General features: G+C 54.0%; 55 protein-coding genes and 3 tRNA genes (1 of these 58 running past the window's edge). 14 read left to right on the top strand and 44 right to left on the bottom strand.

The genetic code is table 11. The annotated features are described in order from the left end of the window. Positions 1-118 precede the first annotated feature (118 nt). The 3 genes from PKO02S_RS03620 to PKO02S_RS03610 form a co-directional block, all read right to left on the bottom strand. Complete coding sequence (locus tag PKO02S_RS03620; RefSeq protein WP_164821276.1) at positions 119-2,053, bottom strand: DUF2334 domain-containing protein; 1,935 nt, start codon at positions 2,051-2,053, stop codon at positions 119-121. A 133-nt stretch (positions 2,054-2,186) separates the two neighbouring features. Beyond that, positions 2,187-3,347, bottom strand: a complete 1,161-nt coding sequence (locus PKO02S_RS03615; RefSeq protein ID WP_127579723.1) for an MFS transporter — start codon at positions 3,345-3,347, stop codon at positions 2,187-2,189. Between the two features lie 41 nt (positions 3,348-3,388). After that, positions 3,389-4,687: an MFS transporter gene (locus tag PKO02S_RS03610; RefSeq protein WP_127579722.1), complete on the bottom strand. Its 1,299-nt coding sequence runs from the start codon at positions 4,685-4,687 to the stop codon at positions 3,389-3,391. 116 nt (positions 4,688-4,803) lie between these two features. On the opposite strand from PKO02S_RS03610, the gene PKO02S_RS03605 reads away from it, so the two are divergent. Next, positions 4,804-6,273 (top strand): aminotransferase class I/II-fold pyridoxal phosphate-dependent enzyme, encoded by a 1,470-nt coding sequence (locus PKO02S_RS03605; protein WP_127579721.1) that lies wholly within the window; start codon positions 4,804-4,806, stop codon positions 6,271-6,273. A gap of 70 nt (positions 6,274-6,343) precedes the next feature. Here PKO02S_RS03605 and PKO02S_RS03600 read toward each other — a convergent pair whose 3' ends face one another. After that, positions 6,344-6,631 carry a DUF3055 domain-containing protein gene (locus PKO02S_RS03600; protein ID WP_127579720.1) on the bottom strand — a complete coding sequence of 96 codons (288 nt, stop codon included), beginning with the start codon at positions 6,629-6,631 and terminating at the stop codon, positions 6,344-6,346. A gap of 191 nt (positions 6,632-6,822) precedes the next feature. Between PKO02S_RS03600 and PKO02S_RS03595 the strand changes: the two genes are divergently transcribed. Beyond that, positions 6,823-7,242 (top strand): DUF1885 family protein, encoded by a 420-nt coding sequence (locus tag PKO02S_RS03595; RefSeq protein WP_127579719.1) that lies wholly within the window; start codon positions 6,823-6,825, stop codon positions 7,240-7,242. 273 nt (positions 7,243-7,515) lie between these two features. Here the strand turns inward: PKO02S_RS03595 and PKO02S_RS03590 are convergent, their stop codons facing one another. The 3 genes from PKO02S_RS03590 to PKO02S_RS03580 form a co-directional block, all read right to left on the bottom strand. After that, complete coding sequence (locus tag PKO02S_RS03590; protein WP_127579718.1) at positions 7,516-7,818, bottom strand: DUF1292 domain-containing protein; 303 nt, start codon at positions 7,816-7,818, stop codon at positions 7,516-7,518. 85 nt (positions 7,819-7,903) lie between these two features. Continuing rightward, positions 7,904-8,518, bottom strand: coding sequence for a stalk domain-containing protein (locus PKO02S_RS03585; protein WP_127579717.1), 615 nt, complete (start codon positions 8,516-8,518; stop codon positions 7,904-7,906). 197 nt (positions 8,519-8,715) lie between these two features. After that, a complete protein-coding gene (locus PKO02S_RS03580) occupies positions 8,716-11,067 on the bottom strand; it encodes an FdhF/YdeP family oxidoreductase (RefSeq protein ID WP_127579716.1) in 2,352 nt (783 codons plus the stop codon). Positions 11,068-11,218: 151 nt separating this feature from the next. Between PKO02S_RS03580 and fdhD the strand changes: the two genes are divergently transcribed. Next, positions 11,219-12,037 (top strand): formate dehydrogenase accessory sulfurtransferase FdhD, encoded by an 819-nt coding sequence (gene fdhD / locus PKO02S_RS03575; protein ID WP_307720005.1) that lies wholly within the window; start codon positions 11,219-11,221, stop codon positions 12,035-12,037. A 57-nt stretch (positions 12,038-12,094) separates the two neighbouring features. Here fdhD and PKO02S_RS03570 read toward each other — a convergent pair whose 3' ends face one another. After that, positions 12,095-12,292, bottom strand: coding sequence for a hypothetical protein (locus tag PKO02S_RS03570; RefSeq protein WP_127579715.1), 198 nt, complete (start codon positions 12,290-12,292; stop codon positions 12,095-12,097). Positions 12,293-12,528: 236 nt separating this feature from the next. Between PKO02S_RS03570 and PKO02S_RS03565 the strand changes: the two genes are divergently transcribed. Then, positions 12,529-13,281, top strand: coding sequence for an MBL fold metallo-hydrolase (locus tag PKO02S_RS03565; protein ID WP_127579714.1), 753 nt, complete (start codon positions 12,529-12,531; stop codon positions 13,279-13,281). Between the two features lie 84 nt (positions 13,282-13,365). On the opposite strand, the gene PKO02S_RS03560 is transcribed toward PKO02S_RS03565, so the two are convergent. Beyond that, positions 13,366-13,608 (bottom strand): DUF3892 domain-containing protein, encoded by a 243-nt coding sequence (locus PKO02S_RS03560; RefSeq protein ID WP_127579713.1) that lies wholly within the window; start codon positions 13,606-13,608, stop codon positions 13,366-13,368. 122 nt (positions 13,609-13,730) lie between these two features. Here PKO02S_RS03560 and PKO02S_RS03555 point away from each other — a divergent pair, with 122 nt between their 5' ends. Beyond that, positions 13,731-15,329: a sensor histidine kinase gene (locus PKO02S_RS03555; RefSeq protein WP_127579712.1), complete on the top strand. Its 1,599-nt coding sequence runs from the start codon at positions 13,731-13,733 to the stop codon at positions 15,327-15,329. Here PKO02S_RS03555 and PKO02S_RS03550 read toward each other — a convergent pair. The 6 genes from PKO02S_RS03550 to PKO02S_RS03525 all read right to left on the bottom strand — a co-directional run bounded on the left by PKO02S_RS03550 (position 15,305) and on the right by PKO02S_RS03525 (position 20,253). Further along, positions 15,305-15,766 (bottom strand): GNAT family N-acetyltransferase, encoded by a 462-nt coding sequence (locus PKO02S_RS03550; protein ID WP_127579711.1) that lies wholly within the window; start codon positions 15,764-15,766, stop codon positions 15,305-15,307. The genes PKO02S_RS03555 and PKO02S_RS03550 overlap by 25 nt on opposite strands. A 37-nt stretch (positions 15,767-15,803) precedes the next feature. Next, complete coding sequence (locus PKO02S_RS03545) at positions 15,804-16,628, bottom strand: ABC transporter permease (RefSeq protein WP_246066815.1); 825 nt, start codon at positions 16,626-16,628, stop codon at positions 15,804-15,806. Then, the gene (locus tag PKO02S_RS03540) at positions 16,612-17,424 is read right to left on the bottom strand and encodes an ABC transporter permease (RefSeq protein WP_246066814.1); all 813 of its coding nucleotides are present in this window, start codon (positions 17,422-17,424) and stop codon (positions 16,612-16,614) included. The genes PKO02S_RS03545 and PKO02S_RS03540 overlap by 17 nt, the downstream gene beginning before the upstream one ends. Beyond that, positions 17,402-18,427 carry an ABC transporter ATP-binding protein gene (locus PKO02S_RS03535; protein ID WP_127579709.1) on the bottom strand — a complete coding sequence of 342 codons (1,026 nt, stop codon included), beginning with the start codon at positions 18,425-18,427 and terminating at the stop codon, positions 17,402-17,404. The genes PKO02S_RS03540 and PKO02S_RS03535 overlap by 23 nt, the downstream gene beginning before the upstream one ends. A 232-nt stretch (positions 18,428-18,659) precedes the next feature. After that, positions 18,660-19,967 (bottom strand): S8 family peptidase, encoded by a 1,308-nt coding sequence (locus PKO02S_RS03530; protein ID WP_127579708.1) that lies wholly within the window; start codon positions 19,965-19,967, stop codon positions 18,660-18,662. 22 nt (positions 19,968-19,989) lie between these two features. Further along, positions 19,990-20,253 carry a hypothetical protein gene (locus PKO02S_RS03525; RefSeq protein ID WP_127579707.1) on the bottom strand — a complete coding sequence of 88 codons (264 nt, stop codon included), beginning with the start codon at positions 20,251-20,253 and terminating at the stop codon, positions 19,990-19,992. A gap of 277 nt (positions 20,254-20,530) precedes the next feature. Between PKO02S_RS03525 and PKO02S_RS03520 the strand changes: the two genes are divergently transcribed. Both PKO02S_RS03520 and PKO02S_RS03515 read left to right on the top strand, forming a co-directional pair. Beyond that, positions 20,531-20,911, top strand: coding sequence for a cupredoxin domain-containing protein (locus tag PKO02S_RS03520; RefSeq protein ID WP_127579706.1), 381 nt, complete (start codon positions 20,531-20,533; stop codon positions 20,909-20,911). Between the two features lie 84 nt (positions 20,912-20,995). Continuing rightward, positions 20,996-21,289, top strand: coding sequence for a 4a-hydroxytetrahydrobiopterin dehydratase (locus PKO02S_RS03515; RefSeq protein WP_127579705.1), 294 nt, complete (start codon positions 20,996-20,998; stop codon positions 21,287-21,289). Positions 21,290-21,343: 54 nt separating this feature from the next. On the opposite strand, the gene PKO02S_RS03510 is transcribed toward PKO02S_RS03515, so the two are convergent. Then, a complete protein-coding gene (locus PKO02S_RS03510; RefSeq protein WP_127579704.1) occupies positions 21,344-22,474 on the bottom strand; it encodes a sialidase family protein in 1,131 nt (376 codons plus the stop codon). A gap of 267 nt (positions 22,475-22,741) precedes the next feature. Continuing rightward, on the bottom strand, positions 22,742-23,926 hold the full coding sequence (locus tag PKO02S_RS03505; RefSeq protein WP_127579703.1) for an HD-GYP domain-containing protein: 1,185 nt from the start codon (positions 23,924-23,926) through the stop codon (positions 22,742-22,744). A gap of 299 nt (positions 23,927-24,225) precedes the next feature. Here PKO02S_RS03505 and PKO02S_RS03500 point away from each other — a divergent pair. Further along, a tRNA-Val gene (locus PKO02S_RS03500) sits at positions 24,226-24,298 on the top strand. On the opposite strand, the gene PKO02S_RS03495 is transcribed toward PKO02S_RS03500, so the two are convergent. From PKO02S_RS03495 to PKO02S_RS03465, 7 genes are all read right to left on the bottom strand, one after another. Continuing rightward, positions 24,296-24,637: an AraC family transcriptional regulator gene (locus tag PKO02S_RS03495; RefSeq protein WP_127579702.1), complete on the bottom strand. Its 342-nt coding sequence runs from the start codon at positions 24,635-24,637 to the stop codon at positions 24,296-24,298. The genes PKO02S_RS03500 and PKO02S_RS03495 overlap by 3 nt on opposite strands. Then, positions 24,634-24,882: a cupin domain-containing protein gene (locus PKO02S_RS03490; protein ID WP_164821275.1), complete on the bottom strand. Its 249-nt coding sequence runs from the start codon at positions 24,880-24,882 to the stop codon at positions 24,634-24,636. Before PKO02S_RS03490 ends, PKO02S_RS03495 begins: the two co-directional genes overlap by 4 nt. Before the next feature lie 135 nt (positions 24,883-25,017). Then, on the bottom strand, positions 25,018-25,260 hold the full coding sequence (locus PKO02S_RS33085; protein WP_281280398.1) for a right-handed parallel beta-helix repeat-containing protein: 243 nt from the start codon (positions 25,258-25,260) through the stop codon (positions 25,018-25,020). A 47-nt stretch (positions 25,261-25,307) separates the two neighbouring features. Then, complete coding sequence (locus PKO02S_RS03480) at positions 25,308-25,523, bottom strand: hypothetical protein (protein WP_127579699.1); 216 nt, start codon at positions 25,521-25,523, stop codon at positions 25,308-25,310. Positions 25,524-25,541: 18 nt separating this feature from the next. Beyond that, positions 25,542-25,799, bottom strand: coding sequence for a glycosyl hydrolase family 28-related protein (locus PKO02S_RS03475; RefSeq protein ID WP_127579698.1), 258 nt, complete (start codon positions 25,797-25,799; stop codon positions 25,542-25,544). Positions 25,800-25,967: 168 nt separating this feature from the next. Next, positions 25,968-27,005, bottom strand: a complete 1,038-nt coding sequence (locus PKO02S_RS03470) for an S-layer homology domain-containing protein (RefSeq protein ID WP_127579697.1) — start codon at positions 27,003-27,005, stop codon at positions 25,968-25,970. Between the two features lie 97 nt (positions 27,006-27,102). Then, positions 27,103-31,419 (bottom strand): glycoside hydrolase domain-containing protein, encoded by a 4,317-nt coding sequence (locus tag PKO02S_RS03465; RefSeq protein ID WP_164821274.1) that lies wholly within the window; start codon positions 31,417-31,419, stop codon positions 27,103-27,105. Between the two features lie 640 nt (positions 31,420-32,059). On the opposite strand from PKO02S_RS03465, the gene PKO02S_RS03460 reads away from it, so the two are divergent. Next, a complete protein-coding gene (locus PKO02S_RS03460) occupies positions 32,060-32,509 on the top strand; it encodes a LiaF transmembrane domain-containing protein (RefSeq protein WP_127579695.1) in 450 nt (149 codons plus the stop codon). Positions 32,510-32,999: 490 nt separating this feature from the next. On the opposite strand, the gene PKO02S_RS03455 is transcribed toward PKO02S_RS03460, so the two are convergent. The 4 genes from PKO02S_RS03455 to PKO02S_RS03440 all read right to left on the bottom strand — a co-directional run bounded on the left by PKO02S_RS03455 (position 33,000) and on the right by PKO02S_RS03440 (position 36,767). Next, positions 33,000-34,919, bottom strand: coding sequence for a hypothetical protein (locus PKO02S_RS03455; RefSeq protein WP_127579694.1), 1,920 nt, complete (start codon positions 34,917-34,919; stop codon positions 33,000-33,002). A gap of 258 nt (positions 34,920-35,177) precedes the next feature. Next, on the bottom strand, positions 35,178-35,399 hold the full coding sequence (locus PKO02S_RS03450; RefSeq protein WP_127579693.1) for a hypothetical protein: 222 nt from the start codon (positions 35,397-35,399) through the stop codon (positions 35,178-35,180). Between the two features lie 34 nt (positions 35,400-35,433). Beyond that, positions 35,434-35,994, bottom strand: coding sequence for an NADPH-dependent FMN reductase (gene ssuE, locus PKO02S_RS03445; protein WP_127579692.1), 561 nt, complete (start codon positions 35,992-35,994; stop codon positions 35,434-35,436). Between the two features lie 80 nt (positions 35,995-36,074). Further along, complete coding sequence (locus PKO02S_RS03440; protein ID WP_127579691.1) at positions 36,075-36,767, bottom strand: metal-dependent hydrolase; 693 nt, start codon at positions 36,765-36,767, stop codon at positions 36,075-36,077. 193 nt (positions 36,768-36,960) lie between these two features. On the opposite strand from PKO02S_RS03440, the gene PKO02S_RS03435 reads away from it, so the two are divergent. Beyond that, entirely contained in the window at positions 36,961-37,869 is a 909-nt protein-coding gene (locus PKO02S_RS03435; RefSeq protein ID WP_127579690.1) for an S-layer homology domain-containing protein, read from the top strand. 151 nt (positions 37,870-38,020) lie between these two features. Here PKO02S_RS03435 and PKO02S_RS03430 read toward each other — a convergent pair. From PKO02S_RS03430 to PKO02S_RS03410, 6 genes are all read right to left on the bottom strand, one after another. Beyond that, positions 38,021-38,094, bottom strand: a tRNA-Ile gene (locus tag PKO02S_RS03430). A 17-nt stretch (positions 38,095-38,111) separates the two neighbouring features. Then, positions 38,112-38,188 (bottom strand) — tRNA-Met (locus tag PKO02S_RS03425). A 93-nt stretch (positions 38,189-38,281) separates the two neighbouring features. Then, on the bottom strand, positions 38,282-39,403 hold the full coding sequence (locus PKO02S_RS03420) for a Gfo/Idh/MocA family protein (RefSeq protein ID WP_127579728.1): 1,122 nt from the start codon (positions 39,401-39,403) through the stop codon (positions 38,282-38,284). A 129-nt stretch (positions 39,404-39,532) separates the two neighbouring features. Beyond that, the gene (locus PKO02S_RS03415; protein ID WP_127579689.1) at positions 39,533-40,390 is read right to left on the bottom strand and encodes a helix-turn-helix transcriptional regulator; all 858 of its coding nucleotides are present in this window, start codon (positions 40,388-40,390) and stop codon (positions 39,533-39,535) included. Between the two features lie 39 nt (positions 40,391-40,429). After that, positions 40,430-40,594, bottom strand: a complete 165-nt coding sequence (locus tag PKO02S_RS32220) for a hypothetical protein (RefSeq protein WP_164821273.1) — start codon at positions 40,592-40,594, stop codon at positions 40,430-40,432. Positions 40,595-40,692: 98 nt separating this feature from the next. After that, complete coding sequence (locus tag PKO02S_RS03410) at positions 40,693-41,154, bottom strand: NUDIX domain-containing protein (protein ID WP_246066813.1); 462 nt, start codon at positions 41,152-41,154, stop codon at positions 40,693-40,695. Positions 41,155-41,368: 214 nt separating this feature from the next. On the opposite strand from PKO02S_RS03410, the gene PKO02S_RS03405 reads away from it, so the two are divergent. Genes PKO02S_RS03405 through PKO02S_RS03390 form a run of 4 tightly spaced genes read left to right on the top strand, consistent with a single transcriptional unit; the run spans position 41,369 to position 44,344 of the window. Beyond that, the gene (locus PKO02S_RS03405; protein ID WP_127579687.1) at positions 41,369-41,566 is read left to right on the top strand and encodes a hypothetical protein; all 198 of its coding nucleotides are present in this window, start codon (positions 41,369-41,371) and stop codon (positions 41,564-41,566) included. A gap of 33 nt (positions 41,567-41,599) precedes the next feature. After that, on the top strand, positions 41,600-41,998 hold the full coding sequence (locus PKO02S_RS03400) for a type IV pilus modification PilV family protein (protein ID WP_127579686.1): 399 nt from the start codon (positions 41,600-41,602) through the stop codon (positions 41,996-41,998). Further along, entirely contained in the window at positions 41,995-42,651 is a 657-nt protein-coding gene (locus PKO02S_RS03395) for a PulJ/GspJ family protein (RefSeq protein ID WP_127579685.1), read from the top strand. Before PKO02S_RS03400 ends, PKO02S_RS03395 begins: the two co-directional genes overlap by 4 nt. 22 nt (positions 42,652-42,673) lie before the next feature. Continuing rightward, positions 42,674-44,344, top strand: a complete 1,671-nt coding sequence (locus tag PKO02S_RS03390; protein WP_127579684.1) for a hypothetical protein — start codon at positions 42,674-42,676, stop codon at positions 44,342-44,344. A gap of 49 nt (positions 44,345-44,393) precedes the next feature. On the opposite strand, the gene PKO02S_RS03385 is transcribed toward PKO02S_RS03390, so the two are convergent. From PKO02S_RS03385 to PKO02S_RS03340, 10 genes are all read right to left on the bottom strand, one after another. Next, the gene (locus PKO02S_RS03385) at positions 44,394-45,176 is read right to left on the bottom strand and encodes a hypothetical protein (protein WP_127579683.1); all 783 of its coding nucleotides are present in this window, start codon (positions 45,174-45,176) and stop codon (positions 44,394-44,396) included. Continuing rightward, a complete protein-coding gene (locus PKO02S_RS03380; RefSeq protein WP_127579682.1) occupies positions 45,173-45,793 on the bottom strand; it encodes a PilN domain-containing protein in 621 nt (206 codons plus the stop codon). Before PKO02S_RS03380 ends, PKO02S_RS03385 begins: the two co-directional genes overlap by 4 nt. Continuing rightward, positions 45,790-47,001, bottom strand: a complete 1,212-nt coding sequence (pilM, locus tag PKO02S_RS03375; RefSeq protein ID WP_127579681.1) for a type IV pilus biogenesis protein PilM — start codon at positions 46,999-47,001, stop codon at positions 45,790-45,792. The genes PKO02S_RS03380 and pilM overlap by 4 nt, the downstream gene beginning before the upstream one ends. 24 nt (positions 47,002-47,025) lie before the next feature. Further along, positions 47,026-47,826, bottom strand: coding sequence for a prepilin peptidase (locus tag PKO02S_RS03370; RefSeq protein WP_127579680.1), 801 nt, complete (start codon positions 47,824-47,826; stop codon positions 47,026-47,028). Positions 47,827-47,912: 86 nt separating this feature from the next. Next, positions 47,913-48,284 carry a type II secretion system protein gene (locus PKO02S_RS03365; RefSeq protein ID WP_164821272.1) on the bottom strand — a complete coding sequence of 124 codons (372 nt, stop codon included), beginning with the start codon at positions 48,282-48,284 and terminating at the stop codon, positions 47,913-47,915. A 61-nt stretch (positions 48,285-48,345) separates the two neighbouring features. Next, the gene (locus PKO02S_RS03360; RefSeq protein ID WP_127579678.1) at positions 48,346-49,557 is read right to left on the bottom strand and encodes a type II secretion system F family protein; all 1,212 of its coding nucleotides are present in this window, start codon (positions 49,555-49,557) and stop codon (positions 48,346-48,348) included. 62 nt (positions 49,558-49,619) lie between these two features. After that, positions 49,620-50,645, bottom strand: coding sequence for a type IV pilus twitching motility protein PilT (locus tag PKO02S_RS03355; protein ID WP_127579727.1), 1,026 nt, complete (start codon positions 50,643-50,645; stop codon positions 49,620-49,622). A 149-nt stretch (positions 50,646-50,794) separates the two neighbouring features. Then, on the bottom strand, positions 50,795-52,459 hold the full coding sequence (locus tag PKO02S_RS03350; protein WP_127579677.1) for a GspE/PulE family protein: 1,665 nt from the start codon (positions 52,457-52,459) through the stop codon (positions 50,795-50,797). A gap of 210 nt (positions 52,460-52,669) precedes the next feature. Continuing rightward, a complete protein-coding gene (locus PKO02S_RS03345; protein WP_127579676.1) occupies positions 52,670-54,424 on the bottom strand; it encodes an IS1634 family transposase in 1,755 nt (584 codons plus the stop codon). A 252-nt stretch (positions 54,425-54,676) separates the two neighbouring features. Beyond that, positions 54,677-55,936, bottom strand: the final stretch of a protein-coding gene (locus PKO02S_RS03340) for a hypothetical protein (RefSeq protein WP_127579675.1). 1,311 nt of this gene lie beyond the right edge of the window; 1,260 of the gene's 2,571 nt are visible here — the last part of the coding sequence; the start codon falls outside the window, past its right edge; it ends in the stop codon at positions 54,677-54,679.

Genomic DNA, 55,936 nt, shown 5'->3' with positions numbered 1-55,936 from the left:
ACGGCTGCTGAAAAGCGGGCGAATTGTCAGGAACACTCTGTCGCTTCAATACGGTGAAGAACTAAAACATTCTTATCTGTACTAAAAAAGCGCAACCCTTTACGGGCTGCGCTTCGTTCTACTTGCTCGTACCTCCCACTTTCGATTCCCAAGACATCGCCGTATCCAAGTACGGTTCCGTCGCATTCACTATCGCCAGGTCCTTCCGGCCGTCCCCATTCAAGTCGGACACGATCAGCCTGCCCTTCGTCGGGCCCCATGGGCCGAGCTTGGACAAGTACCGGAACCGGTTCTTGCCCACCTGCACGTAGACGCTGAACGTTTGCGACTTCCGATCCCAGAACAGCACATCCTGGGCACCGTCTCCGTTGAAATCCGCCAGCCGTACGATACCGTTCTCCACTGTCGGCAGCTCCAGCGGCGGAGCCTCCCGCTCCCAGCGACCTGTCGCCAAATTAGGCGACAGCTGCAACCAGCGCGACGTCTGCTCGAACGGCGAGACCAGCTCTTCCTTGCCATCACCGTCCAAGTCGCCAGGTACTAGCTGGCTCGGCTTCTTCTTCCAGACGATCGGCTCGAACGCTCGGACGGTGTCTCCCTGAACGGACACCGCCTCCAGCTTCGTCCTCTCCTTGTTGGAGCCGGCCAGCACGAAACCATCGCTTTGCTCGTTCAAGGCTACTAGGTTCGTCATACCCGAAACACCGGTTTTCCAGCTGCGGTACGGGACAAACATCTTGCCCGTCGAGCGATACGATTCCAGCGTGCCATTCGACCGCATGACCCACAAATCGCTGAGTCCGTCGTTGTTCCCGTCATACAGCGTCCATACGTCACCGGCGCCTAACGGGATCGACGCCCACACGGTCTCCTCGCCGATCGGCTCGTTCCGATAGCCGCCGAACGCACCGCGCTTCACTAACAGCTCGCCTCGGTCCACCGCCCATTGCACCACATCGCTTTGCCCGTCCCCAGTCACATCAGCCAGCTGTACGTTTTTTCCGTCCATCGGCTGTGCAAGCGCAACGCTTTTCCCCGGCGTGAACGGCACGAAGTCGTTGATCGAGATGAACCGATAGCCTTTTTGCTGAAGCGCCGGCAGCAAGTTTTGCAATATGCTCTTCGGCTTAGCCGGATACACATATTCCGGCAATCCGTCGCGCACCACCGGCTTGCCTTGTGCGTCTAGGACAGGCTCGAGATGTTTGAACTCAAGAAACGGATGATAAAAAAACGAAGGCAGCCTACCGCCTTTTTCCAATTGATTCAGAATAAACTCCGCTCCGCGATTGTACGGAATATAGGATAACGGTGTCGGAACATTAATCGAGCCGAGCGACGACTCGCCAAAGCCGTAATTGCGACTCGTCGTATATTGAGGATGAGCGGCGTTGCGGTTTTTTTGCACATCCGCCTGATAATTCAAGCCGAAATAACAGCGGAACACCGCATCCTGCTCCGCCTTCGTATGATAATGGGGAGCCTCCCAGAATTGCGGCTGCAGCCCGATGCTCTTGAACAAGCGGATCGCCTCGTCGACGCGCTGTTTGGCGAAACCCGGCGTCTTCGTTGCCTCCACATCGATAACGTCGAATTCATTGCCGATGCCTGACTCCTGGTGTCCATCCGTCCGGAACACATCGCCGACTTGATGCGTATAGCCGTGCATCCCGATGACCGCTCCGCCGGCTACCGCGCTCTTCAGCAAGCTAACGAACGAACTCGCATACGGATTGTCCTGCCGGTCGAGCGACACGTCATACCGGGCGCCGTCCTTGTTCACGTTAACCCACCTAGGGATGATCGCCATCTGATACCGGACCCCGTGTGCCTGCAGCATCTCGAGAACGGCGCGCAGCTTGCCGAGCTGCTCTGGGCCTTCATACTGGCCTCCTGGGCCGATGTCCTCCAGCCGCATCAGGATGATTCGTTCCTCGTTGTCGTTCCCGAGCGCCGACATGTAGGTGACGGAGCTGAAAACACCCGCCAGCAGGCCGACGAGAAGCAGGATGCGGAACTTTTTTACGAGTCGCGGCAAGAAAGATGGCTTCAACAATGATGACTCCCCCAAGGTGAAAAAATTAGCTTCCATCTAATCATATGCTAAAGCGTTTTCAAAGTCAGCAACAAATTAACCCCGCTGCCTATCGAAAATGTTCGATCGCAACGGGGAATCTGGCGATGTATTAAGCAGCTGTATTCGCGGCGGTTACTTGCTTGTCCGAAGCAATGTATTTGACGAGCAACGTCAAAGCGCCCAGGCACAGGATGCCTCCGATCAAAAACGGCAAGCTGATGTTCAAATAAAAAGCGCCCATGCCCATCATCGGACCGGCCACCCGGCCTAAACTGTCCATCGAGGAGCTAAGCCCGGACGCAACGCCTTGCCCAACCTTCGTCTTCTGTGTAATCAGGGAGGTGACGCATGGACGAATCAGTGCATTTCCGGCTGCAAAAACAGACATGTACAGGGTCGCGGTAATCAAATTGCTGGAAAACAACAGTAGGAAAAATCCGATCGCCGAAAGGACGAGGCCCATCCCGATCACTCTCGATTCACTGCCGTTTTTGATCATTCGACGCACCACTCCGCCTTGAATTGCCGCACCGACAATGCCGCTGACCAGGAACATGATGCCCATATCCTTCGGCGTAGCTCCGAATTTCTCAACCTCGAAGTACTGCAATGTCGCTTCCAAGCCGGCAAGCGTGAACGACACGAAGAAAGACAGCACGTACAGAAACTTGAGTGGACCGGCAAATGCCGTCCAGCGGGAAGCTTTTTTCTGGGTGCGGATCGAACGTTTCTCCTTCGACAGCGACTCTTTCAGAATCACAGCGGCGAAAATCAAAGTGGCTGCCGAGAGGCCGGATGCGACGAAGAAAGGCACATTATTGCCGAATACGCTGAGCAAGCCGCCGATCGCCGGTCCGAAAATAAAGCCGAGCCCGATCGACATGCCGACGAGACCCATTCCCTTGGTCCGATTCTCGTTGGAGGTGATGTCCGCTACATAAGCGACTGCACAAGCGGTTGCCGCCCCGGAGAACAACCCGCCAAGTAGGCGGGAGGCATACATCAGCGTGAGGTTGCCGTCTGCCAGACCGAACAATAGAAAGCTGACGGCAAAGCCGGCCAACCCGGTCAGCAGCACCGGGCGTCGCCCTACTCGGTCCGACAGCGCCCCCCATAGGGGCGACATGAGAAACGATACGGCCGAATACAGCGCGAGCATCGTACTAAGATGAAACGGAGACACGAGCTCCGGCATAATCGGGATAATGATTCCGAAGCCGATGAAGATCGTCATCAGAATGAACATGATCGTAAGCATGGATTTTTTCATAACGGGAAAGCCTCCTGAAGCTGGAGCGATTTGGAACGCCCTTATCTTACCACAACTTTTCGGCCAATAAAAATGAACAATTGGAGAACGAAAAGGACGGCCAGAACGCAACCGCTCGCAATAAACGGGGCATGATAGCCGATGGAATCCGACAAAATGCCCGAGATGATCGGGCCGATGACCGTGCCGGCGCCTTCGATCGTCAGGAAGAAGCCCCATACCGCTCCACGCTTCTCCTTCGGAATGACCGAGGCGATAAGCGCATTCCACGACGGGATGAGCAGCGCATACCCCACTCCGAGCGCACCCACCATAATCAATAATAGAGCCAGTCCGTCCACATATGTAAAGATAAGCAGCGACACTGAGCTGACGACCAAGCCGGCATGTACAAATCCTTTGTATCCGAAACGGTCAACAAGCTTCCCGACTGGAATCAGGAAGACGACGGTTATAGCGCCGCCAACGACTAAGAACAAGCTGTATTGCTCCGGCGTCAGCTCCAGCACGGTTCGCGCGTAAATGGTAAGCACCGGCGTCAACAAACCGATCGCGAACGTCTGGGCGAACAGGGCGGGATAGAACAACCAGCTAACGTGGAGCGAAGCTCGTACTTCTGCGATATAAAGGCTGGAGCGAGCTTTCCAGTCGGCCCATTTTGCGTTCATCCGTTGGTTAAAAGGGGCTAGTTCCCCCTGGGCGGCAGCTCTCGTCTGCCATAGCTTGCGCAGCTGCCGGAAGCCGCCTCGCTCCGAGCTCGGGAGGAACAAGGAGATGATGACGCTGATCCCGATCAGCACGAGCAGCAACCGGAACGCGCCTACATATGTATCGCTGATGAAAAAGTTGATGACGACCGGCCCCAGCCCGATTCCTGACAACCACGCCAAGTAAATGACGCTCATCATCGTCCCGTTTTGCGAATCGCCGCCTTTCTCCGTTGCACCGGTAATCACACATGGCCATAGTGGCGAGGTACCGACTCCTAGGAATGCAACCGCAACCAAGATCCAGCTGAAGTGGGAGAAAAAGATGAGGATGAGCAAGGACAGGAAGGTCATCAGGACACCCGTCAGCATAACCGGTCGATACCCGATTTTGTCGATCATCCAGCCGATCGGGCCGCGGAACGCATTGTCTCCGATATATTGAATCGCCATCGTCCAGCCTATGATAATCGCCGAGATGCCGAGCACCGACTTCATATAGACGGGCAATATCGAGATCAGAATCGCGCCTTTTACAAACTCCACGAGAAACATGATGAGCAGCAGTTGGATGACGAACGGGGAAAACACTTGCTTCTGGTTGGTCCAAAACGAACGGATGGCGTTTAACATGGGTCACCTCTACAACAATTTCATATACGGAGTTCTTGCATCCGCGTCTGTTTTTGATATACTCAAGCTTGTTATTAATGGAACCAAGAAATTTGTCGAAGGGCAGGGATGACCAGATGGACCACCATCGCACTCCCCTTTTTACCGCACTCACCGAACATGCCGCGAGAAACCCGCTTCAATTTCATATTCCCGGTCATAAAAAAGGCCGTGGCGCCGACGAGGAGTTTCGAACGTTTATTGGAGACCGTGCGCTCTCGATTGACTTAATCAATATAGCACCTTTGGATGATTTGCATCAACCGACCGGCGTTATTGAAGAAGCGCAGAAGCTCGCAGCCCATGCGTTCGGTGCGGACTATACGTATTTCTCCGTCCAAGGGACCAGTGGCGCCATCATGACGATGATCATGACCGTTTGCGGAGAAGGCGATAAAATCATTGTGCCCCGCAACGTGCATAAATCGATCATGTCTGCGATTATTTTTGCCGGGGCGAAGCCGGTGTTCATCTCGCCGGTCAAAGATCCGAACCTGGGCATCGATCACGGAATTACGACACGGTCGGTCAAAAAAGCGCTGGAGCGCCACCCGGACGCCAAAGCCGTTCTCGTCATCAACCCGACTTACTTCGGCATATGTGCCAACCTGAAAGAAATCGTCGACCTCGTGCACAGCTACGACATTCCCGTACTCGTAGATGAAGCCCATGGCGTGCTGATCCACTTCCATGACGAGCTGCCGATGTCCGCTATGCAGGCCGGTGCTGATATGGCCGCTACTAGCGTACATAAGCTCGGCGGTTCGATGACGCAGAGCTCCGTCTTGAATGTGCAGGGCCATCGTATCAATCCGAAGCGGATCCAGACGATCATCAGCATGCTGACGACAACCTCGACTTCCTACTTGCTGCTCGCCTCGCTCGATACGTCCCGGCGCAACTTGGCGCTGAACGGCAGGGGGATGGCGGAGCACGCGATCGAGCTCGCCAACTATGCGCGCAGCCGGGTCAACGAGATGCCGGGATTGTACTGCTTCGGCGAAGACATCCTCGGCTCCGAGGCGACGTACAGCTACGATCCGATGAAGCTGACCGTCCACGTCCGCCATCTCGGGATGACCGGCTACGATGTCGAGAACTGGCTCCGCGAGCGCTACAATATCGAGATTGAGCTTAGCGATATGTATAACATCCTGTGCCTCATTACGCCTGGCGATACGCGCGAAACGGTCGATACACTATTGACGGCGCTCGCCGAGCTCGCTAAGGGCTATGATCCGACCAACCCGCCGGCGGAGATGAACATCGAGACGCCGGTCGTGCCGCAGCTGTCGCTGTCCCCGCGCGACGCCTTCTACGGGGATACGGAAGTGATCGATTTCAAAAATTCAGCGGGCCGGATTATCGCCGAATTCATTTATGTGTATCCGCCGGGCATTCCGATTCTGCTGCCGGGCGAAGTCATCGCACAGGTGCATGTCGACTACATCATCGATCATGTGGAAGTTGGATTGCCGGTGAAAGGACCGGAGGATCGTTCGATCCGCCAGGTCAAAGTAATCGTGGAGACGACTCCAATCGAGTAAAAAGTGAAAAGGCTGCCTCACAGGTGCGATTGCACTTGGAGAGCAGCCTTTTTTTCGATGGACTTCTTGCTTAATATTGATCTCTAGCCGACAGAATCGGCATGCGCGCGTATAGAAATTCGGACAGCTCCATCGCCTCTTCGAGCTTCAGGTGGAACGTTTGCTGCAGATAGGTCAGATTGGTCAGGTCATCGGCGTCGAGGAGGGAGGAATGGTTCGTCTGCATACAGATGACAAGCGGCTTGCCGAAAAAATGATTCGTGTAGACGATGGCAAAATCATAACGCGCCTTCTCCGTCGCAAAGCCTACGAAATTCACTTGCGCTTGCTCGGATAAATCATAGAAACGCTCCAACATTCGAATCACCTTCCCATTCGCCGATTATTCAGAATATTTAGTTATTTGTCTACTATAGCACGGATCCGCCTTGTCTGACTATACCTAAACTTGGAAATCGGCAGGGCCGAGCCGTAATCCTTGCCTTGAATTCCCTATTTTGAAGTGCTATGATGGTCATGAACTTGTATGCTCAAAAGGTAGGTGTCGTTATGGCGCAAAGCGCTTACATGTACTTGTCCGAAAGCTCCGTTACCCCCACCCTATCCGTCGGGGAGCTCAAGGAGCGTCTGCTCCACTACAAGGACCAATTGAAGCTCACCGGGCAACAACTGGGCTGGGAATACGCGGAATCCGCATTTCCGTACACGATCGAGACGAAGCCGGAAGGCGCCGATAGGTGGTTTTACTTGAAGGGCACGACGCCCTCCTACAATCATATCATTCTCGGAGTAGGCACTAAGGCCGCTGAAGACAAGGAACGCGCTTATGTGCAAGTGGTGCTCCCTTCCGGCTCCACCCACGGCGACAAAGCCAAGGGCAACGAGCTTTGCAAGTACTTGGCGAAGACGCTCAAGGCCGAGCTCCACCTGTTCAATGGTCGAGTGATGTATTTCAATCCACGTAAATAAAGATAGTCCGGACAGCCTCTGCCGCCATCGCGGTCGGGGGCTGTTTATTGTTTGCGTCGGGGTGCCAGCAGCACCTTGAGCTCGTTCTGCTCCTTGCTCCCTGCTCCTTGCTCCTGCCCCTTGCTCCCTGCTTCATCCTCCATGCTCCATGCCCCTCGCCCCAAACCACTCGCTCCATGTCCCACGCCTATTGCCAAATCCCCCCTCACCCCGCCACCTGAACAAAAAAACCTTCCAAACCCTAATCGGGCAGGAAGGCTTTCGCGGTCTCACTCAAGATTGCTTCGCTTCTTCTTCAACGATCTGATCGTAGATGGCCGAAACGCGGTTCCATTCTTCGTCATCTTCTATGTTCACCAAGAAGGCGTCTTCGTCCTGTTCTTCCACCCGGAAGATCATGCCGTCCGCTTCCGGATCGTTCCGGTCGATCAGAACAGCGTATGCTTGATTCTGGGATTCGAACGTATAGACGATCACCATCTCGTGCTCGTTGCCGTCTTCGTCCGTGACCAGGAATACGTCCTCGTCGTGCTCATCTCCACAGCCGCAGTTATCGTCATGCTGGTGGTCGCTCATGCCAAGCCCTCATTTCATCACTGAATTGGAAATCTAGCCTATAGTATCATTTCTGGGCTGGGCAGGTCAATGAAACGGCACGCGGTTATTCCGATTTGATCACTTTCTCCGAGACGACCGTCCAGTCGTCCTCCGGACTCAGCTTCATCAGGAAATGCACCTTATAGTCGCCGTAGGCATCAAATGTAACGCCCGAGAACGGCCACGGATACCAGAAGCTCTCCATCGGCTCGTTCAACACGGCCGGATCGCTGCTGCGAAGCACGTTGCCGTCCGGACGAACGATCTCGATCTTGAACGCGTAGATCGGCGTATCCAAGTTGTCCACTTGCGGGAAAACGACGAAGTCGATCTTGTCGCCTTGTTTGACTTTGCCGAACGGCTGCTTGATCTGATAATCCTTGTTCACGTCTCTGGCAACGAACATATGAACGTTCGGCTTGTAGATCGAAGCGGTCTTGGTCGCATCATCCCACTTCAGCAGCCCCTGCATCGAAGTCGTCAAGCTCCGCATCGGCAGAACGGCCCGGCCCGAAATAACAAAGGCAGGCACTTCCCCCGTAATGGCTTCCTCATTATTAATCAAGACCTTCACCTTAGTAAAGCCCTGAAAGTCGCCCCACGGCGAGCTCGCGTAGGCGATTCCCGCTCCCAGGACCAAAAAAGCGCAGGTAAGGACGAGCAATCGTTTTCCTTTCATGACGATCATAACCTCCATATCGATTTCTTCTGCTAGATTATACTCCGCTCATATCGATAAGTTGCGATCGTTTTAATTAAATTCATGCGCAATTAGATGCTATTCATCCGGATTGAAATATAGTAAAAGGTTACCGGAATCTTCCAGAATAACCGAATCGGCCTATTCATCCAGATGGACTCGTGCTCCCTACCGTTCTAGTTCGGCTCCATCTCCAATTCCGCAATCCGCTTCTCCACATACCGCGTATCTTTGTGAGCGATATACGTTTCCGCTTTTTCCACTATGACCGACGTGTTGTATTCCGGAATGCCTGCGTACGGCTCATAAACGCCTTTTGGCAGCAGCACATTACCCTCCGGCCAGTATACCTCCAGATTGCCGCGTTTCATATCGGCGAATTTCGCACGACCGATGAACGTCCCATGCGTATTGTAAACGGCCACCGCCTCGCCCTCCCGAATCGACAATCCCTCCGCGTCCTCCGGATGAATGAGCACATCTTCTCGCATCGCTTCGTTAAAAGGATCTTTCTCGCTGTACACCATCGAGTTGAATTGTTTGCCCCGACGGGTTGTGACGTAGAAATGACCCTCCGGCTTACGCAGCTCCGGCACTTGAATGGCCAGCAACCTGCCTTTACCGTCATCGGTCGGACAGACGCCTTGCTCGCACAACCACGCTCCTCCCCATTGGAAAACGTCGCCCTTGCGCTGCAATTGTTGGACGCCGTTGTAGTACGGTATTACTTCCGCGATCTCGTCACGGATGCTTTGCGCGCTCTCCATCCCCAGCTTAGCCGCTTTCTCCGGCCGCACCCGCTTCGCCAAGTCAACGTAGATCGCCCATTCCGCTCGGGCTTCCCCGATCCGCGGTCCTTCGATCTCGGGACTAAAATACACCATACGCTCGGTGCTCGTCGAAGTGCCGCCTCCTGGCTGCTCATAGCGCGTCATCGCCGGCAGCAGAATCACTTCTTCTTGAGCATCCACTAAAGAAGATGTATTCAAAATAATGTCCTGGTGCACGCGCAGTTCGACCGCCTCGAGCGACTCGCGGATGAATGCCGGATCCGGCATCGTCTCGAGAAAATTGCCGCCGCTCGTGTAGAACACCCGGGTGCGACGGTCGTGACCGGCGGGCAGCAGCGCATTCTCGAGCGTCAACCCAACGATATCGCCTTCCCAAGCAGGCAGCTCGAAGCCCCACTGCTTCTCCAGCTTCTCGCGACCCGCCGCGCTGTTCGAGACGCCGCCGGGCAACGACATCGGCTCCGCGCCCATCTCCCCGGCGCCTTGTACGCCGCTATGCCCGCGGATCGGCATGACGCCGCAGCGCTCGCGGCCCACGAACCCCCGAAGCATGGCCAGATTGGCCACCTGGGACACGTTGTCGGTCCCGAACCGGTGCTGCGTGAGCCCCATGCTCCACACGAACACCCCGCTCTTCGCCGTGGCCAGCTGCCTCGCGAACAACTCCATCTCCGGCCGCCCGAGGCCGGAGGAACGTTCGAGCACGTCCCACGGCAGCGCCTGGACGTGCGCCCGCACGTCGTCCACGCCCTCCGTGTGGGCTCGGACGAACGCCCAATCGATGGCGGAGCCGGCTGCCTCCGCCTCCATCTCGAACCAGGCCTTCATGACGCCGTTCATGAAGGCGATGTCGCCGCCGATGTTCACCTGCACGAACGAGTCGACGATCTTCGTCCCGAATAAAGCGCTTTCCGGAATCGACGGGATCCAGTAGTTCTCCATCGACGGCTCGCGGTACGGATTGACGACGATGATCTTCGTGCCGGCTTTTTTGGCGGCATACATGTATTTGGTCGACACCGGCTGATTATTCGCGGCGACGGAGCCCCAGAAGATCAGCACGTCGGTGCCGATCCAGTCCTTGTAGCTGCAGCTCGAGGCGGAGATGCCGAGCGACCGCTTGAGCGCCGTCTTGCTCGGCGAGTGGCAGATGCGCGAAGCATTGTCCACATTGTTCGTGCCGAGGAACCGCGCCACCTTGCCTCCCGCGTAATACACCTCGTTCGTAATGCCTCGAGCGGTCAAATAAAACGCGAGCTGCTTCGGATCGACAGTGCGAATCTTGGCCGCGATCCGGTTCAGTGCCTCGTCCCAGCTGAGCCGGGTGAACTTCGTCTCGCCCTTGCGGCGCGACATCGGGTAAGGCAGCCGCCCCAGCTTGCGCAGAGCGGTGCTATCCAGCGCGCGCAGCTTCTCGATATCCTCGAACCATTGCGACGGGATGGCCGGCATCGTGTTCAGCCGCAGCACATTGAGACGGGTCGTGCACAGATGCGGACCGGAGAGTGTCTGGTCGCGAAGCCCGGACACGCCAAGCGCGCACCCGTCGCAGACGCCCTGTGTCAGAATGCGGTAAGCGTAAGGCAAATTGTCGCGATTATCGTAAGCAGCCTTTAACGTATCCAGGATATGATGCGGCTTCACGTGGCCAAGTCCGAGCGGCATTTTGCTTACCCATAGCGCCGGCTTGAGCGACGTGTCCAGCTTCACCGGACCCGTATGTTTCGTTTTCCCCATATGTACACTCCCTTATCATGTGCCTAACATGGACTTTCCAGGAAAAAGCCGATGTCGTCTGTACGTGAGGTGAGCGATGCTTTATGCTAATCATAGCACGCACGAACCGGAGCTAACATCCACTATTTTACGATGATGCGGAGGGGTTTCCTTGCTCGACAACGACATGCCCGTCACAACGAAGTGGCCGATTCGCCGTTACCGCGGCGACGACTGGGAGCTGACCGACGATTCGATCGTAACCGAATATCCGCTTACGCTATATGTAAATGACCGCGAGTTCGCCACGATCGTCTGCACCCCGGCCGATCTCGAGCCGATGACGATCGGCTTCCTCGCCTCGGAAGGAGCGATCCGCTCGGTCAACGATATCGAGCGGCTGTCGATCGACACGGCCTCAGGCCGAGCCTTCGCCGATCTCAAGCGCAAGTCGGCGCTCGACCCGGCGCTGTTCACGAAGCGCCGCATCGCCTCCTGCTGCGGCAAGAGCAGGCAGTCGTTCTACTTCCAGGCTGACGCCCAAACCGCGAAGCCGCTGCCGCCTCCCGGCGAGGAGCCGCCGATGCTGAGCGCAACGCAATGCTTCGCGCTTATGCAGCGGCTGCATGCGGCGGCGGATGTCCACCGCGAGACCGGCGGCGTCCACCAAGCCGCGCTCGCCGATGCCGACGGCCGCGAGCTGATCGCCGCCTTCGCCGATATCGGGCGGCACAATGCGCTCGACAAGCTGTACGGCTATATTTTGACCGCCTGCATCGACACCTCCGACAAGACGATCGTCTTCAGCGGCCGTCTCGCCTCGGAGGTGGTCCTGAAGGCGGTCAAGATCGGCGCGCCGGTGCTACTCTCGAAGTCGGCGCCTACCGACCTCGCGCTGCAGCTCGCCGACGAGCTCGGCTTGACCGCCGTCGGATTCGTACGCGGTGCCGGCATGAACGTCTACACGCATGCCGGCCGGATTGCGGACTAAGCCCCGCCGGGGCGGCTATCGTAACTGAAGACTGGCCGGCCAGCTCCCTCCGCCCTGCTACGCTTTATACCGGGTCAATATGCAAGGGACGCCCTTGCCCACCGCTCCGGGCTCGCGCATCCGGGCGGCATAGCGCATCCCTCTGGCGCAAGGCGTTTTGCACACCTCGCAGATGTCCGAGGTGACCGTTCTCAACTGATAGGAGCCCCCCGAGGTTGGGGCGGCTTTCTTTTTCGTTTTGCCCTTCGCGGCCATCGCTTCACGCTGCTCCTCTCAACCGGCCGGGTGCCCGACCTTCTCAAGCAGTGTATGGCCGGGCGACCGATCGGACCTCCGCGAACGCCCGGAATCGCCAAAACATTTTTACGCAAACAAGCCTGCTATTATTATCTCGAATCCAAAACCGTATTCTTTTTTTTTCCATATAAACGTGATACATTAGAGGGGATGCAATTGGGCTTACGCCCGCTCATCGCAGAAGGAGGTTCATTATGAAGTTCCAACTACGAATGATCGGCTCGGGGTCCGCTTTCGCCAAGGCGTACTACAACAACAACGCGCTTGTCGCTTGTAACGGATACACGCTGATGATCGATTGCGGAATTTTGGCGCCTATGGCGCTTCACAAGATGAATTTCCCGATGAACGACATTCAGGGCGTGCTGGTGACTCATCTGCATGCCGACCATATAGGCGGATTGGAAGAATACGCCTTGCGTATGAAATATATGTACCAGCTCAGACCGTCGCTCTATATTGAGGAGAATCTGATAGAGCCGCTCTGGGACGATTCGCTCAAGGCCGGCCTTCGCTACACTGTCGAGGGCGAATCGACGTTGCGTGATTTCTTCGACGTCGTTCCGCTGAAGTGCGACGTCCGTCAAGAAATTCAACCCGGACTGAGCGTAGAGCTAATCCGAACGAAGCATTTCCCGAACATGCCGAGCTATTCCGTCGTGCTGAATGACAAAGTATTCTACAGCGGCGACATGACGTTCAATCGGGCGCTGCTGGACGAGATGTTCGTACGCAGGCAATGCGTGCAGGTACTGCATGATTGCCAGCTCGAAGGCAACGGACTCGTCCATTCGACGCTGAACGAGCTGCTCAGCCTGCCGGAGGAGTACCAGGAGCGGATCTTGCTGATGCATTACGGGGATTCGATGCCCGACTACATGGGCAAAACCGGCAAAATGACCTTCATCGAGCAACATAAACCATATGAATTTCTAGCGGCTCCTTAGCGGCCGAAGTGCTTATGCAGAACGACAACAACCCCGCGGCGGCCGCGGGGTTGTCTGGAATTGGCGGATCGTTCAGACAGAGCGTCAGAACGAAGGCAAATTGTCCAGGTTGTTGCTCGGGTCTCCATCCGCATCTCCGCGGATGTAGAGCTCACCGTCTCTGCCTTTGAACAAATTCACGCCTTGGATACGGCCCTGGTTAACTTCTTCGCGTGCCGATACGTAATCCAATTCGCGGCCGGACGACGTCTTGAACGCCGTCAAGTCACCGTCTCCGTTTTTGCGGACGGCGACGAACGATTCTCGCTCACCCTTTTGCAGACTCATAGCTTCATCCTCCTTAGCTGACAAATGCAGGCCTAGTATTTCCTTTACGCCACCAGTTTATGTTCCGGTCGCATCGGGCAAATCCAGATCCAACAATGGCAAATCCCTTTGGAGGTCTCGAGATGGTCTCACGGTTCCTGGTTCCGGTCTACTGCGTATTGGTCGTCATCTCCTCGCTCGTGCTCGAGCGCGCCTCATATCCGCTTATCACGCTGCTGATCGGCGGTCTCCTGCTCGTCGTCTACTTCATGGAATTCCGCCATGCCAAGCTGCATGTACTGAGATTCGCCCTGCTCGTCGCCTTGCATTATTTCACCCAGTTGAACTGGGTATTGCCGGTATTCCTGCTCTTGCTTGGCCGGGACTGTTATCCGATCAAATCCCTGCCAAGGATGTTGCTCCTCTGGAGCCTCTACTTCGTGTCCTATACAAGCATTCGATTATTCTACTCGACGATTAACGATTACGCGATCCTTGTAAGCGTATACGATGCGCTCGCTTTTGGTTTAACCATCTACCTGAGCAAGTTTCTGTTCAAGTCGGAGCAGAGCAAGGAGCTGTTGGGCACGCAAAACCGACTGCTCTCCACTCGAGACGGCTTGACCGGTCTTCACAACTACGACGCCTACCACCGGCAAGTCGAGCAGCTGCTGATCGGCCGCACGCCGCTCATTCTGATCATCATCGACTGTACCGATTTGAAATCCTACAATAATGTACAAGGCTTCTCTGAAGGCGACCGTCTGCTGAAGGAAATCGCCGAGCTGCTCAAGGTGCTGTTCTCCGATGCTTATGTCATCTCCCGTTATGGCGGCGACGAATTCGCGCTGGCGATCAATGCGAACAATCCGGATGAGCGGATTACTAGCGTACGGCAGCTGCTCGAATCCGAAATCGCCAAACTGACCGGGGTCAAAATCACGTACGGCTATTCTACTTATCCAATTGACGGGTATACGAAGGAAGAGCTGATCCATGCAGCGGAAAAAATGCTGTTCTCGATGAAAAACGAGATGTGGGTAAAACGGGAAAACCATCTGATCCGCTCCGAGAAGCTGCGTGTCGTCGGAGAGCTCGCCTCGGGCATGGCACATGAAATCCGCAACCCGCTCACGACGGTGAAGGGCTTCCTGCAAATTTCGCGCTCCAACCAATACAATATCGAGCCCTGGTACGAGCTCATTATGGACGAGATCAACCGGATGAGCGAGCTGACCGCCGAATTTTTACAATTTTCCAAGCCCCATGTCGTGCATTACAAGGTGAGGCCGATTCATCCGTGTGTACACCGCGTTATCTCGTTGATGGAATCCGAAGCGCTGCGGCTTGGCCACCAAATAATATATTTACCCCAAAATCCGGAGCTTGAAATGCTGATGGATCAAGATAAGCTGGTGCAGCTGCTGATGAATCTGGTGAAAAATTCGTTCGAGGCGATGACGGAGGAAGGGACGGTCACCATTCGTCTATATGAAAGCGGGCAATATGCGGTCATTGAGGTGGGGGACACGGGTAAAGGCATTCCCGAAGCCGAGCTGGCCAAAGTGTTCCACCCGTTCTATACGACGAAGGAAAACGGGACGGGCCTCGGGTTGTCCATCTGCCACAAAATCGTGCAGGACCACGGCGGCAATATGGAAGTGGAGAGCAAGCTGATGGTCGGCACCACCTTCCGGCTCTCCTTGCCGAAAGCGATTCAGTCCGCGGAGACGGGGAGTTGAAGCGGCTTCTTCATCCGCACATGCTCGATGCCAGCATCCAAGAACGGCTCCGTCGAGATGACGGCATACCCCATTTTGGCGTAAAACGCGGAAGCTTGCACCTGCGCATCGAGCACAGCAAACGTATAGCCAAGTTGAACAGCCTGCCGCTCCATCGCTTCCACCAGCAACCGTCCGTAGCCTTTCCCGCGGAACGACTTCAAGATGGCGATGCGCTGCAGCTTGGCGCTGCCCGGCTCGTATGTCTTCAGCCTGGAAGCTCCGAGCTCGGTTCCATTCTCATCCCTCAGCAAAAAATGCACGGCAGCATTCGCAGAAATGTCGTATTCATCGACCTCCAGCTCCTCGGCTACCCCCTGCTCCTGCACGAAAACATCCTTGCGAACCCGCAGACATTTCGCCAACTCCTCTTGACTGTTCACAATCGCAACGTTCATGCTCCTATCCTTTCTGCCATCGAATGCTCCTTGTTCCTTACATCCGCAGCGTAACCTGATTGCCTGAGCTGTAGTGTCGAAGCCCTCTGTAGAACAAAACCGAACTGCCCGTCAGCAGCACCAGCGATGCACCGATCAATCCGAATGCGAACGGCCACTCAACCGTCTTCAGCAATCCGATCGGGATATAGCTGATGAAGCCGGCCGGCACCAATGTGAACAAAAGCAGCTTGCCCGCTCCGCGAAAAATATCGGTCGGATACGTGGCGAACGTCAAGAAGCCCATGTTCAATTGCATGCCCAGCGCCTCGGCGTTGCCCATATAGAAAGCTAACGACTGTACAAGCAAATTAAAGCAAATAAACAGCAGCGTGGCAAGCAGCAGGCCGATTCCGAATTTTAACAGTCCTCCTGCGCTATGCTGGCCGAACATGCCGTACAGCCCTAACCCGAACACGACATCTCCGATCGCCGATACCGACATGCGGCTCACGAGCACATGCGGCAAAACCGGCTTCGGCTGAACGAGAAACGTCTCCAGCTGCCCGTTGGCGATCAACCCTGCAAGCGTGAAGCAATTGCCGAACAACACCGCAGCGACACCGAACCCCCCGGCGCCGATGGCCCACATCATCATGACATCCTCGAACGTCCAACCATTGACCACCTGGAAACGATGAAAGTAGACGCCCCAATAAAAAATCCAGACGATGTTGTTCACAAACATCATGCCGGCCGTCAGGAAGAAGCTGAGCCTATATTCGAGCGCTCCGGCCAAATTCAGCTTCCAGCAGGCGACGATTACTTTCAACAAGGGCAGCAGCCTTCCGTTCGACCCTCTTGCGTCAGCCTCCATTGACATGCAGCTTTTTCACTCCTTTCCGATATACTGCGAACGCTCCCGCCATCAGCACTACGATCCAGATCAATTGGATGCCGATCATCCGTATCCATTCCGCAGCCTCGAATCGAACGGCCGTCTTAGCGGTGAAGTAGGCAATTCCCTGAAACGGCAGCCAGCCGCTGATTGTCTGTAGGGCGCCCGGGAACATCTCAAGCGGCAGCAGCATGCCGCCGATCGTGAACAGCAGCTTCGAGTAAACGAAATCTAGCCCTCGCGTCTCCTCGACCCAGAAGGCGCACAGCGCCACCATCATGTTCATGGCGTATTGGATGGTGAATGCCCCGAGCAATACAACAGCTAGCGCGGCCAAAGACACAAGACTTGGCGTGGACCAACCGAACACCGCGATCCCCAGCATACTGCCGATAGCCAGATTGACCATGAACCGGATGAGCGCCTCTCCCATAAAGGCCGAGTAGTGGTACAGCACATAATGGATCGGGCGAAGCAGCTGGTAGCCTACGTCGCCGTTTTTTACTTCCGTCTCAATCTTCGCCACCAGCTTCGGAAATGCAAGGATGACCGATTCCGCCACGATCAAATACCAGATGATTTGTTTGTATGTGTACCCCTCTATACGATCTGTCCCTTCACCCTCGAAGGTCACCGTCCATACTTGCATGAAAATGTACAAGATCAGCAGCAGAAACAAGGAGCGAAACGCGAAGTCGGCGACATAAGCCAAATGGCTGCGAACCGTAATTCGCCCGACCGCCGTATATTTGCTTGCTTTACCGACCCAGCTCCAGCTCACTGCGGATCCCCTCCGTTCTTGAGGTGTGCTCATATATCCGCGTTATGATTTGCTCCATAGGGGGGTCCTCGATCGTCACATCCTCCAACCGGAAGGCGCCTACAATATCCGCCAGCACCGTCTCAATCGTCACCCGGGACGTATCGACCGAGAGTGTCGCCTCCGTCCCCCGCTCCGCTAACAGCTCTACGCCTTCCCGGCGCAATGCCGTCCAATCGCCCGGCTCCCGCAGCCGCAGATTGATCGTCTTGCGGGTCAGGAAGTTGCGCTTCAAGTTCGCCACACGATCGTCCAGGATGATCGTGCCGTGGTTCACGACGATCGCCCTTCGGCACAGCTGCTCGACGTCGCCGGCATCATGCGAAGTGAGGAACAGCGTCGTCCCTTCCTGGCGATTCATCTCGAGCAGTAGCTCGCGGATTCTCAGCTTCACGACGACATCGAGGCCGATCGTCGGCTCGTCGAGGAACACGAGCTCCGGCCGGTGCAAGAGCGCCGCCGCCATCTCGCAGCGCATCCGCTCGCCGAGCGACAGCTTCCTTACCGGCGTCGTCAAGTACGGCTGCAGCTCGAATCGTTCGATCAAGTCGTCGCGCCGGCGAATATAGTCGGTTTTGCCGATCTCGTAGATGCGCGACATCAGCTCGAACGTATCCATCGGCGGGAGGTGGTACCACAGCTGCGACTTCTGGCCGAATACGGTACCGATGCGAAAAGCGAGCTTCGACCGCTCCTTCCACGGACAGTGGCCGAGCACCTCAGCCGTCCCCGCTGTCGGATGCAGAATACCGGTCAGCATCTTGATCGTCGTCGACTTGCCGGCACCGTTCGGACCAAGAAAAGCGACGAAATCGCCTCGCTCGATATCCAGATCGATCGGCTGTACGGCGATCTTCTCGTTGTACTCGGGGTGGAACCATGCTTTCCAGCTCCCTCTCAGCCCGGACTGCTTGCGTTTGACTTGAAACGATTTGCTCAACCCTCTTACGCGGATTCCCCACATTGCTCTCCACCTCCACCGTTTTATCCCATTAAAGCAACAAAGACCTCCCGCAAGCCGCCTTTGCTGGCGGAACTTGCCGAAGGTCTTTTATCCCTACGGTGTGACGTGAATGACACCATTCTTCGTCCGGCTTCGCTCGGTTCGACAGCGTCGGCGCAACGCCAATCAGCGTCTCGCGTGCCTCGGATCCCTAGAAGCCCTCCCACTTATTTACAACATACTAGCACAGCGTTCAACGGCTGGCAACCGTTTTTTTGACGGCTTGTCGACTCGGTCTGCATCTCGGTATCGGCTTTGCGGCAGCAAATCCGAACAGCGACACCTCGCCGCTGCCTTGCACGTTGGGACCGCCTTTCCGCAGCCGGATCGCCGAACGCCTCAACAGCGATTTCACCTGCTCGTTCGTCAGCCGCGGAAACCGCTGCAGCAGCTGCGCGATCGCCCCTGCCACGATCGGCGTGGACATGCTCGTGCCGGACATGCGGAAGTAGCTGTTCGCCACCCGATTGAACGGCTCCCTCCGGTCCAGGAACGATCCTGGCGCTCTGAGTGAGACAATGTCCACCCCGGGCGCCACGAGATCCGGCTTTGTTTTCCTGTCCGGCGCCGGACCTCTGCTGGAAAAAGGCGCAACCTGATCGTCCGTCTGCTTCAGAGTGCGAAGGTCATCCGTTGCCCCGACCGTAATGATCTTCGGATTGATTCCGGGGGAATCGATTGTCCTCGCGCCCGGCCCTTCGTTGCCCGCAGAGGCGACGACGATCAGCCCGCGGTCCCACGCCCGGCCGACTGCCCGGCACAACGGATCTTCCTCGCAGCTCCCGCCAGGTGGGCCTCCGAACGACATATTTACGATGCGGGTGCCGAATTTGTGCCTGGTCCGGACGATCCAGTCGATCGCGGCGATGACGTCGGAAGTATCGCCCTCGCCGAAGCGGTTGAACGCCTTGGCCACCACGAGTCTGGCCTTTGGCGAAGGACCGGTGTATTTGCCGCGCGAGCTGCGTCCATTGCCGGCGGCGTCTCCCGCCACATGCGTCCCGTGGCCGTTGTCGTCATATGGATGGCAGCGGCCGCCAAGGAAGTCCCGGAAGCCCACGATTCGATTGACCGGCTTGACCAGGTCCGGATGAGGGTATACGCCGGTGTCGATGATGCCGATCGTCACGCCTCGGCCGGTCAGCCCGCGGCGCTGCAGGAGCGTCGAGCCGATAGACGGCGTGGCGATGTTCAGCCGCGTCCGCAGCTTCGTGTCGTGATGCACCCGCTTCACGGACGAATGACGCAGCAGCTTGCTCAGGCAGCTCGCGTGCACTTCTGCGGCGACCGAGCCGATGATTTCGAGCTTCCTGCGGATTCGAAACCGCCGTCCGCTTCCTGCCATACTACTGCGCAGCTTCTTTAAGCAGCCGCCGGACGCCGGTTTGCACAGCTCAACGATCACCTTGAATCGTCGAGGCGCCATCCCTTTTGCCCGACAACCTCGAATATGCTGTTTCAGCGACACGCTCATTTTGTTTCGTTGCTTGTGCTTGTGCATTTATTGCTTCATCCTCTATGGCTTAGATGAACTTGGCACCGCGAAGAATGATGACGAGCAGGATGAACAATACGAGCACCATGCCTACTTCCGAACCACCACAAGGATGTTCGAAAGCCGGGGAGACCGGGTATTTCATCCCATGCACTTTAGCATTATCATAAGCGGGAGCGACCGCCATCGGAGCGACCATCGGCGCGTTCATGGCAGCGTTCATCGCAGGGTTGGATTGCGTCGGCATCATCGAAGCGGGGCTAACCATTGGTTTATTCATCATATTTTCCATAAATCCACCTCCCTTGATTGTTTGATACACGATAGTCTATGGGGGATCACCTACCGCGAACACGGTATATACCCAGATGCGGCAGAAATGAGCACTTGCCTATGGCGCGATGGCTTGGACGGGCTGGAATACAAGATGTCGAAACGGGGAAAGCTGGAAACAGGCGTGCCTCCTAGGTTTGTTCAAGGATTTGTCATAATCACGAAGGCGTGTCGAATAGATTCTGTCCAGGAAATAGCGTATAATTTGGATTGACATATTGACGAGGGGGATCCGCATGTACAAGTGGTTAATGTCCATTCTGTTCTTCGGTGCTTGCACGTTCGGCCTGATTTACTTGGCTGTTACGTTTCAACCTGAGAAAAGCGAGGAGGATTTGGCGGCGGCCGACGGCATGAAGACGCTGAAGATCACAGCTTCCAACTTCCAATTCGATCAAGCCGAATACAAAGTGACGAAAGGCGACACGCTTAAGGTCATTCTGTCGAACAAAGAAGGCAAACACGGCATTGAGATCGTAGGTCTCGACGTTACGCTGAGCGGTGCTACCACTTCCAAAGAAGTGACGTTCGACAAACCCGGCACATACGACATCGTTTGCTCCGTTCCTTGCGGCGCAGGCCATGTTCAGATGAAAACCAAACTTGTTGTTGCTTAATTGCCGTAACCGGCAATTCTCATTCCAAACGGCGTCGTCCTGAGTACAGGACGGCGCCGTTTATCCATGGGGAGGATGCGGAGCATGTCGAAGCTTAGCGAAGAGCAAGTGCAGGAGCGGCTGGCTCAAGGGACCTATCCCGGTTGGCAGCGGAAGGACGAGAAGTGGTTGACGAAGAAATACCGGGTTCGCGAATTTCTGGACGGCATTGAATTCGTCCGGCAAGTCGCATTAGCAGCGGAGGAGCTCAATCACCATCCTATGATCGCCATCGACTACAAGCTGGTTACGCTCAGCGTGACGTCTTGGAGCGCCGGCGGCATTACCGAGCTCGACTTCGAGCTAATGGCAAAGTGCGACAGCCTGTTCTCCAGATGAATGTTCATGCAGCAACGCCCGATGTCCGTCAATGCGGAATCGGGCGTTTGCTTGTTATTTCATTTCCCCATCGGTCACCCAAGCCAGATTGAATCTAGCGATCGTCATATGCTTTGTGAAGGCGCATTGCCGTTCCATCCAATCGCGTTCGTAGAGGCAGAAGATCGTCTGACCGTCATTACTGATCGCCAGGTCGGAATAACCGGCTTCCAGCTCCAACAGGCTGCTGTAATTCCAAGTCTTGCCCTCATCCAGACTGAGGCGGATCGTCAGATTTCGCCGCGATTGATTCCCCCACTTGAATCTGGTACCGTCGCTGAACGTACGCCACTCGATATCTCCTTCTCCGTCGAACGCGCAATTGCTGAACAAGATTCCGCTGAATCCGCGAGTTTCAGAGAATGCAATCCGCAAAATGCTGCCCTCGCAAATCGGATCCGGCAAATCCGTCGCGTGTATCGGCTCTCCCCAGGTAACCCCACCGTCCGGACTGATCGCAACGCCGCGGCTGCGGGTGTCGGATTCGTGCCGAAAGTTCATCATGACGCTGCCATCCGCCAGCTCCACCGCCGTCGACTCGCTTGGACTCACCCAGCCGTCCTTGTCCCATATGATCGACCCTCGCTCCCAAGTCGTGCCGCCGTCGTTGCTATATATGCTCGAGAGGACCGAAGGTCGATGCACCTCTCCGCCGTTCGAGAGCCAGACCGGGATGACGAGCCTCCCGCTGCGCAGCTCGATGGCGTGTCCGGTGCCGTTCGCAATTACATTCCAGTCGTATTCGGAACGGAACTTTTCGAACACGGACGTGATCTCCACCGGCTCCGACCAAGTGAGACCGTCGTCTTCGCTGCGCGTCATGTAGCCGTTGGCATAGTTGCGGAACCAGAACAAGTAGACGGTGTCGCTCTTCTTGGCTGCAATCATGCTGGCGTTGTGGAACGTCTCCTTCGCTATTCCTTCGACGAGCATGATCCGCTCGCTCCATGTTTCCCCGTTGTCCGTGCTGCGCCTCATGATGACATCCTGCTTGGTCCAGTCGCCCGTCCCCATCCTCGCTTCGTAGTGGGCCAAGACGGTTCCGCGACGCGTCACGACGATACCCGGAATACGATACATTTTATAGCCGCCCGTGTCGTACTCTTCGAAATTCACTTTGTTCAAATAGGCCGATGTTGCCGTCATTAAATCAGCACCTCGTCTGTCGTTTTATCCGTATTGTAGATGGGGGGCCGTCATACAAGCAATACGTTTCGCGCATAATCACGAAAACCTCCACCATACCGGATAAATTTGCCCACACTCTCCTTCCAAAAGATAAAGGGCACCTTTACAGGCGCCCTTCCCTATTTCAATCTTTCTTAAATAATCTTGCCGCTTACCAGCCCCAAAAGCACCACCAGCACATTCGCTTCACCTCCTCCATTCGTAAAGTGCAATCTGAATAGCGGGTTAGATAGCCAACTGGTTCTGCATCGCAGCCTTCAGGCTGTCGCGCTGTTTGATATAATCAACCCATAGAGGGAAGATCTCTTGGAAAGCTTCTACGACGCGGGGATCGAACTGTTTCCCCTTGCCGTCAATAATGCGTCTATAAGCCTCCTCGACCGGCAATGCATCGCGATAGGAACGCATCGTGGTCATCGCGTCGAAAGCGTCTGCCACCGAGGTGATCCGGGCCAGAATCGGAATCTCGTCTCCGAGAAGCTGGTCGGGATAGCCGTTGCCGTCCCAATGCTCATGATGGTGCAGGATGACTTCGACACTATCTTTCAGGCCTTCGATCCCTTTCATCGCGTTGGCCCCGACTACCGGATGACTCTTAATGATGTCGTATTCCGCCTCGGTCAAGGAGGACGGCTTAGTCAGAATATAGTCCGGAATGTTCACCTTGCCGACATCATGCAGCAGACAAGCGTAGTAGAACAATTTCAGCTCTTCCTCCGAAAACTGCCCCATTCGATGGGCGAGCAGCAAGGAGAAATGGGCGACTCGCTCACTATGGCCTCGGGTATAAGGATCCTTCAGCTCCAGCGTGGCGACAATTCCTTTGACGATTTCCTCCATCTGCACGTTGTACGATTCCCTTACTGCCTTCACGTAGTCGAGGAAGCGGTTCAAGAGGATATATGTAATGGATGAGATCACGATAGTTAAGGAGATGGGCACGATTACGATCGACTGCATGAGAACTATGCCGGTTATCGCATATTTCAAAATAAAGCATGCCATTACGTAGAAGAAGTAGCGGCGATTTAAGAAAATGGGTGTAAAGAACAAGAAAAGCAATTCCCCGATGTTGCCGCTTTGGTACTTTTCCTCAACTCCCCAATACATCATGATGTCGTTCGTCATGGTCGCGAGCAGGAAAACGCCCAGGTATAAATATTTAATTGGAAACGGATTTTTTTGTCGAATCAGATAAATCGCATAAGGAAGCAACGCAAGTTCAATTATGTATAGGAAGTAGCCCAGGCCGCCTTCGTTGAAGCTTCGATTGGTACTGAAGACACCTGGAAACAAGTAATATAAACTATAATCAAATATAACCTGCAGCAAGTAGTACAGCACTAAAAATAACTTGACGGCTCGCAATTCCTGGTCGATTACCGTTTGGTGTAGCAGCCCCTTTTGCATCTCATTACCTCTCAGCCTCTATATGATGTGAATCTATGTTTGTGGCGTGATACAGGAAACTTATTAACCTTTCGACACCATACGAAACAATTCCTTCTTTGTCCCCTATTCCAATCAAAAAAAGTTATAAATCGCAACCTTCCGACCTATAGATCAGCCGACATCGATTAGGCCCTGCAGAACTTGCCCTCTCCCGCCGCCTTCGTCCTACTTTATAAAATTATTATGAACCCGATGTTGACATTCCGGACAAACCTTGGTATTATAAATCTCGTTCCCCAAAAAAAGAAAATCAACATGATCTGTTAGCTCAGCTGGGAGAGCACTATCTTGACAGGGTAGGGGTCAGTGGTTCGAGCCCACTACAGATCATAAGCAAGAGCCCTTGTGTATCAAGGGCTCTTTTCCTTGTGCGCCTATGCTCGGCATGTTCTTGCTGGCGCTCCTCACGTATCTGAATAAACGAAAATAATCCGGCAGCCGCCCCGCCTCCCGAATGCGCACCAGATTCAAGTATTCGACGAAATGAAAGCCGGTAACCGTTCGAAAGGTCCGACTGAGATACGCGGCGCTCATCCCGATTCGTCCAGCCACCGCCTGCAGCGACATCGGATCTTCATAATGACGATTGAGAAATTGCACGATTTTGGATAGTTTCGCATGGACGGGGCTTGGATGCCCGAATGGCGTCTGCGGCGTGCGTCTCATCATGCGTCCGGCGGTTCCGTCCGATCCCGGTAAGATGTTCGATGAAGGACATGTTGGTCGATGAACACCAGGTCTCCTTCCCGCACCGCATACGCCCGGTCTTCCACAAAATAAGTCAGCGAGCCGGATACCAGGTAATAGATTTCATAATTGCTATGGTAATACTTCTGCCCCTTGGCGGGATTCGGCGCGGCTGTCCGCTTCAAGCGGTTGACGAACAAGTCGCTGCCCAGGCTACCGTAGGACACGAGGCTTTGCATCGGCAATAGTTATATTTTTTGGTGATTTTATTTTTATGTATTCCCTTTGATTCCAACCCTGCAAGCGTCAACAATAGGTCGCATTGGATGAACTTACGGCACTTCACTAGCCCCACACGCGTCTTAAGTCCTATCCCGAACATGAAAAACCTTCGGATCCACTGTCGAATAGTGGCTCCGAAGGGACCCCGTACCGGGATGCAACCCATTCGAGGCGCTGCCGGTAATCTCGCAATGGCGAATCGTGAAGTCTTCGCTAATCTGCGAGCTGACGCCTTCGCCATTAAAATCCGTCACCGCGACCTCTTCGATCGTGCACTGATTGGATTGATAGAAGTAGATGGCGCCGCCTCGGCAGCCGTTGATCCAATCGTTATTCGCCCGATTGCCATCGATCAGAAGCGAGGAGATGCTTACCGCTGCACATCGACGCCGTAAAGGATGGAACTTGCATTGGATACGACGCCGCCCTCATGGACGCTGTAATCGTAAACTAACGGTTGGTCGAAATAGAGCGTATTGCCTTCTATCGCCGTAATGACCGCTGTGCTCGTCAAATAGTTCCCCGCAGTCAACCGGTCGTGAATTTGAATCCCCATGCCGACCTTGAAGCCGCTGGCATCTTCCACCTCCGCCCGCAGCTCGCCTTAATCGGCATCGACGCGAAGCGCCGAACGGACACCATCGATTTTCCTCAGCACGGTTTCTCTTCCTGCACCCGTCAGCCGGACATGTTCGTAGAGCCGGATTGGCCGATCGATCTCATAGACTCCGCCGGAGAGCACAACGGTCCCTCCTTCGTTACGCGCGACAGCATCAACTGCCGCTTGTATTGAAAGCGAAGAATAGCCTTGAATATGTGCGGCGGCATCGCCGACCGTTATCGTCTGATGTGCTCTTTTCATACGGTAATTCTCCCATGTTGTTTCTCCTCCGAATCTTGCTGGTCACTTGCTCCTTCTCTCTCCTAGCGGCTAGCGTTCTTGCCTCGCCTCCTGCGAAACGCAAGCAGGGAACCCAGCCATCCCTCCCACTCTGAAAAGGACGTTCCGGTTTCCCTCATGCGCGTCACTCTATTGCTGCTGATCCAGTTTATCCAGCAAACGGAGAATGATCGTTATCGCTTCCGCTCTAGTCGTATGCTCATTCGGCGCAAACAGACCATTATCCTTCCCGTCGATCAGACCGGCCTTCGCGCCGGCGGCGACATTAGGACGCGACCATGACGGAATGTCCGCCACATCTGCAAATTCGGGTACGGCTTCTGGCGACACCGGCATCCCTGTTGCCCGGACCATGATGGCTGCCATCTCCGGCCGCGACAGGAGATTGTCGGCGCGGAAGGTTCGATCCTCATAACCAGAGAGCAGATTCGCACGAACGGCTGCCGCTACATACTTCTTCGCCCAGGCGGGAATGCGGCTGTCGTCGGCAAAGGTCGATGCAGTCTCTTTCCCGAAGGGCAGCTCCATCGCGCGAACGAGCAGAGCGGCAAATTCGGCGCGGCTAATCGGATTCTGCGGACGGAACGTCCGATCTTCATACCCGTCGGCTAGACCGAGCGCGGCTGCTTTTCGGATGCTGTCTTCCGCCCAGTGACCTTCAATATCGGTCAACGTCGGAGCGCTTCCGATGAGCACGCCGGCGCTGACCGCATGTGTTGTCATGGTCAGCCGAGAATTGACGAGCTGCACGTCCAGCAGCGATACCTTGGCCACCCCGTCCCCGATCGTCTCGAAGGTCAGCTCGCCAAGCGTCAAATCGCCATTCTCTCCGGGAACGCCGCCTACTTTCGTATGCGCGAACGTAATGCGATTCTCCTGCTCCTTCGGCAATACGGTGAATCCCGGAATGTCGGTTTCCGCTCTCTTTAACTTCAAGCGCAGCGGATCGTAAGCCAGATGAAGCTCATAAGCATACAGATCGGTCAGATGTTGTCCCGATACGGACAAGCGTACCTCGCCAGTCGTGCCGGTCGGCTCGTCGATCTGCTGCAGTACGAATGTCGGCTTCTCCTCGGCAAGCGCCGCTGGCATCCATAGCCCGCCTGTAACGAGTGCGCAACCCAGAAGAAGCGTTAAAGTGTTGCGGAGCGTTCGATTTCGTGTCATAGTCCGTGTTCCTTTCGGTAGAATGGCGAATCGGAGGATGATCCGCAGATCATCCTCCTGCTCGGCCTTCTGTACTATAATTCAGCGGTGAAGAAGCTTAATCCGTTACCCAGTCTTCGAGAATCATGCGCGCGACTGCCGCCAGTACTTGAATGTTGATCCGGCCGGCATTCACGATATCGGCCTTCTCGACTTGACTCCAGTTGGCGTCGCCTGGCGCTGTATTCCAGTATTGAACCAGGAACGACAGGTCGCGAACGGATACGCGCTTACCATTCGGTACGAGGGTAATGATCTGGTCCATGAAGTCGTTCAGCGCCGCTTGCAGCGTGCTGACCGCGTCATTCACTTGACCTTGGGTCGCTACTCCGTTATACCGCATATTGCTCGCAGCGGTAATCGCGGCTTGCAGCGTACTCTTCGAACCAGCCGGATATTGGCCAATCTTCGTGCCTTCCGTCGATTTGTTAAGTCTCTGTTGCGCTTTTTCAATCGCGGCGATCAAGGCGGAGCGATCGACACCAGGATCGAGATTGATCGATGCTCGGAACGCGGTAATGGCCGAGGTCAGCGCGACGACAGCCGCATTGACGGCGTCTTGATCCGCGAGATCATTGTTCAGAACCGCTTTCGCCACAACAATGGCTGCGTTGAACGCCGTCTTCGACGGGTAAGTGCCCGGGGTCGAACCGATCGTTGCATTATTGTGGAGCGTCTCGGCCGCATTAATGAGCGTGCTCAGCGTCGATTTATTCGCCAGCGCGATCTGGATATTGATCGAACCTCCAGCGACTTCATAGGCGTCCAAAGCGATTGCAAGCTCAAAATCATTCAGCGAAATCGTCGTATTCCCGATTGCTGCGTCTGCCTTAACGACACCCTTCAGCTTGAACAGATCGCCTGCTCCAGACAACGGCGTGCCGTTGCTAACCATGAGAATGATGCGAATCTCGCCATCGTCCACCCGAACAGCCGTATCCAGCAGCTGCGGTGGACTCCGCAAGTATTCGATCGCGCTTGGAGCAAGGGAAGTGTACACGCTGTTCACTACTGTAGGGAACGAGATCTTGTTCTTGTCGTAGCGGACGATGACATCAAGTGTCGTGAAATTCGGCACGGATTCAGCCGCTTCGAGTCCGATCGTCAGTTCGAACGGCTCGCCGACGAGCACGCTCGATGGACCGTTAATCGTACCGCCCAGCTCCGGCGCAGGTTCTGCAGACAGTTCATCGATCAACGCAGCCATAGCGTAACGGGAGTTCTCGAAGGCGTTGCCCGTCTGCGAGAAGCCAAGCGTACCGCCTGGATTGGTGAAGATGACCGGAACATTCGCGTTGAGAACGGTATTGACTTCGTCCTCTTTGCCGAGACGCTTCAGCATCTCCATGTATTCCATATCCTGAATCCCTCTGCGAATATTGGCCAACCGGATCGAAGAGATCGGTCCTTCGATGCCGCGATCCTCAACCGGATCGATAACGTTTCGGCCTGGGTAGATCAGGACGCCGTCACCGTTAGCGAATTCATTGCCTGAATTGCGGAACGTGACCGACTCCAGCCATGGATTCTGGTAGCGGCTCAGCCCCCTGAACAGCGACGAATTATGCCACCATTGATTCGAATGCCAGTAGAAGAAGCTACTCATGCCATGCTTGAGTACGCCCCACATCGTAGCGCGCATATCCGTCGCCGGAACATCCAAAACCCCTACGCCGCTATACGGACGCTGTCCGTTATAGACGTTCATTTCATTGCCCAATGCACGTTGCGTCAATGCCGTCGCATGATTGTAATTCTTCGTGAACGACAACCAGATGTCGATGACGTTGTTCGTCCCTGGCGCAACGCTAGACGCATCGCTCGCCAAGGCCGATTGGAAAGCGGAGGTAACGAGAATCGGCAAGTCTTTGCCCGGTCCCGTGCCGGTCTTGATGTTCTTGGCAATCTGCTTGATATAATTATACTGCGAGGAAGAAGGCTCATCCGGCATGTAAAGGAACGTCTTGATGTTGCCTTCTCCGAACGTATTGTTCAGGAAGTTCATCCAATCGTCCGATTTCTGTTGCGCGCTTTCCAACTCGTCGAACTCGGTTCCTGGACCGTACATGGTACGCGGAATTATCGTCCCGCCGACTCCCGCTCCTGGACCTTCATAGCCGTTCTGCGCCGTGAAGGCGGATCCATCGTACCAGCGAACGTTCTCGGTAACCTGTGCAATGTAGGCGTCCGAGGCCAGATTCGTGCCGGTTACGAATTCCACGCGATTGCGGTGCAGCAGGCGTCGGTACGAATCCTGCAGCGCCTTGAACTTCTCGGCGTCCGCCGGTTGATGGTAGCGATTGACCTGATCGTCTTCATAGTAGAGCATAATATCCGTGCTGTTCTCATCCGGAAGCGTGAAGTCGAACAGCTTCAACTCGACCGGAACCGGATAGGAATGTCCATCGACCTTCACATTGACTGTACCTGTGTATACGCCGGCCGGCAGATCCTTCGCCGTGTACACTTCGAACCAGAGGCCTTGATTCCGGTTCGGCAGCACTTCAAGCGGGAAGCCGCCCTTGCCGGGAAGCGCGTTCTCCGGAACGAGCTGATTCGGCACCCACCCCGTAGGATTGGTCGGGATGCCAGTACCCGTCGTAGGTAAAATCCAACTTGCCACAGTCATTTGATTCACTTTCATGTAATTCTGGCTAAAAATCTGAATCGGACGCCCCGCGTACAAGGTCGGATCCGCCGCAGGCGGCGTATAGACGATTGAGCCCGGTCCGCCGATTCGATTCAGCGAAGGCAAGGTCGCCGACAGCTCCTCAATGCCGCCGCTGCCGGATTCCACGATAATCTGGAACGCGAGCACCTCGTTGCGACCTCCGAACAGCTTGACCTTCGATCCATCCCAAGCCGAATTGCCAGTCTTGTTCGGGTTGTTCAGATCGTCGCGCTTCACCGCTTCGCCGTCATTAACGGCCCAGATGCTCGTGACGCCCTGACCGCTTGGCACCGGGAACCAGCCGACGCTCAAGTCGACATTGTACACTTGACCGCTAGAGAGCATCTTGTTGCGGAATCCGTCAACCAGACCAGTAACCGCAGGGAACGCCACTTTCAACGATTTCATGCCGATCGCCGAGGATTTGACCTTAATCTCGAACAATGTCGGCGAAACTCGCTCGATATAGTAATCCTGTTCGGCTACGAGCTTGTTCAAGCCCTCATAGACGAAGAAATCAGCCGGATCATAACCGATCATATCCTTCGTGAACGTCACCTGAATGACATTGTCCTCGCCGGATTTGGCTTCGACAGTCTTCACTTCCGGACGCACCAGGTCGAACCAGATACTCTGATTGCCTGACGGACGGGTACTGCCGTAAATGTTCTGAATCATGTTGGCATTCCCAGCCGTGCTCAGCCGGTACTTGTTGCCGTCCAGATCGAGTGAAGCTGCGGTCGTGAACGCCACCGTGTAGCCATCGGGCAATATCCGAGCGTTCGTGAACGTTGTGTAATTGGACCAGGTGTTGTTCACAATCCGCTGCACCGTCCATAAGCCCGGATTCACGCTCGCAATCTTGCTATTGAATCGAATCTCAATCGTATTGCGATCCTTCACCTGAATCACATTGCGGGCCTGCAGCGAATAACGGATGTCGAAGTAGCTCTGAGCAAATCCCAGTGTTGTGCTCGTTCTTAGATTCGCAGTTGTCGCACTGTCCCGAACGACATTGCCGGCAGAATCCCGCAACGATTGCGTCGAAATCACGCTCGTGCCCGCTACCAGCGCCGTAGATGCATTCGGATAATTAAATGTGACGGTCGACTTGTCCGAACTAACCGATTGGATCGTGATACCGCCTATAGCCGTAAATTTCGTGCCATTGGTGGCGTAATGATCCAGATTGGCCAGGTCATCGGCATTCATCGGCTCGTCAAAATATAACGACAGCTTGTCTGCATTCGCTGTCGCGCCGGCTGTGACATAGTACAACGGATCAAGCGACGGCTTCTGCGTGTCGTTCGCCGTGAACGGTACCGATAGATCGCCATATGGCGTGCCTCCAGCCGTCTTCCAATACTTCAGCGCAAGCCTGTATGCGCCGCCATTGACCTCGGTCAAGCCGGTCGTCGCCGGAGACAGTACGATAGACGTCCGTCCGGCATCGGTGAACAAGCTCGGTAAATCCAGAGAAGAGACGACAGCTGCGATCTTCCGGTTGTCCGGGTCGATCACCGCAATCTCGCCCCGCGCAGCATCCATCGCCTCCGGGAAGGTCACCGTCAGCTTGTTATCCGCGCCAACCGCGATCCCGATTACCGGATCGGCGGCATAAACGCTGTTCGGCGCGATCTGCTGCAACAGAGTCCCGAGCAGCATCAGTAGCGCAATAGTTATAATAGATATTTTCTTCCGCATAACGCTTACCCACGTTCCTTTCATATATTGAGTTTAGTCGCGCCTCGGCCCGCTCATGCATCTGACTTGACACATGTCATTCAAACACTTGTAACCGCTTTCATTTGTACTTTTCTGCGGCCCTCCCCCTCTTCTGGCGTCCTGCTCCGTTTCGTCATCCCCATCGGCAGGCTTGGTATCGTGACGGGCCCCACATTCGCCGGCGTCTGGTTTCAGTATGGCAAGCAGATCGCTAGTGTCCCATCGTTAATATTTTTGATTTTGAGCGTATATACAAAAATCTAGAATAATAGCAAAAAGGCAAAAAAATAACTATGAATTCGCTTTATAAACCGAATCGTCATGGCCGCATCCCGAGCTAGCGGGCTATGCGAGGTCGCTGTAAATAGATTACATGCCAAGCACAAGGTGCCCTTGCGACGCAGGGGCTTCTTTTATTCGGCCTGATTTCACAGCCCGCTCGCGGCTAGCGAAAAAAAAGGTTAGCGAAGCTGCAGGGCCGCCCCTGGATTCTTTCGACTATAAAGTGGTACTTGAAGGAATGGAGGGGGGGGGGAAATTCAGCAGGATGACTTGATTCGGCAAGTGCTTGCCGGGGATAAGGAGGCGTTTCGCCCGATCGTGGACGCCTACAAGGCCTATGTCTATCAACTCGTCTACGGCGGCTACGCTGCTGTCGATTTTCCCCGGAGCGGGCCATATGTATCTCGGTCTGCAGCGCCACGGCTTGCAGCAGATGGCCTTCTTCTTGATCTCGATCGGAGTGGCGCTGCTTTTGACCGAATGGAACAAGGACCGGGCAGTGGAATCGCTGCTCATGTGGTGGCCGGTCGTATTCGTGCTGCTCGGTCTGGAAATGCTCGCTTATCTCGCCGTCCGCCGGGACCAATCGGTGAGCGCATCGTCCTGCACAGCGATTCGAATGTGGGACGGATCCGGATTCAATCCAGCTCGTCGCGAGAGCTGCAAGCGTTCAGCCAATACCGGATCACATCCCGCGACGGCGCGAGCGTACCGGGCTTGCGCGAAGAAGACATCGTCTCCACCCGCGTGGTGGACCAGACGATTTATATGTCGCTCAATGCCCTGATAAAATAAGTGGCGAATACGTGCTACTTCGTGCCGTTTAATAAAAAAAGACGCCTCTTACTAAGGAGCGCCTAGGAAGCTATTTCGACATTTGCTATAATGCTAGTGTGCAACAGACTTGGGTGGGAAGTATTGCCTCCGGATCGGAGGTGATGCTTATGCAGTTTTCGTTTACAGAAGTGATTATGCTCGGCATGTTCTTGCTGGCGCTCCTCACATATCTGAATAAACGAAAATAATCCGCCCAGGTTAGCGCCAAGGTGCGGATTATTTTCTGGCTTATAGCTGGAGATTTCCCACCCAAAATGTTGTACAGGGAGTCGGACGGCGATCCGGCTCCTTATTTCTATTGTAATAATAACACGGTGGTTTCATACGTGCAATAATCCGCAGGACGTATATCGCCTATAAGTCATATTTTTCGCTTGAGTCCGCTACAGATCATACACAAGGAAAAACCCTTGATAATCAAGGGCTTTTCGCATTTTATTTTATCGAATCACGCTGATCCTTTGATTCACTGCCGCATTGTCCCCGGCCGAGGTCGCGGTGTTCGCTGGCAGGCTGAGTAATAACGACTTCGAACCCGTGTGCGCCGTCGCAGGGAATGTGCCGCTGAAGCCGGGAATCGTCTTGACCCAGTTCCAGTACGGCCCCGTTTCAAACCCGCTGTTAATGATCTCGGTGTTCGTGATCGCCACGCTGTCGAAATATACGTCGACCGAGTAGTTGGAAACGGCCGTCTTATCGTACAGTCGGAGCTTCACGTCCACGGAGGATTTGCCGACGAGATACGAGGTCACGTTGATCGATTCCGTCAGCCACGTATTGGCGGCGTCCGCCGTCACGTCCCTATCCCATACGACCGTACCGTCGATCAGCAGTTGCTTGTAATGATACCCGGCCAGGCCGCCCGTTCGATTGTCCCGGTGGGCGAAGGTCAAGGTGTACGTTTTGTTCGCTCCGGTCGTGAAGCTGTTCGTGCCCGAGGTCGTAGTCGTCCCTGCTCCGTTGCGCGCAATTACCCGCCAGTAGTACGTCGTACTCGGCGACAAGACGGAGCCCGTCAACATGGCGCTCGTCCCGATAATCTTCGGCACTTCTGCGGTCAAGGTCGCAAAGTTGCTCACAGTGGACACCTGCAGCGTATAATCGGCGGCGTTCACCGAAGGTTTCCAGGAGAAGGCGAGATCCAGATTCCGGCCTGTCGCTCCGTTGCTCGGATTAGCGAGGGAGAATGAGCCCGGTGTCCCGTGATCGGGATGCAGCTGGTACAGGATGGCGATGTCGTTCAACGTTCTTGCCGAGAACCCGCTCAAACTCCTTAACGAAATTTCCTTCTCGAACAAAGTCCAGATTCCCGGCTTCCAGCGTTCCATATCCCCGATTTGCAACGTGAACTGTCCGGTATAGGAGCCACTGCCGTTTACGTAAAACGATAATTTCGGGGCTGTCGTGCTCCCGTTCCACATATTGTTATAGATCGTATTGGCGAGACGGGTCATCGCCGCCGTATTGAATTTCCCGCCTCTGGTGTAATCCGTAATGGCATGCTGAAAATCGATCGTCGCATGGCTCCAATCCTCCAGATTAACCGCATGGGAATCACCGGGGGTTAATCGGTCCCAATAGTTCCAATGGTAGCCGGTACCGTTCAGCGTCAACCAGTAATGCCACTTGGCCGTCATCCCGTCCGCCCAAGTCAAGTAGTGCTTATGCGCGTCCAGATCAACCTTGGCCATCTCCAATTGGGCCGACGCCATAGCCAAATACATATTGTATGGCAAAGATAGGCCGGCATGGAGATTATCCAGGTACACATTGTACTGGTTCGACCAGTAGTTGTCGAACGCTGGGATGAGATCGCTGTTGATGAGCGATTCCATAGCGTTCGCTTGCGCTCCGTAGGTGATGCCCTGCGGATTCGTCGCGCTGGCTATGCTGCTGTCCGACCGAACAAGCTGGATGAACTTGGCGAATTCATAGAGCATCGCGCCGCGATGAAGAATGTACTCTTCGTATTGATGGGTCGGGTGATAATACGTCGATCCCCAACCGAGGTATCCATCACCATCCACATCGCCGAGATGGCTGAACATGTTATCCGTGTATGTGCTCAATTTCTGTAAATAGCTTGTTTGTCCCGTCACTTCATACATGCGGCGCAGCGCAGACAGCGTATAGTTCCCGTTCTGGGCCAAATAAGCGTCGTCGGCCAAATCCGTGTATCCGTAATAATAGGTAGAGGTATCCCCTACAGCCAGCAGGTTGTCAAAGCTTGTCTTCCAACTGGCCGCCGTACCGTACGCGTAAACCGGTTTCTGGGAACCGATCACGAAGCTCCCAAGCAAAGCAACAGCCAGAACGATCATGAACCAGGCGGTCATTTTCAATTTTCTGCTCATTCTCATCAGCTCAAGCTCCTCTCAACGCAAAATGGTAACGCTTTCATGTTTCCGCGCCAAATCATCCTTTCCACTTCCGTCACACATGCGCCACGCGCTGTACCCCTCCCATCCTATCGCCGTTTTCAATTTCAACCTCATTATAGTGAATAATGAAAATTACAGTAAGTGGAATCAGGGACATGAATCTTGGAATGATGTCCTTGATTCAATACTAAAAGCGCAGCGGCATCCCACTCCGCTGCGCTCCGGGATCTCTTCCCTTCACTCGTATAAAGCGTCCTTCAGCTTACTCGACATCGTGCCGGTGACGCGCGTCGACTTCAGCACGGCTGTCCGCAATCTGGCATTCTCATCGGCGAGCCGATCCGCGCGGTGGGCAAGCGCCTTCACGAGCTCGCGCTGAGGCCCGTCCAGCTGCTCCAGCAGCTGCCGTAGCGCTTCCGGGTCAATCCCGTCAGCAGACGATCCCGCATGTTGAGCCATCCTAAGTCCTTCCTTCCCTGCTCCCATCCTTCTATTAAGTAACAGGAGAGCCTTTCTTCTGCGTATGCCAGTTGATTTCTTGAATGAATTGTCCGACCGACTCTTGCAGACGTGCGGAAATTTCCTCATCCAGAATCGCTTCGCCGTTTCCCCCCCAAGTGACTTGTTTGTCCAGTACATAGACGCCTTGCAAAATATTTTGCGCGCCCATCGAAGACAGAACCGGCTTAAGCGCATAGTCGATTGCAAGCATGTGTGCGATGGTGCCGCCTACCGCCAGCGGAAGCACGATTTTATGCTCCAGCCCTTTCTGAGGCAGCAGGTCGAGCAGCGCCTTCAATACGCCTGTGTAAGATGCTTTGTAGACCGGCGTCGCGACGAATACGGCGTCGGCGCCGGCAACGGCCGCATTGACCTTCACGATTGCCTCGCTGTCGAACTTGGCGTACATCAAATCTTCCGCCGGGATATCCCGTACTTTAATCCATTCCGTCTGAATCCCGCTCTGCTCGAGCTGCGCCTTCGCATGGTCGATGACGCCGTGCAAGCGCGATGTGGGAGTCGGGCTGCCCGAAATGATAACGACTTTTGCCACTAAAATCCACTCTCCTAATTGTATGGTAATGTATTAATACAATATCATCTCCGCAAGAAGAACGTCAATTCCTTTTTGCTTCACAGCGTCAATGTCTGTCCCGGCTTGAGCGAGCTGCCCTGGATGCCATGCTGCGCAAGTCTTTCCGCGAACTGCTCCCCATCCTGCGCGATCGGCGGGAACGTGTTGTAATGCAGCGGCAGAACCCGCTTCGCCTGCAGCCATTGGGCTGCGGTCTCCGCATCCTCCGGCCCCATCGTGAACAGGTTGCCGATCGGCAGGAAGGCAACATCGATCGAGTTCCGCTCCCCGATCATCTTCATGTCGGAGAACAGCGAGGTGTCCCCGCTATGCAGCAGAGTCAAGCCGTCCCAGCGCACGATGTATCCAGCCGGCATGCCGGCATAAATGATTTTCTGCTCCTGCTCCAGGATGATCGATGAGCTATGGAATGCTTGAATCATCTCGATTTCAACAAAACCGCCAAGCGTCACCTTTCCTCCCATATTCATCCCCATCGCCTTTGCACCTTGCCAGCCCATGTAGGTGGCAAGCTCATGGATCGCTACGATCGTTGCTCCGGTGCGCTTCGCAATCGGCACGGCGTCGAGAGTATGGTCGGTATGGCCATGGGTCAGCAGAATAAAGTCCGCGTCTATGCTGTCGATTTTCGTGACCGCGTGCGGGTTGCCCGAAATGAAAGGATCGATTAGTATCGAGCGTCCGCCGGAGCTAAGCTGAATGCAGGAATGCCCATGATACAAAATGTCCATCGTAGTGCCGCCTTCCTTCTATGTGGGTTTGTTCATCCGAATGGCTGAATTGCGGATTCTACTACTATAGTACATGATTCCGGATCGTTTTCAAAAAAGAGAGAACATGAAGTGAAATTGCAACCTTTTCCAGCCAGTCGTCGTTAGATAGGATGACGCGTCAATACCGATTCGAACGAAAGGATGGACCCTTATGAGAAAACGTTGGATTTCCGCCATACTCGTACTGCTCCTGCTGCTCAGCGTTCAAGCGAACGCCTTCGCCTTCTCCGACATTAAGGGCGATGCCGCAGAGGCCGATATTATCGCGCTTCGGGATGCGGGGATCGTCAGCGGAATGAGTGCCGAGCAATTCGCGCCGAAAGGCAAGGTGACTTACGCTCAAGCCGTACATTTGATCGTGAAAGGCTTCGGCCTCAACATCGATCACATTCGATTCATCAAGCAGCCGCTGGCTAGCGACTTCTACAGCAATGTGCCGAACGACAGCTGGTACGCCGAATCCTTCATCATCGCCAATCTGAACGGGCTGTCGATTCCGCAGGACGTCAATCCGAATTCCGTCATCACTCGCGAGCAGTTCGCCCAATTGCTGTTCGAGGGCATCTCCGTAAAAGGCGACTTCCCTCTCATCCAAATCTGGATCAATATCCAAGATGAAGCCGATGTCTCCAAGGAGTACATGACTTCGATTCAAAGCTTGCTGATTATGAAGGTAGCCATGCTGGAAGACGGCAACTTTCTGCCGAAGCAAGAAGTGACAAGAGGAGAAGCGGCCCAGCTGCTGCATAGAGCGATGCAGTTCGTGAAGAAGCATCAACCGATCGCCCCGGCTCCACCCGCTGATCATGAAGTATCGATGAATGTGACGAAGGTGACGGATGCTGTCAACCAAGTGACCGTCTCGTGGGGAAGCAAACCGAATCCGGGTTATACGATCGGCATCGATCGGATCGAGTTCCGGCCGAACGGCGAAGCTTGGATTTACTATATGACCGGTACGCCGGACCCGAACAAAATGTATCCGCAAGTGATTGTGGAGCCGAAAGTGGACACATACGTATCCTCGGCCTACAAACCAGTGCTCAAGCCGGCGAAATAGCCGCATGAAAACGAAACCTCCATCCGGACAACCCAATTGTCAGGATGGAGGCTGTTTTTTGCTAAAAGAGGATAAATATCCGTTCGGACATTCAAAAAGCCTGCCGGTTTCCTCTATGGAGGAGACAGACAGGCTTATCGTAGTCGTCAAGTGGGCCCTGAGGGACTCGAACCCCCGACCAATCGGTTATGAGCCGACCGCTCTAACCAACTGAGCTAAGGGCCCTTCTGATGTTTGTAGGTTGGTTGCGGGGGCAGGATTTGAACCTGCGGCCTTCGGGTTATGAGCCCGACGAGCTACCGAGCTGCTCCACCCCGCGTTATTGATGGCTGCATATGTTTCAACAGCGACAAATAATAATATACACCAACCGAACATCGTCTGTCAACCCAAAACTTTCAGGAAATCCGGATCAGGAACGGAATACGGAGCTGTCGATTTTTTGCTGTAGCAGCTCATGGAACAAGTCTTCGTTCATCGGCACGTCGACCCAATTGTCCGTCCAGCTGGAGAGCAGCATCGCGTTAGACAGCAGCAAGCCGTTAATGCCTTCCTCGCCCGGGGCAAGCAGCGGCGTTCCTTTCAGAATCGCATCCACGAAGTTCTGAGTAACGCCTTTATGGCCGGTCTCCTGTCCCCTCACGGGGATGTCGATCTTCCAGCTCTCCGGCTGGCCGAACTGGCCCTTGAACTGACGGTTGAATTCCGGCTCCGACACGCGCAGGCGCCAGAATGTCAGCTTATCGTCTTCCACAACGATTTTGCCTTTCTCGCCGACCAGCTCGAAGCGGTTCGTGCCCGGCGTTTCGCCCGTCGTTGTAATGAAGACGCCTGTCGCCCCGTTCTCGTACTCGACATAGGCGGTCACGTCATCCTCGACTTCGATGTCGCGGTACTTGCCGAACGTGCAGAACGCCCGAATCCGCTTAGGAGCAAGCCCGGTTATCCATTGCCACAGGTCGAGCTGATGCGGACATTGGTTCAGCAGCACGCCGCCGCCCTCGCCGGCCCAAGTCGCTCTCCAGCCCCCTGAATCATAGTAGCTCTGAGGCCGATACCAGGTCGTAATGATCCAGTTCGTCCGACGAATGGCGCCAAGCTCGCCCGAATCCACAAGATCCTTCAGCTTCGCATACAACGGGTTCGTCCGCTGGTTGTACATCATCGAGAACAGCTTCCCGCTGCGCGCCGCCGCTTCGTTCATTTCACGCACGTTTCTCGTGTAGACGCCTGCCGGCTTCTCGCACAGCACATGCAGTCCGTGCTCGAATGCGAGCATCGCCGTACCCGGATGATCGAAGTGCCGGTTCGCGATCAGCACGGCGTCGATTTTCCCCGAGGCGAACATCGCTTCCACACTGTCGAATGTAGCCACGCGACCCCCAAACTGCTGCTCCGCCCAGCGCAGCCGATCCTGGCTCACGTCGCACACAGCCGCCAGCTCGGCGCCCGCCACTTCCCCGCGACCCAAGTAGTTGGCATGGGCCGTTCCCATATTGCCGATTCCCACTATTCCAATTCGCACTTTATCCATCGTAGTCATGATCTACATCACCCTCCATACTCCATCGTAGCATAAAGAAAAGGCCGGCCACTTGTTTATCGTTGTACAAATGGACGACCGTATTTATATGTCATTGTACGCCGTTCACTACTTCTAAAATCAAAAAAACGCAGAATAAGCATTCGTTTTGCGATATTGCTCCGGCGTACTGCCTACCAATTGCTTGAACATGCGGCTGAAATGCGACGGATGCTTGAATCCGGCCTGATAGCCGATATCGGTGATGGACATCCGTTTATCCACCAAGAGCCATATTTTCGCTTGATTGATTCGGCGTTGATAGAGGAAGTCGAACACCGTGACGCCGGTTACTTCTTTGAAAATTTTAGATAAGTAGTATTTGCTCAAATGCAAGGCGTCTTCGAGTTGCTCCATGTGCAAATCTTCCATGTAATGCGCTTCAAGAAAGCCGATCATGTTCTGCACATGCTTCACCCGGTCGGAGACGTCGTCCGCCAGCGCTTCCATCGGTTTCTCGCACAAGCCGTAGATCAGGATAAGCAGCTCCAGAAAAGCAGCCTGAAGCCTCCGCGCCGAAGTCGCATCCTCGCCTGCTTCAAGCGTCAGCATTCTCCGCAAATGTGCCTCTATCTCCTCGCGCTCGCTTCCGTTCAGCCGTAGCCTATGGTTGCGCAGCTCCTGAAACGGCTGCAGCAAATTCAGGCTGCCGAAGCTCGGGCCAATCAACCCCTGCACGAAATCCGGATCAAAATGAATCGTCGTGCGCCTGTACTCCCGTGCCGAACCGATATGCGGGCTATGGAGCGTCATGCCGTGCATTAGAATGAGATCGCCGGGCGCTAATTCGTACAGCTTGTCTCCGATCAAATAGCTGCATGCCCCGCCGTTGAAATAGTACACTTCATGATGCAGATGGGAATGAAAATGGATAGCGTCCGGAATTTCTTCACTATAGCGGATATTCAGCGGCGTTGCGATCGTATGCGTCGGTTTCATGCAGACCCCTTCTTACTCGGAGAACGGCATGGCGGCTGCTTATAAAATGTAGCGAACCCCGAACCGCCCCCGCTTCGATTTGAACACTTCCACTGTTTGCGGGCATTCGTAGCCGTACACCCACCAGTCTTCCTCCATCCGCTTAGCCAAGCAGCCGGCTTGAAATTTACTGTCGTACAGCTTGACCCAATACACGTAGTTCATACGCTCATTCCCTCCTCCTGCCGAAAGATCCTATCCATAGGATATCCAATCTGACGGTATTATTACCCAGACATAAGGAGAAGGTAAAACGTTCGGCGTTATAAGCCGATATTAGATTTATGGCCCTTGTATTCCCCGGCTCCAGGGAAACCGCTTAATGCAAGGTCCTGGAACAACGGTGTGAAGGAGTACTCGGGATCGGCGAGCTGCTCAAGCGGCACCCAGCGGACTGCTAGAATCGCATTTTCGTCGAACTCGTTGCTAGGCACTTGCACATCTTCACTAGTCCGCTTGAGCTGGAACAAGAAATGGATACGTGACACTTCTTCCTCCGGTTTGTCGCATACATAGAGCAAGGAGCCGAGCTGCACGTCAAGCCCGGTTTCCTCTTTCATTTCACGCAGCATGCCGGTTTCCAACGTCTCGCCCCGTTCCAGCTTCCCTCCCGGCAGCGACCAGAATCGGCCCGGTGCGACCGGCTTCGAATGTTTGACGAGCAGCAATTTGCCATCCTCCACGAGAATGCCCGTCACACGCGCTTTGATTTTATATTTTGACATCATCCGTCGCTCCTTCGGCTCGTCATTGAGTGTTCTTTCCGAAAGGTACCATACCGCACCGGGCTTGTAAATCCCTTACACTCTTCTGTTCCGATAGCATGTAAACTTTTTGTGCATACGTCCATTTCCGCCGTAGAAATGTATCCAACTCCCGGTCGATATGATACTATAGAAGTAGTACTTTTTTCCTATTTCATCATGGAGATGCATGCCTATGGATTTGCTCATTCCTGTCGGGTTGCTCCTGTTAGTGCTCGGTCTTTTCTCCGTCTTGCTCTCGCATACTTCCTGGGTGCAGCAGCATGCCCGGTGGTTGACGAATATCGGCTTCTATCTCGTCATCGGCATTGCGATCGGCTCCTTGCTGACCTTGATCTGTTATCAGCTCGGCGAGTCGCTGGCCAATCGTTGAAGATTCAATTTATTCGAAAGCGGAGTGATCGCGATGTACGGGAACAACGAGAGAGGCATTACATTAGTCGAGTCGCTGGCCGCCGCCGTCATTCTTGGCATCGTCATTATAGCCTTCGTAACGGTATCCAACTATTCGCTGCTGGCCGACACGAAGTCGGACCGGGATATTGAGGTACAGCGCATCGCCGAAGAGCAGCTGAATTTGGCCAGGGACTATGCCTTGCGTCACAATGGCGCACTCCCGGCAAATCCCGAAATCGAAGGATATTCCGTCACCTTGCAGCAGACCGACTTCGCACCTAGCGCCACTATCTCTTATACCACCACGGCGTTCGGCACCAATCATTTTTCATTGCAAGGGGTCATTCTCGTAAACAAAGCTCCCAAGCTGCTTACGGTCACCGTCTCCTGGAACGAGGCGTCCTCATGAGGAACGAACGTGGTGTCACCTTGGTCGAGCTGCTTGCCGGTATTGCGCTGACTGCAATCGTGATTGGAACCGCAACCTTGCTCCTGTCGTCCGTCATTCGCCTGTTCGGCGACGAATCCCAGCAATACGCTGACGATTCGCAAATTCAGCTGACCCTCAACACGATGACGGCGCAGTTGAAGGAAGCGACACAAGTCATCGCCTTTTCACATGGCGGCGACAAAGAGCTTCGGTACGATCACTACAATTCTTCCAACACATTGGTGCTCAAGTCGCTCTACTTCAACGAAGCCGAGCGCAAGCTTACACTGTTTGATTTCAGCCAGGATGGAACGGCATCGAACGATACGTCGGATTTCGCCAATGCCGCTCATACTCCTACTGGAGCGCCTACGAAATATTCGAATCCCGTAGATCTGTCCCGTATGGCTACAAGCGCTCTTTTCGAAGCCCTGAATAGCTCCTCCAATCGAATCCCGATCCCGTCCACTCCTTATCCGGCGGCATCGACCGGTCAATCGGCGTCGAATCGGATGCTGTATTTGACCTTCGGATTCGAACGCTCCATCGTTACAGCAACTGACGGTACGAAGCCTTCACCTGTAACAAAGACGATGGCTGTGAAGCTGCTCGCCGACTGGACCGCCAAGTAACACCATCTATCGGAGGCCTGCCATGCGCTACAAATTAATTGCTAACGAACGAGGCGCTGCCTCATTGATCTATGTCCTTCTCGTCTCGATGATTTTGCTTATCATGACCCCCGCTTTGCTGATGGCCGTCTCCACCGATTCCACTCGCATCTCGACCGATCGGCACACCCAGCTCGCGACTCAGTTGGCTACAAGCGGAATCGAATCGTTTATCGCCTATCTGGACAAATACAATGAGACGACGGACGGCGGGCGTGAGCAATATTTCAACAATTATCCGGGATTCATTACAGGGAAAACATTTGAGACGCCGGAAGGAACGCCAGTCGTTTACAAGATGGAACGCGCGAAGCAAGGGACTACTCCGTTGTATCGAGTCACTAGCTCGGTAGAAGTTGGCACCGGAGCTACGAAACGAACGAAAACGATCACCTATTCTTTCGATTCCGAAACGGTCGTCACGGAAACCCATATCGATCCGGATAACCGGGTTCCCGTGCCCTCCAATAACCAAAACATTTATGCGCAAGGACAGACAACCACCCCACCGCCGGGAGTGCCTATTACCTCCGTGCCGGATATTCAATACCCGATTGCGGAAACGATTGCCGAGTATCGCAGTGAAGTCCCGCCGGCTCCAGGTGCGCCAGAAGTTCCGTCCGCACCGATCCCTTGCAAGAACCTTAGCAACAACCCGTGCAAAAACTTTCAGGATGTCAAAGAGCAGATTCAAGCTCTTCCAGGCAGTGATCCTATAGTCCTAAGTATCAATAACTGGGAATGGTATAACGGAGTCCTTAATGAGAGCTGGGGAACTCCGCAGCGGCCCGTTATCTTAATATTTAGCGGAAATACGACATTTGGAGGGGGCTCGCTAGTTAAGCTTAACCTGACCGGCAGCATTATCGTTCAAGGGAGCTTTACGATAAACGCTACTAATTTTGAGTTGAATATTAATAAATCAGCCAACGGAAAATATGGCGACTTGTATATAACGCAGTCCATAACAACGGAAAATAAGAGTAAAATCAATTTAACCGGAGGTATTATGTATGCGGGAACAGGTCCTATTACGATAAAAGGAGATGGCTCTGAGTTGGCAGCCGGCTATTTATACACAAATGGGAACATCGAGCTTGCCAATCGAATTTCGGTGACCGTCAACTCCCTGATTCGCTCCAACAAATTTACAATTAAAGCAGGCTCTTCTACGGTTACTGCCGGCTCTATCTATACGACGGATGAATTTTTGATTGAAAACGGCGTTACTGTCAGCGTAGCAGGGGATATCAATGTTGAAAACTTCGAACTAAAAGGCAATTCTACAATTTACTCTAATAAATTAATTGTGAACCAGCAATTGCAGCTTTACAACGATACCAAGATCCATTTGACCTCCGACGCGCTTGTCGGTTCACTACAAGTGCATACAAACGGCCAACCCGGTATCAGTGCACCGGCCGGCGATATCTTCGTAGAGAACAATGTCAACGCAGGCAATAACATCACCCTTGTCGCCGGCGGCGTTATTGCTGCGGGCGGGAATATTAACATTAACAACGGACATCAAGGCTCCACCCCTTCACAGATCCAGAGCGGCGGCGCTACCACCTCGCTGGTGCTTAGCAACTCCGGAGGCTCTGGCGGTACGAGCACGAAGAGTGGGGCCTGGAAGCCTAAGAGATCAGGATAATAATGCAACAAAGCGGTGCAGTCCCTTATAGGGGCGCACCGCTTTTTGTTTAACGGGTCATGTTGACGATCTGCCAGTACACTTCACTGGAAAGCGTCGGATCTATGCGGTTCAAGGTTGGATTCAGCCCAACGGACGGCGGGGGCAGATCGGGCAGTTTATCCGCATACAGCTTGGCAGTATAGACTGAAAGCTGTATATTGACTGTAACTACATCCGTTACAGCTCCAGGCACCAGCTTGCTCTGAGAATCGGCACCGGTCTGGAATTGCCATCCCTCGATACGAATCAGCCTTTCTTGCTCCTGTAGCTGTTTCATAAAGGCAAGCGCTTGGGCATAACGGGACGTAAAAATAAGCTTGACGGAGTTTTTCTCAGGAGGACCTCCTGCCGCCACAGCACCGTTCGCTGGCTTAGGTGTGGCTGTAGGGCTAGGAGTCGGGGTATTCCTGATAATCAGCATATCCATTTCATTCTTGGAAGCAACATCCCCAAAAGTTATCGAAGTTAGCTGCACTCCTGTCATTTGCTCGATCTGACGAAGCGCAATAATGAGCCTGGCGTCTTCTTCTTGGATCGGCACCCGTGTCGTCAGATTCTTTACTTGTGTCTCCGTAGTTTGAACTGGAATCGGCTTGGCCTCTAGTGCGGCTTTCTCCGTCTCCAACCGCTCCGCTTGACTGGAAGTAAGCTTATGAATAACCAGCCTCGGGCTGAGCGCCCCCAGTGCCAACATAACATTCAGTCCGGCACCGAACAGCAAGGCAAAAGAGAGAATCGCGGTAGGCTTCCTTAACTGCTTCAGCAATTCCTTCACACTTAATCGTTTCATGGGGCCACCTGCTTCTCCCCTGGTATCGTCTTTAGCTTCAATTGAATTTCCGCTTCGTACAAGATCACAACTTCATTACTCGATATTAATGGCGTCGTAACAGGAAAGCTCCCTATACTCGCGCTTCCTGCGGGACGACTGAACGATTTCTGCTTCACAGAAATCACGGTTACGACCGGGAATAGTTGAGTGCTTTCCAGAAGGGAAACATATTGTGCGACATCATTCATCTGATTCGCTTCCAGAGTGATCTTGATGTTCTCCCCATCGTCTGATCCGAATCGTAATAATCTGGATGTAATTGGCAGAGGGCCGGTCACTCCATTGAGAATCTGCTGCCAGTCCCGTCTTCCGGCCAAAAGCTTGTTCACTTCTGCCTCAAGCGACAAATAAGCCTGTGTTGTCGGATCCACCTTCAGTAATGTGCGAAGCTCAGCAATTCGTTGCTCCAGTTGGGCAACATGCCCCCGCTCATCGGACGTCTTCTGGCCGGTTTGTAAGGTCCAATAGACAAAGACTAATGCAACGGCAGCCGTTGCCGCAATGATCAGAATAAGAAGCGGAATGAAGTAGCGGTCAATCGGCTTGACCTTGGGCAATAAATTAATGCTGTTCATGTCTCTTTCCCTCGCAATCCAACCCCTAAAGGGACCGCAATTTTCGGGAGAAGCGTGAACGGATCCGTTGCATCTATATGGATGCGGTAGGAGAACAGCAGACGCACGAGCTCGGGAAAGCGGGCTTTGCAATACTCCTCAATATCGGCCAATCCCTCGACGTCCCCCGAGAGGATAATCGAAGTGAACTCATGATCGCGATTGTTCAGCGTGTACCTATAAAAATTCATCAACCGCTCGATCTCATGCAGCAAATCCCCACTAAAGGCTTGCAATGGATCGTCCACCTTAGCAATGGTGTTGAACTCGGCGAACCAGTCGGCTCCACTGTCGCTTGCAGGAGTCTTCTGGTCGGCGGCAGTTATGGTGCTTGGCACCGGCAGAGGCACATTCCGGGTAATTTTCAGCTCTGTGCGGTGGAATATACTCAAGTCAGTGCCCGTCTCGTTAATGTCCACAACCATGAACGTCTCATCCGACTTCACCATTTCTATCGATAGGGCTAATCGCAGCAGCGACATCGCCTTGAATTCAATTGTAGCCGGAACAAGCCCTGCCGCTTTTACGATCGCCACATATTCGTCGATCAGCTCTCTCGGCGCCGCTACCAGCATTACATCGCAGAGTGCAGGCGGCTGCACATCGGAAGCCGGTGCAGATGCTGGCGATTCGAAATCGGCGAACATATTGTTCACAGAAGGTTGGTCTTTGGCGGCGGCCGTTTCCTGAAAAGCCGGCTCTTGTGGTTTCGCGGCGGGTGACGCTTTCTTCATGGGCTTGTGTGCCTTCTTGTTGTTGCTTCCGTTCAGTTTCGCAAAGTCATAATAAGGATGATCGAAAGGCAGATGCAAATTGTGATTCAGCTCGAACGCTACCACTTTTCTCAAATCTTTGACCGGAATATCCGGCAGCTTTAGAAAGCGAACCATAATCAATTGGCTGGGGAGTACAAGATGGACTCGTTTCGCGCGAAACGGCTTGCTGCGAAGCATGCGCTTGAGCTGGACGATGATCGGCATGCCTTGTTTGATCCTGCCGTCCACCACCGCACCATCCGGCAATTTTTCAATGGCGTGTTGGTACACGATAGGTTTCATTTTCGATCCTAAGCCCGCTTCAACCAGCTTGATCTGCCGATCGGTAAGCTCCAGGCCGAGACTGGAATACACCGGTTTCCATGAATGAAGCAATCGTCCTATTCGTGTCATGTGCCCGATGCCTCCTTCTGCCTGCTAGCCAAGCATATTCGTGTAAGCCGTCCACCAGTCCTGTCCCCATAAGTATGTGACGATGGATCCCATGGCAATAAACGGTCCGAAGGGGATCATCTTCTCCCGTCCGAAACGGCCTGTCGATAAGAGTACTATACCGTATACCAGCCCGATTACGCTAGATGCGAATAGGGCGAGCAGCGTTAATTTCACACCCAGGACCAAACCGATAAAGGCAAAAAGCTTGATATCTCCTCCGCCCATGCCTTCTTTCTTCAGAAATGTCACGCTTATCCATGCAAGGGCGTAAAGAACTCCGCCGCCGACGAGAAATCCGGCTATATAGCTCCACAAAGGTAAAGGGTGGATGAAGAGGCGCATGAGTAAAGCCAGGGCGTAGCCAGTAAACACGATCCGGTTCGGGATCAACATGTAGCGGATGTCCGATACGGTGATTGCTGCAAGGATGCTGACGAGCAGAAGCGCCGGGAGCAACTCTGCGGTTGCGCCAAGCCGCCAAGCCATTAACGCGAACAGAAGACCTGTGGCCGCTTCCATAAGCGGATAAAGCGCGCTGACGGGTGCCTGGCAATAGCGGCACTTGCCTCGGAGGAAGAGCCATCCGAACACCGGCACGAGATCTAGCGGCCGCAGCCGATGCTCGCAGCTCGGGCAGCGCGAAGGCGGGAAAGCGATTGACTGACTTAGAGGGACCCGGAGGCCGACTACGTTCAGGAAGCTGCCGAGGCAGAGACCGAGCACGAGCAGCAAGAGCGGCAATATGCTGGAGTAAAGCTGTAGCACCTCGCGAAACGATTCCATGCGACTCGCCTCCCAATAATATTGAAAACGAGGTAACTCGAGTGAGTTACCTCGTTGGTTGAGATCTATCTGCTAGTGAAACGCTACTAAGGTGCTACAGCTACAGTATAATGGCTATTAGCATAAGTGATCGTAAAGGCACTTCCATTAACCGGTGCAGGAGCTGAAGACAAATACCCATTAGTCACCAACCGAGTCAGTGTTTGAGCTACAGTCTCTCCTGATGCAGGTAATTCTTCGTCTTTATCTAGAGTATATCTTTGTAATGCATCCGTAATTACCTTAATCGAAGCATTATCCGTATTCGTCTTCGAGGAAGAAAAACCTCCCGTAACCGCCGCACCTGCGACCGCTGCAACAACACCCAAGATCACGACAACCGCCATCAACTCGATCAGCGTCATCCCTTTTTGATTCCGGCTCAGCTTCCACTTAAAATTCATAATTGCTTTCAACATGTGTATTACCCCTCTCGTCATGTAAAATATTTATTAGGTCAAGCAGTGAAACCTCATGTAATTAATGCATGTTCTGCATCAGCTTGAACGATGGTAGCATAACGGCCAGCACGATAACACCGACAATCACGGCAAGTATCAGGATCATGATCGGCTCCAGCAGCGACTTCAACCGGTCAGCCATCGCATCGACTTCCACCTCATAGTACTCCGCCACCTTCAGCAGCATCGCATCTAATGCGCCGGTCCGCTCTCCGACCTCGATCATCTGCACGACCATCGGCGGGAACAGCCAATTGCCTCTCAACTGATCCGCAATCGATGCGCCGCCCCCGACCGCCTCGCGTGTTCGCCGGATTTCCTTGGCGATAACATCGTTGCCGACGACCGACGCCACGATGTTAAGCATTTGCAGCATCGGCACCGCCGCCGCGAACAGCGAGCAGAACGTCCGACTAAACCGGGACATCGCTTGTTTGTGCCACAATACGCCGAACACCGGAATTTTCAACCGCACATAATCCAGGAAATGTTTTCCCTTTTTGTTGCGGTTGAGCAAGAATAAAGCAAGAGGCGGCGTGAGAATGATCGGAGGCAGGATATACCAATATTGCTTCATCCAATGGCTGATGGCGATGACGATCTTGGTCGGCAACGGGAGCTCCAGCCCTTGGGCTGCGAAGTTCCCTACCAGTCGCGGCACGACGAACGTCATGAGAATAATGACAACCATAATGGTCACTATCGCCATAATAACCGGGTACACCATCGCAGACTTCACTTTCTCCCGCGTGTTGAACTCCTTCTCGCTGTAAATCGCCAGACGGTCGAGCATGTCGTCCAGGTTGCCGCTCGTCTCCCCCGCTCGAACCATGTTGATGAAGATCGTCGAGAACACGGAAGGGTGTCGGGAGCATGCGATGGAAAATTGGCTGCCTTGCTGCATTTGCTCGGCGACGTCCTGCAGCACTTTTTTGAAAGGCTTGCTCTCGGCTTGACGGGACAACACGCGAACGGCTTCCACCATGTTGACCCCGGATTTGTACAGCGTAGAGAGCTGACGACAGAAAACGGTGAAGTGAGCGTTGCTGACTTTAGATGCGCCAAAGCTTATTTCCTTGTGAAGAATGCTCTGCCCGGGATCGAATAGCCGTACGATCCAAAGTCCCTTGCCCTTCAGCTCTTCCATAGCCGTCTGGAACGAGTGCGATTCCAACACGCCCTTACTAGGGCGGCCAAAATCGTCAAAGGCTTCGTAACGGAACTTCGGCATACGCGTTCACCTCCCGGATTCGTCTACTCTTAGCTGCAACTTGGGATAGGGCTAACGGAAGCTTACTGCGGCTGCAGCTCGGAGAAGCCGAACATCGCTTCCTTCGCCGCATCCACCGTGATGAGCCGGCGCTGCAGCAGCTCGCGCAAGGCGTTGTCCATCGTCTGCATGCCCTGTGCCTTGCCGGTCTGCATAACCGAACGGATCTGATGGACCTTCTCAGTTCGGATCAGGTTGGATACCGCCGGCGTGTTGACAAGCACCTCGATGGCCGCTACCCGGCCGTTGCCGTCCGCCGTCGGCAGCAGGCGCTGCGCCATGACGCCCAGCAGTACGGCGGCAAGCTGGACGCGAATCTGCTGCTGCGATTCCGGCGGGAACACGTCGATGATCCGGTCGATCGTCTGCGGAGCATCGGCGGTATGAAGCGTCCCGAAGACGAGATGGCCGGTCTCCGCCGCGGTGATGGCCGTGCTGATCGTCTCCAGATCGCGCATCTCGCCGACGAGGATGACGTCGGGATCTTGCCGCAGCGCCGCGCGCAGCCCTTGCCCGAACGACGCCGTATCGACGCCGATCTCCCTCTGATTCACGATGCAGGACTTGTGGCTGTGAATGAACTCGATCGGATCTTCAAGCGTCATGATGTGGTCGTGCCGGTTGCGGTTAATGTAATCGACAATCGCCGCCAATGTCGTGGATTTACCGCTGCCGGTAGGACCGGTCACAAGCATCAACCCTTGTGGCTTGGCTGCGAACTCCTCCGCAATCTTGGGCAGGCCCAATTCCTCCATGGCTGGGATACGGGAAGGGATAAGCCGAATCGTAAGGCTGATCTGGCCGCGCTGCTTGTAAGCATTGACCCGGAACCGCGAAACATCGAGGCTGTAGGAAAGATCGAGATCCCCTCGTTCCATAAAGGACTCGAATTGCTCCGCCGTCATAATCTCCCGAGCCATCTCGAGCGTATCCGACGGCCCGAGTACGCGATCGTCTGCAGGCCGCAAGCTTCCATTCACTCGCAGCATCGCCGGGGCGTTCACTGTAATGTGAATATCCGAGGCTTTCAAAGAATAGGACCTTCGCATCAGTTCAATAAGACTCAAGGTAGACAGTCTCCTTTCCGACCCAACAATAACGACATGAATCGACACATTTCCCACAAGTAAAATATTTGCTTATAGGAAAATAGTACTATTGTAGTCCTACCCTGTCAACACATGAAACGGTGAATTAATTAACAATCCAAGCCCAAAATTCTATAGATTTCGTGAACGGTCGTCTGACCGGCTGCCACCTTCTGCAGGCCATCCTCGAAAAGGGGAACCAATCCGATCGTCGCCCCATACCGTTCATATTCGCCGTCCTCTTTTTTCTGCATAATCATCGTCCGCATTGTCGAGTCCACATCCATGATTTCATGCAAAGCCAACCGGCCATGGTATCCGGTCCGTCCGCATCGCTCGCAGCCGGTTCCTTTTCTCATCTTCTCCGTCGAAAGGCCGTGCGCCCGCAGTAAATCCGTCTCTTCTTGAGTTGGAGTATGCGGTACCGAACAATTCGGACAAATCCGACGGACCAGACGTTGAGCTACGATACAAGAGATGGAGGAGGCGACGAGGAACGGTTCCACCCCCATATCGATCAGACGAGAAATGGAGTTCACCGCACTGTTGCTGTGCAAGGTGCTGAGTACGAGATGCCCGGTCATCGCCGCCCGAACCGCAATCTCTGCGGTCTCTACATCGCGGATTTCCCCGACCATGACGATGTTCGGATCTTGCCGCAGAATGGAGCGCAAACCGCGAGCGAACGTAAGCCCGGATACCGTATTGACCTGCACTTGGTTAATCCCCTGCAGCTGATATTCCACCGGATCCTCGATCGTGATAATATTTACATCATCCTTGTTCAACCGAGAGAGCGCGGAATACAGCGTCGTCGTTTTCCCGCTTCCCGTCGGTCCCGTTATGAAAATGATGCCGCTCGTCTGCGCAATCCCTTTCAAGAATAGCCTCATGTTATGCTCGGATAAGCCCAACTGCTCAAAGCTGGTAAGCGTCGCTCCAAGGTCCAAAATACGAAGCACTACTTTTTCGCCGTGGATCGTAGGCAGCGTCGAGATCCGAACGTCGATTTTGCGAAAATCGATCTCCATCTCCAAACGCCCGTCCTGAGGCAGCCGTCTCTCGGCCACGTTCATGTTGCCCATGATTTTGACCCGCGCGACGATGACGCTCTGCATGTTCGCGGGCAGCGTCCGTTCGGTGCGCATCATGCCGTCTACGCGATAGCGGATACGGAGCTCATCCTCCTGCGGATCAATGTGGATGTCGCTCGCGCCGATCTGAACCGCCTGAATGATGATCTGATTGACCGTCTTGACGACGGGCGACTCGTCCTCCGGCTGCGCCTGCTTCGTCTCCTCCGCCTGCGGCTGCAAATTGCGGTTGATCTGCTCGATGGAGTCCTGCAACGAATAGAAGCGCTTGATCGCTCGCGTCAACTCGTCCTTCGAGGCGATGACCGGTTCGATCCGCATCCCCGTCGCCATCCGCAGCTCATCGATCGCATAATAATCCAGCGGGTCCGACATCGCGAGGAACAGCTTGCTCCCGTCGATCCGGACCGGGAACACCTGGTGCTGCTCCGCAAGCCGCTGCGGGATCATCGCCAGCACCTTAGGCTCGATCGTCTGCTTATAGAGCTGCACATGCGGGATGCCGAGTTGGAACTCGAGTACTTCAATCATTTGCTGCTCGGTAATATAGTTCCGGGTAATGAGCAGCTCGCCGAGCTTCAACTTCAGCTCCTTTTGCTCCTTGAGCGCCCGCTGCAGCTGCTCTTCCGAGATCATCCCCGCTTCCAGCAGCAAGTCGCCGATCCGTTTCCGCACGGCCATAGCTTTTCACCTCGCCATTTAAGTCTTCTTAGGCTTCATCGACTAATTCATATGTATATCTATATAGGTATATAGTACTATTTTAGCAAAAATAGACTTGTCCGTTGCGATACATTTTGGAGAATTTATTACAAACCTAAGTTTGGCGACATAATTTTCCAATCACAGGCGTAGCAAAGGATCGCAGGTTTTGAAATATGATTTTAGGGACTACAAACAGATTTCAGCCTGAGCCAGGATCTCTTTTTGGAATCTTTCTTGCAGGAGTTCTGGGCATTGCAAAGCTTGCAGGCTGCGTTGCTGATGTTCGGACATTTCTTGTATGCTCAGCCATTTTCGTTTTACTGCTGAAATTTCCATACGATGAATACGGCATACTTCCAATGTCTGCAGGAGATCATTTGGAGCTTGTTTGTACCCTGCGGCCTGTAGCCGCTGCTCCATATCATTCATCAGAAAATTAGCAAGCATGCAAATCGTTACATGTGCTTTAACGCGTTCTGCGCGCGTAACATGCATGGGACGAAGCTTAAGATGCGATTTGAGCTCGTGAAAAGATTCCTCCACTTTATTTTTGCGGCGATACCACGTTATGACTTCTTGGTCGGCCAATTCGTTGTCACTCATGTTCGTAATAAAGCAGGTCAATCCGTCCAAACGCGCGAGTTCCTTCAACTGATCTTCGCACCATTGTAAATGAACCTGGAAGCTGGTTATCGTGCGTGCTTTTCCTTTAGCTGTGACTGCGGGGATGTCCAAGGGTTCAATCGTAATCGTCGTTAGCTTTTTCATCCCTTTGCGAGCAAGCAGGCGCTGAACTTCCCGTTCCACCGCTTCCCGCTTGCGCGAGTTTTTGGCTGTTCGCAAAGCGTGGTTTAAATCCTGGATCAATTGCGCCATCTGATCGCATTGACGCAGCCGATGCTTGGTTTGATCGTGGAAACGTCCGACATCAAAGGTGACAATATAACGACTTCCCGCTAGCAGCAGCGGACGGTAGAACAGTAGCGCGTCTTCGTCACAAGGCCTGAACGCTTGTCGCTCCATCACTTGCTCCCAATCGTCTGATGTCGCAGCCACGGGCATGACCTCGTCGAGTAGGGTCGTGCGGATCTCGTCTTTGTCCATCGCGGAGACATATTTCAATTGCTCCTGTTCAATGGATTTCAGATTGGTGGCCGAGACCATGCCGCGATCAAAGACCAGCGTGCACTTTGCAATACCAAAACGTCGTCGAACATCATGGACCAGCGCTTCGATCGTCGTCACATCCTGTGTATTTCCATCAAGAACACGCCAGTAGAAGGGATAGCCTTCCGGCGTGATCATGAGTGCAATGACAACCTGTTCTCGATCAGGCCGATGGTCACGAGAGTAGCCGAGTTTGGCAAGCACACACTGGCTACCTTCAAAGTAAGAGGACGTAATATCGTAGAAGAAGGCGTTGGAATGAATCCGTTGTCGTTGTTTGAGTTGCTCGTATAAGAAAACCTGCAAGGCATCTTCTTGCTTGGCGATCCGATCCAGTTCACGGTAGACATCGTATTCATCATAGTTGCGTAAAGCAGGAATAAAGGCCGGAAGGATGGTTTGCTCTGCCCAGGATTGCAGCCTTATTTTACTGGTAGGATCAATACAACGGTTAAGGACAAGCGCTTCAACCCAGCGGTCATTCAAGAAAAACTGCGCCAGATTCCACTGCTGCCACATCTGATGAAGAACCATGATATCCAGGTAAGCTATACTTTTCGTTACTGCAATTTCCCGTTCATGCGTGACAACCAAACCAGGATCATTCTGGACCTTGATCGCAAGCTTCAACTGTTCCGCTTGTTCATCTGTCAGTTTGCCGACGTTAAATAGAATCCGATGTTTGATTTTCCCGTCATCGCGATAGGATTCAACAATTTTATAGTGATGGTATTGTGTACCTTTGATCGTAGCGGTTGATTTTTTAAGGAACAAGATAGCTCCTCCATATTAAGGGACTACCTAAATGATATTACAACTCTTATTATAATTCAATAAAATTAAATTTATTAAGGGACTACGAATTTACGGTAGGAACCTGAGACACCGCGTCACATCAAGGATTGGAAATAACTGTCGCCAAACTCGGGTACAAACAAGAAAACCTTTCCGTCAAACGGGGTTTCCTATACGAAAAGAAGCCGTCCATTCGAACGGCCTCTCGAGATGCTTCCTATGAGGTTGAACTTACTCCGACGTCACAAACCAGTTGAATGTCTGCGAAGCGATCAGCTTCTTCTGGCCCAGGAACTGGTCGTACACGTTGATTTTGTAGTTGCTCAAGTAAGGAAGGCGGGCCAGAAGCGCCGGGTCCGTCTTGAGAATGGTCTTCGTATACTGCCCAACCGCAAGATTCCCGGCCGCTTCAGGGTCGGTCGACTTGTCGAGAGTCAACGTCTGAGTGAGGGAGAGGCCGCCGGCCGGGTCGGAAAACTCGACGATGACCTGATGCTCTTCCCCGCTCGATTCCACAAACGTGTTCTTCGAAAGGGAATACTCGAACGAAAGAGAGAACTGGCTAGTTGTCACGGCGGTCGCCGACAGCTTGCCGATCGAGAGCGTATACGGGAACAAGTCGAGCTTGTTGAACCCTTCTTGCACCGTGCTGCTCTCTAGCGGGATGTCGAAGGTAACCGCGTTGACATATGCGTTCGGCACATCAGCACCTTCTGCGAGCTTGGCGTCTTTCACGCCTTCACCGAGAATGAGCTGCATACCCGACGTATCGAAGCCGGAAGGCAAGTTCGCCGACACTTGCATAATCGCTTTGCCCATCGGGCCGATCTTCTTCTTCACCTCGGAGATCGTCGCCGGGAACATCAGGTCGTCCTTCGTCTTGAAGTAACCGACGAGCTTGCCCAAGTTCGTAAACCGCTTCTCGCGATTCTCCACATTGAGCTGCACAGTAAACAGGCTGGAGTCTACTCCGGTGTATGACCGCGAGCTGCGGATGCTAAGCCCCGCCTGGCGGCCGACCGCATCGATCGCGTGGGTGCCGGATGTCGCGATTACCGGCATCGTCAAAGCATCGGACTCGTTGTTGAACTCGGCGAGATCGTTCGTCTCCGTCTCCGACACTTTCTCCTGCACGATCAGCTTCAGATCGGAGTAGGCGTATGTGTAAGGAATCGATCCGTATAGCTGCAGATCGACTTCTCCATCCTTGGCCAAGGAGATGAGCCGATCCGTCTGCACGATCTTCGCCGGCACTTGAATCGCGCCGTCCAGCAAGAAGTAGCCGCTTAGCGCGGGGATCGGCAAAGCCGAGCTGCCCCGATTCGTAAGCGTCAGATCGGCGGTCAGGATGTCGGTCTCCTCCCACGGCAGCCGCTGCATGCTGTTGAAGGTCAAGGCGTACACGCCGCTTTTGTTCGAAAACTCCGTCGTCTCGCCAAGTTGGCCTTCGTTGGAAGTCGGGCTGGGCAGCCGGAATACCGCAATCGGGTA

Source organism: Paenibacillus koleovorans NBRC 103111 (assembly GCF_004000845.1).
Taxonomy (GTDB): Bacteria; Bacillota; Bacilli; order Paenibacillales; family NBRC-103111; genus Paenibacillus_AA; species Paenibacillus_AA koleovorans.
The sequence above is the reverse complement of the archived record's forward strand: the minus strand, read 5'-3'. Positions and strand labels throughout refer to the sequence as shown.

Coding starts and splice junctions, on each gene's coding strand:
- PKO02S_RS03615 (WP_127579723.1), bottom strand. CDS start 3,347: ATGAAAAAATCCATGCTTACGATCATGTTCATTCTGATGACGATCTTC.
- PKO02S_RS03610 (WP_127579722.1), bottom strand. CDS start 4,687: ATGTTAAACGCCATCCGTTCGTTTTGGACCAACCAGAAGCAAGTGTTT.
- PKO02S_RS03605 (WP_127579721.1), top strand. CDS start 4,804: ATGGACCACCATCGCACTCCCCTTTTTACCGCACTCACCGAACATGCC.
- PKO02S_RS03600 (WP_127579720.1), bottom strand. CDS start 6,631: ATGTTGGAGCGTTTCTATGATTTATCCGAGCAAGCGCAAGTGAATTTC.
- PKO02S_RS03595 (WP_127579719.1), top strand. CDS start 6,823: ATGGCGCAAAGCGCTTACATGTACTTGTCCGAAAGCTCCGTTACCCCC.
- PKO02S_RS03590 (WP_127579718.1), bottom strand. CDS start 7,818: ATGAGCGACCACCAGCATGACGATAACTGCGGCTGTGGAGATGAGCAC.
- PKO02S_RS03585 (WP_127579717.1), bottom strand. CDS start 8,518: ATGAAAGGAAAACGATTGCTCGTCCTTACCTGCGCTTTTTTGGTCCTG.
- PKO02S_RS03580 (WP_127579716.1), bottom strand. CDS start 11,067: ATGGGGAAAACGAAACATACGGGTCCGGTGAAGCTGGACACGTCGCTC.
- PKO02S_RS03570 (WP_127579715.1), bottom strand. CDS start 12,292: ATGGCCGCGAAGGGCAAAACGAAAAAGAAAGCCGCCCCAACCTCGGGG.
- PKO02S_RS03565 (WP_127579714.1), top strand. CDS start 12,529: ATGAAGTTCCAACTACGAATGATCGGCTCGGGGTCCGCTTTCGCCAAG.
- PKO02S_RS03560 (WP_127579713.1), bottom strand. CDS start 13,608: ATGAGTCTGCAAAAGGGTGAGCGAGAATCGTTCGTCGCCGTCCGCAAA.
- PKO02S_RS03555 (WP_127579712.1), top strand. CDS start 13,731: ATGGTCTCACGGTTCCTGGTTCCGGTCTACTGCGTATTGGTCGTCATC.
- PKO02S_RS03550 (WP_127579711.1), bottom strand. CDS start 15,766: ATGAACGTTGCGATTGTGAACAGTCAAGAGGAGTTGGCGAAATGTCTG.
- PKO02S_RS03545 (WP_246066815.1), bottom strand. CDS start 16,628: ATGTCAATGGAGGCTGACGCAAGAGGGTCGAACGGAAGGCTGCTGCCC.
- PKO02S_RS03535 (WP_127579709.1), bottom strand. CDS start 18,427: ATGTGGGGAATCCGCGTAAGAGGGTTGAGCAAATCGTTTCAAGTCAAA.
- PKO02S_RS03530 (WP_127579708.1), bottom strand. CDS start 19,967: ATGCACAAGCACAAGCAACGAAACAAAATGAGCGTGTCGCTGAAACAG.
- PKO02S_RS03525 (WP_127579707.1), bottom strand. CDS start 20,253: ATGGAAAATATGATGAATAAACCAATGGTTAGCCCCGCTTCGATGATG.
- PKO02S_RS03520 (WP_127579706.1), top strand. CDS start 20,531: ATGTACAAGTGGTTAATGTCCATTCTGTTCTTCGGTGCTTGCACGTTC.
- PKO02S_RS03515 (WP_127579705.1), top strand. CDS start 20,996: ATGTCGAAGCTTAGCGAAGAGCAAGTGCAGGAGCGGCTGGCTCAAGGG.
- PKO02S_RS03510 (WP_127579704.1), bottom strand. CDS start 22,474: ATGACGGCAACATCGGCCTATTTGAACAAAGTGAATTTCGAAGAGTAC.
- PKO02S_RS03505 (WP_127579703.1), bottom strand. CDS start 23,926: ATGCAAAAGGGGCTGCTACACCAAACGGTAATCGACCAGGAATTGCGA.
- PKO02S_RS03495 (WP_127579702.1), bottom strand. CDS start 24,637: ATGATGAGACGCACGCCGCAGACGCCATTCGGGCATCCAAGCCCCGTC.
- PKO02S_RS03475 (WP_127579698.1), bottom strand. CDS start 25,799: ATGAAAAGAGCACATCAGACGATAACGGTCGGCGATGCCGCCGCACAT.
- PKO02S_RS03470 (WP_127579697.1), bottom strand. CDS start 27,005: ATGACACGAAATCGAACGCTCCGCAACACTTTAACGCTTCTTCTGGGT.
- PKO02S_RS03465 (WP_164821274.1), bottom strand. CDS start 31,419: ATGCGGAAGAAAATATCTATTATAACTATTGCGCTACTGATGCTGCTC.
- PKO02S_RS03460 (WP_127579695.1), top strand. CDS start 32,060: ATGTCTATCAACTCGTCTACGGCGGCTACGCTGCTGTCGATTTTCCCC.
- PKO02S_RS03455 (WP_127579694.1), bottom strand. CDS start 34,919: ATGAGAATGAGCAGAAAATTGAAAATGACCGCCTGGTTCATGATCGTT.
- PKO02S_RS03450 (WP_127579693.1), bottom strand. CDS start 35,399: ATGGCTCAACATGCGGGATCGTCTGCTGACGGGATTGACCCGGAAGCG.
- PKO02S_RS03440 (WP_127579691.1), bottom strand. CDS start 36,767: ATGGACATTTTGTATCATGGGCATTCCTGCATTCAGCTTAGCTCCGGC.
- PKO02S_RS03435 (WP_127579690.1), top strand. CDS start 36,961: ATGAGAAAACGTTGGATTTCCGCCATACTCGTACTGCTCCTGCTGCTC.
- PKO02S_RS03420 (WP_127579728.1), bottom strand. CDS start 39,403: ATGGATAAAGTGCGAATTGGAATAGTGGGAATCGGCAATATGGGAACG.
- PKO02S_RS03415 (WP_127579689.1), bottom strand. CDS start 40,390: ATGAAACCGACGCATACGATCGCAACGCCGCTGAATATCCGCTATAGT.
- PKO02S_RS32220 (WP_164821273.1), bottom strand. CDS start 40,594: ATGAACTACGTGTATTGGGTCAAGCTGTACGACAGTAAATTTCAAGCC.
- PKO02S_RS03410 (WP_246066813.1), bottom strand. CDS start 41,154: ATGTCAAAATATAAAATCAAAGCGCGTGTGACGGGCATTCTCGTGGAG.
- PKO02S_RS03405 (WP_127579687.1), top strand. CDS start 41,369: ATGGATTTGCTCATTCCTGTCGGGTTGCTCCTGTTAGTGCTCGGTCTT.
- PKO02S_RS03400 (WP_127579686.1), top strand. CDS start 41,600: ATGTACGGGAACAACGAGAGAGGCATTACATTAGTCGAGTCGCTGGCC.
- PKO02S_RS03395 (WP_127579685.1), top strand. CDS start 41,995: ATGAGGAACGAACGTGGTGTCACCTTGGTCGAGCTGCTTGCCGGTATT.
- PKO02S_RS03390 (WP_127579684.1), top strand. CDS start 42,674: ATGCGCTACAAATTAATTGCTAACGAACGAGGCGCTGCCTCATTGATC.
- PKO02S_RS03385 (WP_127579683.1), bottom strand. CDS start 45,176: ATGAAACGATTAAGTGTGAAGGAATTGCTGAAGCAGTTAAGGAAGCCT.
- PKO02S_RS03380 (WP_127579682.1), bottom strand. CDS start 45,793: ATGAACAGCATTAATTTATTGCCCAAGGTCAAGCCGATTGACCGCTAC.
- pilM (WP_127579681.1), bottom strand. CDS start 47,001: ATGACACGAATAGGACGATTGCTTCATTCATGGAAACCGGTGTATTCC.
- PKO02S_RS03370 (WP_127579680.1), bottom strand. CDS start 47,826: ATGGAATCGTTTCGCGAGGTGCTACAGCTTTACTCCAGCATATTGCCG.
- PKO02S_RS03365 (WP_164821272.1), bottom strand. CDS start 48,284: ATGTTGAAAGCAATTATGAATTTTAAGTGGAAGCTGAGCCGGAATCAA.
- PKO02S_RS03360 (WP_127579678.1), bottom strand. CDS start 49,557: ATGCCGAAGTTCCGTTACGAAGCCTTTGACGATTTTGGCCGCCCTAGT.
- PKO02S_RS03355 (WP_127579727.1), bottom strand. CDS start 50,645: ATGCGAAGGTCCTATTCTTTGAAAGCCTCGGATATTCACATTACAGTG.
- PKO02S_RS03350 (WP_127579677.1), bottom strand. CDS start 52,459: ATGGCCGTGCGGAAACGGATCGGCGACTTGCTGCTGGAAGCGGGGATG.